53 protein-coding genes (2 of these 53 running past the window's edge) are annotated in these 56939 nt (G+C 58.2%); 32 read left to right on the top strand and 21 right to left on the bottom strand.

Annotation, left to right across the window (positions count from 1 at the left end; all coding sequences use genetic code 11):
* Positions 1 to 678, bottom strand: the 5' portion of a protein-coding gene (locus tag AB1E37_RS23025; RefSeq protein WP_002886702.1) for an SDR family oxidoreductase. 171 nt of this gene lie to the left of the window's left edge; 678 of the gene's 849 nt are visible here — the first part of the coding sequence; its start codon is at positions 676 to 678; its stop codon lies off the left edge, out of view.
* A gap of 89 nt (positions 679 to 767) precedes the next feature.
* Here AB1E37_RS23025 and AB1E37_RS23020 point away from each other — a divergent pair, with 89 nt between their 5' ends.
* Complete coding sequence (locus tag AB1E37_RS23020) at positions 768 to 1139, top strand: helix-turn-helix domain-containing protein (RefSeq protein ID WP_004152015.1); 372 nt, start codon at positions 768 to 770, stop codon at positions 1137 to 1139.
* 54 nt (positions 1140 to 1193) lie between these two features.
* On the opposite strand, the gene cpdB is transcribed toward AB1E37_RS23020, so the two are convergent.
* On the bottom strand, positions 1194 to 3137 hold the full coding sequence (gene cpdB / locus AB1E37_RS23015) for a 2',3'-cyclic-nucleotide 2'-phosphodiesterase (RefSeq protein WP_032448219.1): 1944 nt from the start codon (positions 3135 to 3137) through the stop codon (positions 1194 to 1196).
* A 191-nt stretch (positions 3138 to 3328) separates the two neighbouring features.
* Between cpdB and cysQ the strand changes: the two genes are divergently transcribed.
* Positions 3329 to 4072, top strand: coding sequence for a 3'(2'),5'-bisphosphate nucleotidase CysQ (gene cysQ, locus AB1E37_RS23010; protein WP_004177677.1), 744 nt, complete (start codon positions 3329 to 3331; stop codon positions 4070 to 4072).
* Here the strand turns inward: cysQ and AB1E37_RS23005 are convergent.
* Positions 4062 to 4619: a YtfJ family protein gene (locus tag AB1E37_RS23005; RefSeq protein ID WP_002886706.1), complete on the bottom strand. Its 558-nt coding sequence runs from the start codon at positions 4617 to 4619 to the stop codon at positions 4062 to 4064. The genes cysQ and AB1E37_RS23005 overlap by 11 nt on opposite strands.
* Positions 4620 to 4942: 323 nt before the next feature.
* Here AB1E37_RS23005 and AB1E37_RS23000 point away from each other — a divergent pair, with 323 nt between their 5' ends.
* Positions 4943 to 5149 (top strand): DUF1107 domain-containing protein, encoded by a 207-nt coding sequence (locus AB1E37_RS23000; RefSeq protein WP_002886707.1) that lies wholly within the window; start codon positions 4943 to 4945, stop codon positions 5147 to 5149.
* A gap of 61 nt (positions 5150 to 5210) precedes the next feature.
* On the opposite strand, the gene araC is transcribed toward AB1E37_RS23000, so the two are convergent.
* From araC to msrA, 5 genes are all read right to left on the bottom strand, one after another.
* On the bottom strand, positions 5211 to 6083 hold the full coding sequence (gene araC, locus AB1E37_RS22995) for an arabinose operon transcriptional regulator AraC (RefSeq protein WP_004178353.1): 873 nt from the start codon (positions 6081 to 6083) through the stop codon (positions 5211 to 5213).
* Between the two features lie 30 nt (positions 6084 to 6113).
* A complete protein-coding gene (locus tag AB1E37_RS22990; protein WP_032448220.1) occupies positions 6114 to 8123 on the bottom strand; it encodes a beta-galactosidase in 2010 nt (669 codons plus the stop codon).
* An 18-nt stretch (positions 8124 to 8141) separates the two neighbouring features.
* Positions 8142 to 9374 (bottom strand): oligosaccharide MFS transporter, encoded by a 1233-nt coding sequence (locus AB1E37_RS22985; RefSeq protein WP_016946104.1) that lies wholly within the window; start codon positions 9372 to 9374, stop codon positions 8142 to 8144.
* 201 nt (positions 9375 to 9575) lie between these two features.
* Complete coding sequence (locus AB1E37_RS22980) at positions 9576 to 10913, bottom strand: hemolysin family protein (RefSeq protein WP_002886718.1); 1338 nt, start codon at positions 10911 to 10913, stop codon at positions 9576 to 9578.
* A 180-nt stretch (positions 10914 to 11093) separates the two neighbouring features.
* Entirely contained in the window at positions 11094 to 11732 is a 639-nt protein-coding gene (msrA, locus tag AB1E37_RS22975) for a peptide-methionine (S)-S-oxide reductase MsrA (RefSeq protein ID WP_002886721.1), read from the bottom strand.
* A 208-nt stretch (positions 11733 to 11940) separates the two neighbouring features.
* Between msrA and tamA the strand changes: the two genes are divergently transcribed.
* From tamA to AB1E37_RS22960, 3 genes are read left to right on the top strand one after another with little or no spacing between them, the layout of a single operon-like run.
* Positions 11941 to 13674: an autotransporter assembly complex protein TamA gene (gene tamA, locus AB1E37_RS22970; RefSeq protein WP_002886722.1), complete on the top strand. Its 1734-nt coding sequence runs from the start codon at positions 11941 to 11943 to the stop codon at positions 13672 to 13674.
* Positions 13671 to 17447, top strand: a complete 3777-nt coding sequence (gene tamB, locus AB1E37_RS22965; protein ID WP_012737220.1) for an autotransporter assembly complex protein TamB — start codon at positions 13671 to 13673, stop codon at positions 17445 to 17447. Before tamA ends, tamB begins: the two co-directional genes overlap by 4 nt.
* A 2-nt stretch (positions 17448 to 17449) precedes the next feature.
* Positions 17450 to 17794, top strand: coding sequence for a gamma-glutamylcyclotransferase (locus AB1E37_RS22960; protein ID WP_002886724.1), 345 nt, complete (start codon positions 17450 to 17452; stop codon positions 17792 to 17794).
* A 144-nt stretch (positions 17795 to 17938) separates the two neighbouring features.
* Here AB1E37_RS22960 and AB1E37_RS22955 read toward each other — a convergent pair whose 3' ends face one another.
* Together AB1E37_RS22955 and ppa are read right to left on the bottom strand one after the other, a co-directional pair.
* Positions 17939 to 19126 (bottom strand): hypothetical protein, encoded by a 1188-nt coding sequence (locus AB1E37_RS22955; RefSeq protein WP_021312672.1) that lies wholly within the window; start codon positions 19124 to 19126, stop codon positions 17939 to 17941.
* A gap of 74 nt (positions 19127 to 19200) precedes the next feature.
* The gene (ppa, locus tag AB1E37_RS22950) at positions 19201 to 19731 is read right to left on the bottom strand and encodes an inorganic diphosphatase (RefSeq protein ID WP_002886766.1); all 531 of its coding nucleotides are present in this window, start codon (positions 19729 to 19731) and stop codon (positions 19201 to 19203) included.
* A 403-nt stretch (positions 19732 to 20134) separates the two neighbouring features.
* Between ppa and ytfQ the strand changes: the two genes are divergently transcribed.
* From ytfQ to yjfF, 4 genes are all read left to right on the top strand, one after another.
* Complete coding sequence (ytfQ, locus tag AB1E37_RS22945; RefSeq protein ID WP_002886769.1) at positions 20135 to 21091, top strand: galactofuranose ABC transporter, galactofuranose-binding protein YtfQ; 957 nt, start codon at positions 20135 to 20137, stop codon at positions 21089 to 21091.
* Positions 21092 to 21214: 123 nt separating this feature from the next.
* Positions 21215 to 22717, top strand: a complete 1503-nt coding sequence (ytfR, locus tag AB1E37_RS22940) for a galactofuranose ABC transporter, ATP-binding protein YtfR (RefSeq protein WP_002886772.1) — start codon at positions 21215 to 21217, stop codon at positions 22715 to 22717.
* A 10-nt stretch (positions 22718 to 22727) separates the two neighbouring features.
* A complete protein-coding gene (gene ytfT / locus AB1E37_RS22935; RefSeq protein ID WP_004152011.1) occupies positions 22728 to 23753 on the top strand; it encodes a galactofuranose ABC transporter, ATP-binding protein YtfT in 1026 nt (341 codons plus the stop codon).
* Positions 23740 to 24738: a galactofuranose ABC transporter, permease protein YjfF gene (yjfF, locus tag AB1E37_RS22930; RefSeq protein ID WP_002886825.1), complete on the top strand. Its 999-nt coding sequence runs from the start codon at positions 23740 to 23742 to the stop codon at positions 24736 to 24738. Before ytfT ends, yjfF begins: the two co-directional genes overlap by 14 nt.
* Positions 24739 to 24780: 42 nt before the next feature.
* Here yjfF and fbp read toward each other — a convergent pair whose 3' ends face one another.
* Positions 24781 to 25779, bottom strand: a complete 999-nt coding sequence (gene fbp / locus AB1E37_RS22925; protein WP_002886827.1) for a class 1 fructose-bisphosphatase — start codon at positions 25777 to 25779, stop codon at positions 24781 to 24783.
* A 175-nt stretch (positions 25780 to 25954) separates the two neighbouring features.
* Between fbp and mpl the strand changes: the two genes are divergently transcribed.
* Positions 25955 to 27328 carry a UDP-N-acetylmuramate:L-alanyl-gamma-D-glutamyl-meso-diaminopimelate ligase gene (gene mpl / locus AB1E37_RS22920; protein WP_002886886.1) on the top strand — a complete coding sequence of 458 codons (1374 nt, stop codon included), beginning with the start codon at positions 25955 to 25957 and terminating at the stop codon, positions 27326 to 27328.
* A gap of 68 nt (positions 27329 to 27396) precedes the next feature.
* The gene (locus AB1E37_RS22915) at positions 27397 to 27924 is read left to right on the top strand and encodes a GNAT family N-acetyltransferase (protein ID WP_002886889.1); all 528 of its coding nucleotides are present in this window, start codon (positions 27397 to 27399) and stop codon (positions 27922 to 27924) included.
* 43 nt (positions 27925 to 27967) lie between these two features.
* On the opposite strand, the gene AB1E37_RS22910 is transcribed toward AB1E37_RS22915, so the two are convergent.
* Positions 27968 to 29176, bottom strand: coding sequence for an aldose 1-epimerase family protein (locus AB1E37_RS22910; protein ID WP_002886890.1), 1209 nt, complete (start codon positions 29174 to 29176; stop codon positions 27968 to 27970).
* Positions 29177 to 29360: 184 nt separating this feature from the next.
* Between AB1E37_RS22910 and AB1E37_RS22905 the strand changes: the two genes are divergently transcribed.
* Entirely contained in the window at positions 29361 to 29477 is a 117-nt protein-coding gene (locus AB1E37_RS22905; protein ID WP_014342865.1) for a hypothetical protein, read from the top strand.
* Positions 29478 to 29806: 329 nt separating this feature from the next.
* Here the strand turns inward: AB1E37_RS22905 and yjgA are convergent, their stop codons facing one another.
* Positions 29807 to 30358, bottom strand: a complete 552-nt coding sequence (gene yjgA, locus AB1E37_RS22900) for a ribosome biogenesis factor YjgA (protein WP_032448222.1) — start codon at positions 30356 to 30358, stop codon at positions 29807 to 29809.
* 95 nt (positions 30359 to 30453) lie between these two features.
* Between yjgA and pmbA the strand changes: the two genes are divergently transcribed.
* From pmbA to AB1E37_RS22830, 14 genes are all read left to right on the top strand, one after another.
* Positions 30454 to 31806 (top strand): metalloprotease PmbA, encoded by a 1353-nt coding sequence (pmbA, locus tag AB1E37_RS22895; RefSeq protein WP_004152265.1) that lies wholly within the window; start codon positions 30454 to 30456, stop codon positions 31804 to 31806.
* Positions 31807 to 31842: 36 nt separating this feature from the next.
* Positions 31843 to 32229, top strand: coding sequence for a cytochrome b562 (gene cybC, locus AB1E37_RS22890; RefSeq protein ID WP_002886893.1), 387 nt, complete (start codon positions 31843 to 31845; stop codon positions 32227 to 32229).
* A gap of 289 nt (positions 32230 to 32518) precedes the next feature.
* The gene (locus AB1E37_RS22885) at positions 32519 to 32857 is read left to right on the top strand and encodes a PRD domain-containing protein (RefSeq protein WP_002886894.1); all 339 of its coding nucleotides are present in this window, start codon (positions 32519 to 32521) and stop codon (positions 32855 to 32857) included.
* A gap of 10 nt (positions 32858 to 32867) precedes the next feature.
* On the top strand, positions 32868 to 33230 hold the full coding sequence (locus AB1E37_RS22880) for an SFCGS family glycine-rich protein (RefSeq protein ID WP_002886895.1): 363 nt from the start codon (positions 32868 to 32870) through the stop codon (positions 33228 to 33230).
* A gap of 2 nt (positions 33231 to 33232) precedes the next feature.
* Positions 33233 to 33532: a DUF4312 family protein gene (locus AB1E37_RS22875; RefSeq protein ID WP_032448223.1), complete on the top strand. Its 300-nt coding sequence runs from the start codon at positions 33233 to 33235 to the stop codon at positions 33530 to 33532.
* Between the two features lie 21 nt (positions 33533 to 33553).
* Positions 33554 to 34330 (top strand): DUF4311 domain-containing protein, encoded by a 777-nt coding sequence (locus AB1E37_RS22870; RefSeq protein ID WP_002886897.1) that lies wholly within the window; start codon positions 33554 to 33556, stop codon positions 34328 to 34330.
* Positions 34331 to 34343: 13 nt separating this feature from the next.
* Positions 34344 to 34988, top strand: a complete 645-nt coding sequence (locus tag AB1E37_RS22865) for a DUF4310 family protein (RefSeq protein ID WP_004152267.1) — start codon at positions 34344 to 34346, stop codon at positions 34986 to 34988.
* Positions 34989 to 35093: 105 nt separating this feature from the next.
* A complete protein-coding gene (locus AB1E37_RS22860; protein WP_004152268.1) occupies positions 35094 to 36227 on the top strand; it encodes an amidohydrolase/deacetylase family metallohydrolase in 1134 nt (377 codons plus the stop codon).
* On the top strand, positions 36211 to 37329 hold the full coding sequence (locus AB1E37_RS22855) for a DgaE family pyridoxal phosphate-dependent ammonia lyase (RefSeq protein ID WP_023317442.1): 1119 nt from the start codon (positions 36211 to 36213) through the stop codon (positions 37327 to 37329). The genes AB1E37_RS22860 and AB1E37_RS22855 overlap by 17 nt, the downstream gene beginning before the upstream one ends.
* Positions 37326 to 38066 carry a KDGP aldolase family protein gene (locus tag AB1E37_RS22850; protein ID WP_004186692.1) on the top strand — a complete coding sequence of 247 codons (741 nt, stop codon included), beginning with the start codon at positions 37326 to 37328 and terminating at the stop codon, positions 38064 to 38066. The genes AB1E37_RS22855 and AB1E37_RS22850 overlap by 4 nt, the downstream gene beginning before the upstream one ends.
* Positions 38067 to 38132: 66 nt before the next feature.
* Positions 38133 to 39287, top strand: a complete 1155-nt coding sequence (locus AB1E37_RS22845; protein ID WP_002886900.1) for a lactonase family protein — start codon at positions 38133 to 38135, stop codon at positions 39285 to 39287.
* Positions 39288 to 39309: 22 nt separating this feature from the next.
* Positions 39310 to 41220 carry a transcription antiterminator gene (locus AB1E37_RS22840; protein ID WP_004152270.1) on the top strand — a complete coding sequence of 637 codons (1911 nt, stop codon included), beginning with the start codon at positions 39310 to 39312 and terminating at the stop codon, positions 41218 to 41220.
* A 77-nt stretch (positions 41221 to 41297) separates the two neighbouring features.
* A complete protein-coding gene (locus tag AB1E37_RS22835; RefSeq protein WP_002886901.1) occupies positions 41298 to 41540 on the top strand; it encodes a type II toxin-antitoxin system RelB/DinJ family antitoxin in 243 nt (80 codons plus the stop codon).
* Positions 41530 to 41814, top strand: coding sequence for a type II toxin-antitoxin system RelE/ParE family toxin (locus tag AB1E37_RS22830; RefSeq protein ID WP_023317444.1), 285 nt, complete (start codon positions 41530 to 41532; stop codon positions 41812 to 41814). Before AB1E37_RS22835 ends, AB1E37_RS22830 begins: the two co-directional genes overlap by 11 nt.
* 3 nt (positions 41815 to 41817) lie before the next feature.
* Here the strand turns inward: AB1E37_RS22830 and nrdG are convergent, their stop codons facing one another.
* From nrdG to AB1E37_RS22810, 4 genes are all read right to left on the bottom strand, one after another.
* Positions 41818 to 42282: an anaerobic ribonucleoside-triphosphate reductase-activating protein gene (nrdG, locus tag AB1E37_RS22825; RefSeq protein ID WP_004178375.1), complete on the bottom strand. Its 465-nt coding sequence runs from the start codon at positions 42280 to 42282 to the stop codon at positions 41818 to 41820.
* Positions 42283 to 42611: 329 nt separating this feature from the next.
* Positions 42612 to 44750, bottom strand: a complete 2139-nt coding sequence (gene nrdD / locus AB1E37_RS22820) for an anaerobic ribonucleoside-triphosphate reductase (protein WP_004186701.1) — start codon at positions 44748 to 44750, stop codon at positions 42612 to 42614.
* Between the two features lie 356 nt (positions 44751 to 45106).
* Positions 45107 to 45850: a MurR/RpiR family transcriptional regulator gene (locus tag AB1E37_RS22815; protein ID WP_002886905.1), complete on the bottom strand. Its 744-nt coding sequence runs from the start codon at positions 45848 to 45850 to the stop codon at positions 45107 to 45109.
* 2 nt (positions 45851 to 45852) lie between these two features.
* Entirely contained in the window at positions 45853 to 46026 is a 174-nt protein-coding gene (locus tag AB1E37_RS22810; protein ID WP_032408826.1) for a hypothetical protein, read from the bottom strand.
* Between the two features lie 129 nt (positions 46027 to 46155).
* On the opposite strand from AB1E37_RS22810, the gene AB1E37_RS22805 reads away from it, so the two are divergent.
* The 3 genes from AB1E37_RS22805 (at position 46156) to celB (ending at position 49196) form a co-directional block, all read left to right on the top strand.
* A complete protein-coding gene (locus AB1E37_RS22805) occupies positions 46156 to 46419 on the top strand; it encodes a PTS sugar transporter subunit IIB (protein ID WP_014908078.1) in 264 nt (87 codons plus the stop codon).
* Between the two features lie 90 nt (positions 46420 to 46509).
* Positions 46510 to 47817: a 6-phospho-beta-glucosidase gene (locus AB1E37_RS22800; protein ID WP_004177662.1), complete on the top strand. Its 1308-nt coding sequence runs from the start codon at positions 46510 to 46512 to the stop codon at positions 47815 to 47817.
* 26 nt (positions 47818 to 47843) lie between these two features.
* A complete protein-coding gene (gene celB / locus AB1E37_RS22795) occupies positions 47844 to 49196 on the top strand; it encodes a PTS cellobiose transporter subunit IIC (protein ID WP_004146783.1) in 1353 nt (450 codons plus the stop codon).
* A gap of 55 nt (positions 49197 to 49251) precedes the next feature.
* Here the strand turns inward: celB and treC are convergent, their stop codons facing one another.
* The 3 genes from treC to treR all read right to left on the bottom strand — a co-directional run bounded on the left by treC (position 49252) and on the right by treR (position 53455).
* Positions 49252 to 50907 (bottom strand): alpha,alpha-phosphotrehalase, encoded by a 1656-nt coding sequence (gene treC / locus AB1E37_RS22790; RefSeq protein WP_032448224.1) that lies wholly within the window; start codon positions 50905 to 50907, stop codon positions 49252 to 49254.
* Between the two features lie 51 nt (positions 50908 to 50958).
* Positions 50959 to 52377 (bottom strand): PTS trehalose transporter subunit IIBC, encoded by a 1419-nt coding sequence (treB, locus tag AB1E37_RS22785; RefSeq protein ID WP_004186710.1) that lies wholly within the window; start codon positions 52375 to 52377, stop codon positions 50959 to 50961.
* A 130-nt stretch (positions 52378 to 52507) separates the two neighbouring features.
* On the bottom strand, positions 52508 to 53455 hold the full coding sequence (treR, locus tag AB1E37_RS22780; protein ID WP_004192384.1) for a trehalose operon repressor TreR: 948 nt from the start codon (positions 53453 to 53455) through the stop codon (positions 52508 to 52510).
* Positions 53456 to 53473: 18 nt separating this feature from the next.
* On the opposite strand from treR, the gene mgtL reads away from it, so the two are divergent.
* Together mgtL and mgtA are read left to right on the top strand one after the other, a co-directional pair.
* A complete protein-coding gene (mgtL, locus tag AB1E37_RS22775) occupies positions 53474 to 53689 on the top strand; it encodes a mgtA regulatory leader peptide MgtL (protein ID WP_219620685.1) in 216 nt (71 codons plus the stop codon).
* 145 nt (positions 53690 to 53834) lie between these two features.
* Positions 53835 to 56543, top strand: a complete 2709-nt coding sequence (mgtA, locus tag AB1E37_RS22770) for a magnesium-translocating P-type ATPase (RefSeq protein ID WP_204752475.1) — start codon at positions 53835 to 53837, stop codon at positions 56541 to 56543.
* Positions 56544 to 56615: 72 nt separating this feature from the next.
* Here mgtA and ridA read toward each other — a convergent pair whose 3' ends face one another.
* A protein-coding gene (ridA, locus tag AB1E37_RS22765) for a 2-iminobutanoate/2-iminopropanoate deaminase (RefSeq protein WP_002886926.1) crosses the window boundary here: on the bottom strand, positions 56616 to 56939 show its 3' portion. 63 nt of this gene lie beyond the right edge of the window; only the last 324 of its 387 coding nucleotides appear in the window; its start codon lies off the right edge, out of view; its stop codon occupies positions 56616 to 56618.

The raw sequence follows: 56939 nt of genomic DNA, 5'->3' as shown, positions 1-56939 counted from the left end.
ATCGGCTTCGCTGAGGTTCTGGTAGACCACGTTTTTCCCGCTTTGCTTGCTCAGCTCGGCAGCCAGGTCGCTCAGCGTCCAGGCGTTATCACCCGCCAGTTCGTAAATTTTGCCTTCATGACCCTCACTGGCGATAACGCGGGCGGCAGCGGCGGCATAATCCGCGCGGGTGGCGGAGGCGATTTTACCCTCGCCGGCGGCGCCGATAAACACGCCATGCTCCAGCGCCGGCGGCGCGCTGGCCAGATAGTTTTCGGTATACCAGCCGTTACGCAGCAGGGCGTAAGCGATACCAGAGTCGGCCAGCATCTGCTCGGTTTCGATATGCTCTGCGGCCAGACCCAGCGGCGAAGTGTCGGCATGCAGCAGGCTGGTATAGGCGATGAATTTCACCCCGGCGGCTTTGGCGGCGTTAATGACGTTGCGGTGCTGTACAGCACGCTGGCCGACTTCGCTGGAGGAGATTAACAGCAGTTTATCCACGCCCTGCAGCGCGGCGGTCAGCGCCGCTTCGTCGCTGTAGTCGGCCTGGCGGACAACCACGCCCTGCTGGCTGAGCGCCTGGGCTTTGGCCGGGTTGCGGACAATCGCCACAATCTGGCTGGCAGGGACGGTGTTAAGCAGGTCTTGCAGAACGTAGTGACCAAGCTGGCCGGTGGCACCGGTAAGAGCGATCATGGGTCTTCTCCTTCGTGTTTATTGGCAGTTGTGGTAAGCTACCACCTTAACTAACTTTTAGTAAGTACGTACAAAAAGGTAAGTGTGAAATGGCCGAACCGACGCTGAGCGAGAAACTGCGCACCGGCAATTTGTTTGCGGAACAGTGCCCGTCGCGCGATGTGCTTAAACATGTCACCAGCCGCTGGGGCGTGTTGATTCTGGTGGCGCTGCGCGAGGGAACCCACCGTTTCAGCGATCTGCGCCGTAAGATGGGCGGGGTCAGCGAAAAGATGCTGGCGCAGTCGCTGCAGGCGCTGGAGCAGGATGGTTTTATCGACCGCGTCTCTTATCCGGTGGTGCCCCCGCACGTTGAATATAGCCTGACGCCGCTCGGCCTGCAGGTGAGCGAGAAGGTGGCCGCCCTGGCGGACTGGATCGAGGTTAATCTGCCCTCGGTGCTGGCTAACCACGGGGAGTGAAAATGTATCACTCCCTGTAGCCCCGGTAAGCGCAGCGCCGCCGGGGAACAGGCATTACTTGCTCAAATCCAGCTGATAAATGGCGAAGCCGATATCATCGGTGGCCACCTGGCGCATTGGATACTGCGCTTTCTCTTTGATAAACGCCGCGGCTTTGTCGCCAGGCGAGGTCTCAAAACGAATATCCAACGGCGTGTTGCTGTGGATCGGCGCCAGACGCCAGTTGTTATCCGCCGCCGGATGGATCGCGCCTTCCTTCTTCGATTGCGCGCCAATCCACGCCGCCAGCACCGAACGGTTTTCATCCGGTGAGGCGAAGGCGATATGGCTCTCACCGGTGCCGGCGAATTTGCCGCCGTAAGCGCGATAGTTATTGGTCGCGACCAGGAAAGTAGCCTGCGGATCAACCGGTTTTCCATTGAAGGTCAGGTGCTTAATACGCTCTGCCTGCGGATGGATCATCTGACATTCGCCGTCGTAGCGGGCCGGCTGAGTGACGTCGATCTGGTAGTTCACCCCGTCAATGACGTCGAAGTTGTAGGTGCGGAAGCCGTCCCAGTTGATCAGCGACTGCGGCTTGCTGCTGGCGGGATCGATCTGGTTAAACTGTCCGGCAGAGCATTCCAGCCACTCCTTAACCTCTTTCCCGCTGACCTTCATCACCACCAGGGTGTTGGGGTAGAGATAGAGGTCGGCGGCATTGCGGAAGGTGAGCTGGCCTTTCTCCACTTCGACAAAGCTCGCCGGATCGTTTTTACGCCCGCCGACTTTAAACGGCGCGGCGGCGGAGAGCACCGGCAGCTTCGCCAGATCCGGGTCGCCCTGAATATAGTGTTCGACGTAGGCTTTCTGCGCCATGTTGACCACCTGCACCGTCGGGTCGTCCTGCACCAGCGCCAGATAGCTGTACATGTTGTCGGCGGACTTGCCGATCGGCTTGCTGACGAATTCGCGAGTGGCGTCATGATCGGCTTTCAGCACCGCCACCAGCTTGGCATCTTCGGCCGCCAGTGATTTCTTCGCCACCGCGTCATAGATTGGCCGCGCTTCCGCTTTACTCTGAGTTACCTGCCATTTACCGCTGTCGTTATTTAGCACCAGATCGACCACCCCGAGATGATCGCCCCACATTCCCGGCATCACCGCCGGTACACCGTTCAGCGTCCCTTTGGCGATATCCGCGCCTTTGATGTTGGCGAAGTCTTTACCCGGGAACACCGCGTGGGCATGGCCGAACATAATGGCGTCCACGCCGGGTACCTGGCTTAAGTAGTAAACCGAATTCTCGGCCATCGCCTGATACGGGTCGGCGGAGAGGCCGGAGTGAGCGACCACTACCACCACATCAGCCCCTTTCGCCCGCATCTCCGGGATATATTTGCGCGCGGTTTCGGTAATGTCATTGACCGTCACCTTGCCGTTAAGATTGGCTTTATCCCAGGTCATGATCTGCGGCGGCACAAAGCCGATATAGCCGATGCGCAGGGTGTGGGATTGACCGTCGCTGTCCATGACCCGGGTATCCTGGATCAGGTACGGCGTAAACATCGGTTTGCCGGTTTTGGCATCGATGATATTGGCGTTCACGTAGGGGAACTTCGCCCCGGCCAACGCCTTGTGCAGGAAGTCGAGACCGTAATTGAACTCATGGTTGCCCAGGTTGCCGACGGCGTAATTCAGGGTGTTCATCGCCTTATACACCGGATGTACATCGCCCTCTTTGAGCCCTTTTGCCGCCATATAGTCGCCTAACGGGCTCCCCTGGATCACATCCCCGTTATCCACCAGCACGCTGTTTTTAACTTCTGCCCGCGCCTGTTCGATCAGGCTGGCGGTACGCACCAGGCCGAATTTCTCCGTGGCGGCATCTTTGTAATAGTCGAAGTCCATCATATTGCTGTGCAGATCGGTGGTTTCCATGATCCGCAGGTCGACCGTCGCGGCGTTGACGCTGGCGGCGATCAGCGTGGCCAGGAGCGTTGCGCTAAACTTAATCATCAGAGGCGTCCTTTTTTATGAGCGATAGCACAGAAGAAAATGTATTTATATTCTGTTGCTTACAGAAATGTGAATCTTGCCAGAAAAGCGGGCAGAGAAACCGCCATCGTTATCACAGATAGCGGAACTCGCGGTGATGCGATATAAATAAAACAACGAGTTAACGCCACTGTAACCAGACGAGGTGGAGAATGTTAGAACAAGTATGTCAGCTTGCACGGAATGCGGGCGATGCCATCATGGAAGTCTACGATGGAAACCAGCCGATCAACGTCGCCAGCAAGAAAGATGATTCTCCGGTCACGGCGGCGGATATCGCAGCGCATAAAGTCATTGTCAGCGGCCTGCAGGCGCTGGATCCGGATACCCCGATCCTCTCCGAGGAGGACCCGCCGGCGTGGGAAGTGCGCCAGCACTGGCAGCGCTACTGGCTGGTCGACCCGCTGGACGGCACCAAAGAGTTTATTAAGCGTAACGGCGAATTCACCGTCAATATCGCGCTGATTGAAAACGGCAAGCCGACGCTGGGCGTTGTCTATGCGCCGGTGATGAAGGTGATGTACAGCGCGCAAAATGGCAAAGCCTGGAAAGAAGAGTGCGGCGTACGCAAGCAGATCCAGGTCCGCGATGCCCGTCCGCCGCTGGTGGTGATTAGCCGCTCCCATAGCAACGATCCGGAGCTGCAGGAGTACCTTGAGCAACTTGGCGAACACCAGACCACCTCAATCGGTTCGTCGCTGAAATTCTGCCTGGTGGCGGAAGGTCAGGCCCAGCTCTATCCGCGCTTCGGGCCGACCAGCACCTGGGACACCGCCGCCGGCCATGCGGTCGCGGTGGCCGCCGGGGCGCATGTTCACGACTGGCAGGGGAAAACCCTCGACTACACGCCGCGTGAATCCTTCCTCAACCCCGGCTTCCGGGTCTCTATTTATTAAGCAATTTATGCAGCAGGTCGATCACCTGCTGCACCTCTTGTTGGGTGAGGGCGCCGTCTTTAGCCCACTGCACACGCCCGTTCTTATCCAGCACCACGATCGCTGAGCTCTTCTCGTCCAGCTGCCAGGCTTTCCGCACCAGGCCGTTGCTGTCGACGATAAATTGCGACCATGGGAAGAGCTTTTTATTACTTTCAATGCTGTTACGTACAAACATCCCGGTGCCCGGGATGGCGTCGTCAGTGTTTACAATGGTGGTGGTCTGATAGCGATCGTGCGGGAAGCCCGCCGCTTTAATCGCCTCGATCAGGTTGGCATTCTTCTCTTTTGCTGACGAGCGTCCGGCGATGTGCTGGACCACGCGCACTTTTCCCGCCAGCTGGGCGCTATTCCAGTTTTTATAGCTAAACTTATCCTTATCCAGAATAAGCTCTCCCCGATCCGCGACGCCAACGGGCGCCACGCGCTGGCCGTCGACGAAGTTATGCGCTGTGGCCAGCAGCGGGAGAAGCAGTAACGAGGCGGCCAGTATGCTACGTAGGGTCATGCGCAATCCTTAATCATTTTTATGCAGGTGATCCGACCACTTGGTCTCGTTTAATCATAAGTGCGATTGACGGTGATTACCCGCAATGAGGATGCCAGTTTGCGTGTTGACGCACAAATTAGTCGTAAAACGGCGACTTATACTTACTTCATCGTATGTCTGAAACGAAAATTCTGAATTATTGTCATCAAAGGGTAAATAAACTTATACATACTGAGTCCCTCTGAGATTCTGGACTATAGTTTTAGGGCATTAAAATTTGCGCTCCCAAGACGTGGGCTAACTGTGGCACCACAAGAGCGTAACCCTGGCAGGAGAGAAGAATGAAAATTTTCCAACGCTACAATCCGCTGCAAGTGGCGAAGTACGTGAAGATCCTGTTTCGTGGACGGTTGTACATCAAGGACGTTGGCGCATTTGAATTTGATAAGGGCAAAATCCTTATCCCGAAGGTCAAGGACAAGCTGCATCTGTCAGTGATGTCCGAAGTCAATCGTCAGGTGTTGCGTCTGCAAACTGAGATGGCATAGCCTGGCACGTAGCAGTACGTAGTAGGTAAAAGACGGCTCCCGATGGGAGCCGTTGATGTTTTTAGCCCTTCATTTCCGCATAGCGTTTGCGATATTCGCCCGGTGGGATGCCGTTATGTTTACGAAACAAGCGGGTGAAATAGACCGGATCGCTGTAGCCCACCGATAAAGCAATTTTGTTAAGTGGGAGCGAAGTGCTCTGAATAAGCCACCTGGCGCGGTTGATGCGCTGCGTTTCCCGCCACGCATAGACCGTTTGCCCCAGTTCATTTTTGAAAAGGTGCGCCAGACGTGAAGGGGAGATAAATACCATCGCCGCCAGAGTCTCGATTTTTACCTCCTGTGCAATGTGGGCGTTAAGATAGTCGCAGATGGCGTTAATCCGTGGGTCGTGGGCATGGCGGTTGCTAATGGGCTGCTGCTGAAAACAGCGGAGAATTAATCTCTCCAGCGCGTTCATTGCCAGCGCTTCTGACAGCGGTACGGACGCAGAGTGGTGGCGTATCACTTCGTAGAACAGATCGCGCAGTTGCTGGAGCTGGTCGGGATCGTTAATGGTTGTTTTGCCGATACCGTGGGTGGTTTGGTCCCACTTCAGCCAGTCTATCCAGTAGGGGCGGGGGATAAAGTAGATCCACAGATGGTCCCAGTACTCGCTGTGTTCGTCCCTGCCGTAATGATGGGGCACGCCGGGAGGAAACAGCAACAGATCGTTTTCCCGGCACAGCAGGAAGCCATCGCCCGCTTTCGCCCGCGCCTGGCCGCGCAGGGTCAGATTAATGATGTAACCTTTCATCCCCTGCGGGCGATTAATGTAGTAGTCCAGCGTGGAGCCGCGGGTAATCGGCGTGAAGCCTGCGACGACCCAGGCATTGAAGGTAAAGGTCTTCATCAATGGCGAGAAATTGAGTAGCTCATTGATATCCAGTTCCATTCTCTCTTCCACCTGAGCGCCGCCGCGTCGTTAGCTTTCGATGATAGTAAATTCCCAGGCCCTGAGGCGCAACGGCTGGCCGACGTATACTGTCTCCCCGCTCAGCAGCGCGGTACCCAGGGTCTCGCTGACAACATCCATCGCCTCGCCGGAGTAATTGAACAGGAAGTGGATATTATTTCCGGCACGGTTACGCATCTTTTTAACCACTAACGGATAGCGATAGGCGGAAGTTCGCGAGTTCAGCGTGAGATCCGCCGTCAGGACATCAAACAGCTGGCTAATCAGGCCCTTCTGCGGCAGAAATCCAACGTACAGGGCGCGACCCTGACCGTAATCCGCCTCCGTTGCGGCGGCGTATTCGCCCCATGCCGGGTGCTGGTAGCGCAGCAGGGTGCGGGTCCCGTCATCGGGCGTCAGCAATTCCATCCACAGCTCAGCCTGATTGTCATTGCGGCAATCAATCTCTGCGCAGCAAGAGCTTACCGTCGTCTCTTCCGGCAGGGTGAACTGGCTGTAGCTGACGCCGCAGCTCTGGCGCAAAACCCCCGGCTGCGCGCTGCTGCGCACCTTGACGTTTTCATCGCTAAAGCCTGATTTAAAGCCGATCAGCGCTCTGCCGCCCCGGGCGATATAGTCGTTAATCCGCGTTAGCAGGCCCTCATCGGCGGCGTACAAACCAGGAACGATCAGCACCCGGTAGCGCGAGGTTTCCTCGTTCACATCGTGGATGATGTCGAGGCTGATATTGTGGTCATACAGCGCATCGTGGAAGCGGCGGAAGATATCGTTATAAATGTTGCCCCTGGCGTCGCCGGGAAGGAAGTGATTGAGAGCGTCCATCGCCTCATTACTTATTAGCAACGCGACGTCATTTTCGGCCTTCAGCTCCGCCAGCTGCGGCGACAGGCGGGCGAAATCGGCGCCGATGGTGGTAGCTTCCTGCCAGGTTGGGTTGCGCGAGAAGTCGTGGCTGAGCAGCCCCTTCCAGTAGGTTTCAAAGGCGTTATGAATCGAATGCCAGTGCCAGTAGGAGACCATGGCGGCGCCGGAGGCGATATGGCTGAATGCCTGCAGGCGTAGCTGGCCCGGGAAGGGGGTCCACTGGGAGAAGCCCTGAGCCTGGGTTTCCAGCACGAAGTAGTTCTGGCCCGGCTTAAGCGAGCGGGTGATGGCGCCGCCAAAGGCGATTTCCCGTCCGGTCAGGTGTGCCTGACTCGGGTGATAGATATCGACGCCGGCGATATCCAGCGCCTGCGCCGCCGCAAAATGGTCGACCCGCGGCTGCACGCCGTAAGAGTAACCGCGCCATTCGAAATCGAAGTTGTGGGTGACGAACTGGTGCGGCTGGGCGTATTCCCGAACGATGGCCGCCTGCCAGGCCAGATACTCGGTGACCTGCTGACGCTGATAGCGGGAGAAGGCGCAGGCGAGGCTGGCGTTGATGGTGTTTTCCACCGGCGGAAAATCCTGCCAGCGGTCAATGCGGTTGCTCCAGTAATCCAGGCCGAAATCGCGATTCAGCTGCCGGAGGTCAGGATATTTCTCCTGCAGGCTGCGCACGAAGCCCTCCTGCATATAGCGGCCAATATTGTCGTAATGCTTGGTTTCGTTATCCAGTTGCCAGCCGATAATCGCCGGATGGTGTTGCACATGGGCCATCAGCGTGCGGATAATTTTTTCGGCATAGCGGCGAAAGGTCGGGTTGACGATATCCATGATCTGCCGCGGACCATATTTTTGCTGCCCCGCGACGGTGGTGACCAGAATATCGGGATGTTTCGCCGCCAGCCAGGCCGGGACCGCGTAGGTGGGCGTCCCGACGATGACCGCAATGCCGGCCTCATGCATCGCCTCCAGCACCCGGTCGATATGGTAGAAATTATACTGGCCCTCTTCAGGCTCCAGCGTACTCCAGGTGGACTCGGCAATACGCACCACGTTAATGCCGGTTTCGCGCATTAAGGCGATATCCTTAGCCAGCCGATCTTCCGGCATATATTCATCGTAATACGCCACGCCATAAAATAAATGAGACATACACACTACCTCCTGACATTAATTCGCGGGCACCGGTTGTGAAGAGAAGACACGCGCTTTATCCAGCGTAATAAAAGAAATAAGCGTGAAGCACAGAGCGATACCGCCGAGTACGATATAGCTACTGGTAAAGCCCATGCTCTGGTACATATGGCCGATACCGGTCGAGAGAAAAATAGAGCTAAAGCTTTTCGAAAATTGGAAGCCAATTAAGTAAACGGTCGCTGACAGCAGAGGATTAAAGTTAGCCGTAATATATTTTAACGCCGCGACAAGTAGCACCGAGCTTTCAAAACCGTGGAGGAGTTTAATCAGACTGATGGAGACGGGGCCAATAGCCCACGCGGAGCCGATAATACGCAAGCTCATAATCAGCCCGCAGTATAACAGCGCATTTTTCGGGCCGATTTTATTCACAAACCATGGCGCAAAGAACATCACGATGGCATCAAGGAAAATCTGACCCGTGGTTAAATAACCGAAGACTTCTGCACCCCGGGCTTTACTCTCAAAGAAATGGCTGTAATAGATAGCGAACTGCTGGTCATAGGTTTCATAGACCGCCCCGACGCCAATGACATAGAGGGCGAAGAACCAGAATTTTTTAATTTTTAACAGCGAGACGGCATCGCGGAGGGTAACCGGCGATGCTTTGCCGGACAGCAATCCCTGCTGCGGGTGGGCGCTGATCTGCATTTTCCAGACAATGACCAGCAGGCAGACGCCTGCGCCGCTGGCCAACCAGAAAATCATATTCTGATCAATGCCGTAGAGTTTTCCTGCCGCAAAGGTGCCGATTGCGGCGCCGATGCCGCCGAACATCCGCGCCCGGCCAAATTCGAAACCGGAGGCGCGGCTGACTTTGTCAATGTAGGCTTCGCAAATCCCGCAGCCGGCGCCGTAGGCCATGCCAATATAAAGGCCGCCAGCCAGCGCGCCGAGGAACACATTTATTTTTAACAGGGGAGCAAAGACATAAATCCAGTAAGGGGCGAATAACGTGATAATAATCGCCAGCATCCACATCAGATTCTTACGATACACCAGTTTATCGGAGATGAAGCCGAATAATGGCTGAACGCAGACGGCGACAATGGCGGTGAAAGAATAAACCAGGCCGACGTCTGTGTAGTTAATACCGATGGTTTCCGTCAACCACAGGGATAAATAAGGGTAGCAGCATCCCCAACCTATAAAGAAGAACAGGAAAAACAGACAGCTGATAAAGTAATTTTTATTTGACGTTATCATGGTAACCCTCGCTTCCTTTATTCAGGAATATGATCGTGTTGATGCGAGCAACGTTACCTTTTTGCGCGTCGGGGAGTCATGAACGTTTCGCTATCGAGCAGGAGTAATCTGCTATCGGCAGAGGGGCGTGAGCCGCTTCACATTCGAGCCATAAAAAAGGGCGGATGGTCATCCGCCCTTAGGAGAGAGAAAAGATTACGCTCAGGCGTTCTGGCTTTCCGCCGTTTCCGCCTGCTTCGGCACCAGCACCGTTGGCTTGTTATCGATGCGGGTCACCAGCAGCTGGTCGATACGGTAGTTATCGATATCCACGACCTCAAACTTATAGCCGGAGAACTTCACCGCGTCGGTGCGTTTGGGGATTTTACGCAGCATAAACATCATAAAGCCGCCGATGGTCTCGTAATTCCCGGACTGCGGGAACTCGTCGATATCCAGCACGCGCATCACGTCATCAATCGGCGTACCGCCATCGATCAGCCACGAGTTTTCATCGCGGGCGACGATCTGCTCTTCCAGCCCCTGGCCGACGAGGTCGCCCATCAGGGTGGTCATCACGTCGTTGAGAGTGATGATCCCGACCACCAGCGCGTATTCATTCATGATCACCGCGAAGTCTTCCCCGGCGGTTTTGAAGCTTTCCAGCGCTTCCGACAGGGTCAGGGTGTCCGGCACGATCAACGTGTTGCGGATCTGTACGCCGCCGGTCAGCACCAGGCTCTGGTTCGCCAGCACGCGGTTCAGCAGATCTTTTGAATCGACGTAACCGATAATGTGGTCGATATCTTCATTACAGACGAGGAACTTCGAGTGCGGATGTTCGGCCACTTTATTCTTCAGGCTCTGCTCGTCTTCGTGCAAATCAAACCAAATGACGCTTTCACGCGGGGTCATGGAGGAAGGAACGGTGCGGGACTCCAGCTCGAACACGTTCTCAATTAGCTCATGCTCCTGCTTGCGCAGCACCCCGGCCAGCGCGCCGGCCTCGACCACGGCATAGATATCATCGGAGGTGATATCGTCTTTCCGCACCATCGGCAGTTTGAAGATGCGGAAGATCATGTTGGCCATGCCGTTAAACAACCACACCAGCGGGCGGAAGACTAACAGGCAGAAGCGCATCGGGTTGATGATGCGCAGAGCCACTGTTTCGGGCGCAATCATACCGATGCGTTTCGGAGTCAGGTCAGCAAACAGGATGAACAAGCTGGTGACCAGGGTAAAAGAGATGATGAAGCTCAGCTGCTCGGAGAGCTCCGGTGACAAATACCCGCTGAGCAGGCTATGAAACGCCGGTGAGAAAGCCGCGTCGCCCACAATACCGCCAAGAATGGCGACGGCGTTGAGGCCAATCTGCACGACGGTAAAGAAGGTGCCCGGGTTCTCCTGCATCTTCAGCACCCGCTGTGCGTTGACGTTGCCTTCATCGGCCAGCAGTTTCAGTTTGATTTTACGTGAGGCAGCCAGTGAAATTTCCGATATCGAAAAAAACGCACTGACGGCTATCAGACAGAGTATTACTAAAATACTGTTTAACATATCTTTTCTGACCGTTGAGGCCAGATCCTCGGAAGGGAAGTTGATAACTCAAATGTGGAATACATAAAAAACCGGTCCGAAGGCGCTGGACCGGCTGTCACACTGGCTAGTATAGCGTAAGGGAATGTAAAGCCGCCAGAGCGTTCATTGACCGCCTCGCTGTTGAGGCGGAAATCAGAATTACGCCTGAGGCGGCAGGCAGACGCCAATGCCGCCGATGCCGCAATAGCCGTGCGGGTTTTTATACAGATACTGCTGGTGATCGTCCTCGGCATAGTAGAACGGTTTGGCGGTGGCGATCTCGGTGGTGATGTGACGGGTATCGTGCGCGTCGTTCATCGCCGCCTGGAAGCGCGCGAGGCTGGCCTTTGCCGCCTCCGTCTGTTCCGGGGTCAGCGGGTAAATCGCCGAGCGGTACTGGGTGCCGTGGTCGTTACCCTGCCGCATACCCTGCGCCGGGTCGTGATTTTCCCAGAACACCTGCAATAACTGCTCATAGCTAATCACCTGCGGATCATAAACCACGCGTACCGCTTCCGCGTGACCGGTCTGACCGCTGCATACTTCGCGATAGGTCGGATTGGGCGTATAGCCGCCAGTGTAACCTGCGGCGGTGCTGTAAACCCCCGGCAATTGCCAGAACAGGCGCTCAACTCCCCAGAAGCAGCCCATGGCGAACAGCGCCACTTCCATCCCCGCCGGGACGTTGGTCATCGAGTGGCCGTTAACTGCGTGGAGCGTCGCCACTGGCATGGGGGTATTGCGTCCAGGCAGCGCATCCGCCTGGGCGACAAGATGCGTTTTATCAAATAGACTCACGGTTGGCCTCTCAATACAGAAATCGTCGTTAAGGTTGTAACGAAGCGTGTCTTTTAACACAATAAATACGCGTAATACGTCTAGATTAATACATAAGAATTATTTGGGTTATTGCCACTTTTTCAACCCTATGTTGTTAGGGTTTTGTTAAGCCGTGGAGCGGCGCCAGTGTTTCCTGTAGAGGAAACAGGGATATTCAGGAGAAAATGTGCTAAAAATCCGCCAGTTATGTGTCACCAGCCTTTTGCTGGTCAGCGGGGTCGCCAGCGCAGCGAATGTGCGTTTGCAGGTTGAGGGATTATCCGGGGAGCTGGAGAAAAACGTTCGCGCCCAGCTTTCCACCATCCAGAGCGATGAAGTCACGCCGGATCGTCGCTTTCGCGCGCGCGTCGATGACGCCATTCGCGAAGGTCTGAAAGCGCTGGGTTATTACGAGCCGACGATTGAATTTGATTTGCGTCCGCCGCCGAAAAGGGGACGTCAGGTGCTGATCGCCAAAGTGACCCCGGGAGAACCGGTGCGCATTGGCGGAACCGAGGTGATTCTGCGCGGCGGCGCCCGCACCGATAGCGACTACCTGGCGCTGCTGAAAACGCGCCCGGCCATCGGGACGGTGCTCAACCACGGGGATTACGACGGCTTCAAGAGCTCGCTGACCCGCGTCGCCCTGCGCAAAGGCTACTTTGACAGCGAGTTTCTTAAGAGCCAGCTCGGGGTCTCCCTCGACCGTCATCAGGCGTTCTGGGATATCGATTACGACAGCGGCGAACGCTATCGCTTTGGCCACGTCACTTTCTCTGGCTCGCAAATCCGCGATGAATACCTGCAAAACCTCGTGCCGTTTAAAGAGGGCGACTACTACACCTCGCAGGACCTGGCCGAGCTAAACCGCCGCCTGGCGGCGACCGGCTGGTTCAGTTCGGTGGTGGTGGCGCCTGATTTTGCTAAGTCGCGGAAAACCAAGGTGCTGCCTCTGCAGGGCGTTGTCTCGCCTCGCAAAGAGAACACCGTGGAAACCGGGGTCGGCTATTCCACAGACGTCGGTCCGCGGGTGAAAGCCACGTGGAAAAAACCATGGGTCAACTCGTATGGCCACAGCCTGACCTCCAGCGTCAGCCTCTCCGCCCCGGAGCAGCAATTCGATTTTACCTATAAAGTCCCACTGCTGAAGAGCCCCCTCGAACAGTATTATCTGATGCAGGGCGGTTTTAAGCGTACCGACCTCAATGATACCCAGGCCGACTCTACCACCCTGGGGGTCTCGCGTTTCTGGGAGATGTCGAGCGGCTGGCAGCGAGCGATTAACCTGCGCTGGAGCCTGGATCACTTTACCCAGGCGAACGTCACCAACACCACCATGCTGATTTATCCTGGGGTCTCGGTGAACCGCACTCGCTCCCGCGGCGGCCTGATGCCTACCTGGGGCGATTCCCAGCGCTACTCGGTGGACTACTCCAACACCATGTGGGGCTCGGACATCAACTTCATCGTGATGCAGGCCCAGGACGTCTGGATCCGTACCCTCTATGACCGCCACCGCTTTGTGGTGCGCGGCAACCTTGGCTGGATCGAAGCGGACAACTTTGACAAGGTGCCGCCAGATCTGCGTTTTTTCGCCGGGGGCGACCGCAGTATTCGCGGCTATAAATACAAATCTATCTCGCCGAAGGACGATGACGGCAAGCTGATCGGGGCCTCGAAGCTGGCCACCGGCTCGCTGGAGTATCAGTACAACGTCAGTGGCAAATGGTGGGGCGCCGTCTTTGTCGATAGCGGCGAAGCGGTCAGCGATATTCGCGAGAGCGATTTCAAAACCGGCGCCGGGGTGGGCGTGCGCTGGCAGTCGCCGGTGGGACCGATCAAGCTGGATATCGCCCGGCCGATCGGCGACAAAGAAGAGCATGGTTTACAGTTTTACATCGGTCTGGGGCCTGAATTATGAGTTTATGGAAGAAGATAAGCCTCGGCGTCTTAATCGTGTTAGTGCTCCTGCTGGGCACCGTCGGGTTCCTGGTGGGGACCACCACCGGCTTGCATCTGGTGTTCAAAGCGGCGGATCGCTGGGTACCGGGGCTGGAAATCGGCAAAGTGACCGGTGGCTGGCGTGATTTAACCCTCGATAATGTTCGCTACGAACAGCCCGGCGTGGCGGTGACCGCCGGTCAGTTTCACCTCAGCGTCAGGTTGCGCTGCCTGTGGGACAGCAGCCTGTGCGTAAACGACATCGCGCTGCGCGATATTTACGTCGCCGTCGATACCAAGAAGATGCCGCCCTCAGCGCCGGTCGAGGAAGAGGACAGCGGGCCGCTGAATCTCTCCACTCCTTATCCGATCACCCTCAGCCGCGTCGCGCTGCATAACGTCAACGTTAAAATCGATGATACCGCGGTCTCCGTACGCGATTTTTCCACCGGCCTGAACTGGCAGGAGAAAAATCTGACCCTGACGCCGACCTCGCTGCAGGGGCTGCTGATCGCCCTGCCTAAGGTGGCGAAAGTGGCGCAGGAGCAGGTGGTTGAGCCGAAAATTGACAACCCGCAGCCGCAGGAAAAACCGCTCGGCGAGACGATGACCGACCTCTTCTCGCAGCCGGTGCTGCCGGCAATGACCGATGTCCATCTGCCGCTGAACCTCAATATTCAGGCGTTCCGCGGCGAGCAGCTGCGCCTGACCGGCGATACCGATATCACCGTGTATAACCTGCTGCTGAAAGTCAGCAGTATCGACGGCCAGATGAAGCTCGACGCCCTTGATATCGACTCCGATCAGGGCAAGGTCAGCGCCTCGGGCAGCGCGCAGCTGCAGGATAACTGGCCGGTGGACATTACCCTCGCCGGAACCCTGAACGTCGACCCGATGAAAGGGGAGAAGGTGCAGCTGAAGGTGGGCGGCGAAGTGCGTAAAACGCTCAAAGTCGGAGTGGACTTAAGCGGGCCGGTCGCGGCCACGCTGCGCGCGGATGCGCAGCTGGCGGAGGCCGGGCTGCCGCTCAATATGGAGCTGAAGAGTAAGCAGCTCGCCTGGCCGTTCAGCGGCGAGAAGCAGTTCCAGGCCGACGATGTCCAGTTGAAGTTCAGCGGCAAAATGACCGACTATGCGCTGGCCTTCTCCACCGCGGTGAAAGGTCAATCGCTGCCGCCGGCGAAAATCGCCCTCAACGCCAAAGGCAATGAACGGCAGATCAATCTCGACAAGCTGACGGTCAACGCCCTGGAAGGGAAAACCGAGCTGAAGGCGCTGCTCGACTGGCAGCAGGCGATCAGCTGGCGCGGCGAGCTGACCCTCGACGGCATCAACACCGCCAAAGAGGTGCCGGACTGGCCGTCAAAGCTTAACGGCCGGATCAAGACCCAGGGCAGCCTGTACGGCGGCAGCTGGCAGATGTCGGTGCCGGAGCTGAAAATTACCGGCAACGTGAAGCAGAACAAAGTGGATGTGGCGGGCTCGCTGCAGGGTAACAGCTATCTGCAGTGGAAAATCCCGGGACTGCATCTGGCGTTAGGCCCGAACAGCGCTGATATCAAAGGCGAGCTGGGGGTGAAGGATCTTAATCTCGACGCCACCATCGATGCGCCGCACCTGGATAATGCGCTGCCGGGGCTCGGCGGGACGGCGAAGGGCTTGGTAAAAGTGCGCGGCACTGTCGATGCGCCGCAGCTGCTGGCCGACATCACCGCCCGGGCGCTGCGCTGGCAGGAGCTGACCATCGCCCAGGTCAACGTCAAAGGGGATGTGAAATCCACCGATCAGATTGGCGGTAACCTGGACGTGCGGGTGGATCGCATCAGCCAGCCGGGGGTCAATATCAGCCTGGTGCAGCTCAATGCCAAAGGTACAGAGAAACAGCATGAGCTGCGGCTACGCGTGCAGGGCGATCCGGTTTCCGGCCAGCTGGCGCTGGCAGGTAGCTTCGATCGTCAGGCCGAACGCTGGAAGGGCTCGCTGAGCGATACCCGCTTCCAGACGCCGGTGGGGCCGGTAGCGCTGACGCGCAGCATTGCGCTGGACTATCGCAATCTGGAGCAGAAAATCAGCATCGGGCCACACTGCTGGACCAACCCGAACGCCGAGCTCTGCGTGCCTGAAACCATTGACGCGGGCGCCAGCGGACGGGCGCGGGTGAATCTCAACCGCTTCGATCTGGCGATGCTCAAGCCGTTTATGCCGGAGGCGACCCAGGCCAGCGGCGTGTTTACTGGTAATGCCGATGTGAGCTGGGACACCACCAAAGAGGGACTGCCGCAGGGCAAAGTGACCCTCAGCGGGCGCAACGTCAAGGTGACCCAGGTCGTCAACGACGCGCCGTTGCCGGTGGCGTTCGATACGCTTAACCTCAGCGCCGACCTGCACAACAATCGCGCCGAGCTGGGCTGGCTTATCCGCCTGACCAACAATGGTCAACTGGATGGGCAGGTGCAGGTTACCGACCCGCAGGGGCGGCGTAATCTCGGCGGCAATGTCAATATCAGCAACTTCTCGCTGGCGATGATCAACCCGATTTTCGCTCGTGGTGAAAAGGCAGAGGGAAGGCTCAACGCCCGTCTGCGTCTGGGCGGCAATGTGAAAAGTCCGCAGCTGTTCGGCCAGATGCAGCTGAGCGGGGTGGATATCGACGGCAACTTTATGCCGTTTGATATGCAGCCGAGCCAGCTGGCGATGAACTTCAACGGCACGCGCTCGACCCTGCAGGGGACGGTGAACACCCGCCAGGGGCAAATCGCCCTCAGCGGTAACGCCGACTGGACGCAGATCGATAACTGGCGGGCGCAAATTGCGGCGAAAGGCAGCCGGGTGCGGATCACGGTGCCGCCGATGGTGCGTCTCGATGTATCGCCGGATGTGGTGTTTACCGCCACGCCAAGCCTGTTCAATCTCGACGGCAAAGTGGATGTGCCCTGGGCGCGGATCGTGGTCAACGAGGTGCCGGAGAGCGCGGTCGGCGTCTCCTCTGATGAAGTGATGCTGGATAAAAACCTCAAGCCGATTAAGCAGCAGAGCGCCAGCATCCCGATCAACAGCAACCTGACCATTCACGTCGGCAACAACGTTCGTCTGGAAGCCTTCGGCCTGAAAGCGCGTCTGACCGGTGATTTGAAAGTGGCGCAGGACAAGCAGGGGCTGGGCCTCAACGGGCAGATTAATATTCCGGACGGCCGTTTCCACGCCTATGGTCAGGACTTGATTGTCCGCAAAGGGGAGCTGCTGTTCTCCGGTCCGCCGGATCAGCCGTTGCTGAATATCGAAGCGATTCGTAACCCGGATGCCACCGAAGACGATGTGATCGCCGGCGTTCGCGTCACCGGCTCCGCCGATCAGCCGAAAGCGGAGATCTTCTCTGATCCGGTTATGTCCCAGCAGGAAGCGCTGTCTTATCTGCTGCGCGGCCAGGGTTTGAGTAGTGGTCAGAGCGATAGCGCCGCGATGACCTCAATGCTTATTGGTATGGGGGTTGCACAAAGTGGTCAGGTTGTGGGTAAAATCGGCGAGACGTTTGGCGTAAGCAACTTGGCGTTGGACACCGAAGGGGTAGGCGATTCTTCCCAGGTGGTGGTCAGCGGCTATGTACTGCCGGGTCTGCAGGTAAAATACGGGGTCGGTATCTTCGATTCCCTGGCGACGCTGACTTTACGTTATCGCCTGATGCCTAAGCTATATGTGGAAGCGGTGTCTGGCATCGACCAGGCGCTCGATTTGCTCTATCAGTTTGAGTTTTAGCAATGCGAATATTTGTTTACGGCAGTTTACGACGCAAACAAGGCAACAGCCACTGGATGACCAACGCCCAGTGGCTGGGCGCTCATAGTGTCGACGATTATCAGCTGTACAGCCTGGGCCACTATCCAGGCGCGGTGCCCGGCGAAGGCACAGTACATGGTGAAGTTTATCGTATTGATGCATCGACGCTGGCCGAACTGGATGCGCTGCGCACCAAGGGGGGCGAGTATGCGCGCCACCTGATTCAGACGCCTTACGGCAGCGCATGGATGTATGTCTATCAACGTTCCGTTGAGGGTTGTACGTTGATAGCGAACGGCAACTGGTTGGATCGCGACCAGTATTAACCACGACAGCGCCACCTTCGGGTGGCGTTGTTTTTTCCTGCTCCATGCCTTACCAGAGTGGCAGACGATCCTTCGCCAGCCACATCGCGGAAGCCAGCGTCGTCAGCGCGAGGAATAATAATCGTCGTGTTGGGGTGCTGAACATTACATGATCTCCTCGAGCGCGGTATGGCGGGCCGCTCCCTGCAGGTAGTGCCGCATCGCCGAGCGCATCTTCATCCAGTCAGCCACCCGGTGTGACAATAACCAGGCCGTCGGGCCAATCAGCTCCAGTACCGCCAGGATCCCGCCGAAACTGAGTAATAATAGGGACAGCATGTCCAGTGAATCCTGAATTAACCACCCAAATCCCCTGGCTGGTTTGTATGGGTTATTTAGCGACATGCCGAGTATGAGGAGGTACATCACCAGCACCATGCCATAAAACAGGTTATAGACTAGCGACATTTGCCGGTCACCGGGATAACAGGGATGATTTTTCAGAAAAGCGCACCCGTCGCTGACGTTGTATAACGCCTGGACGTCGTTATCTTTCCGTTGGTAGACGACGACTATCCGATCGCCGATAGCGAGAAAGGGCGGTTGACGGCGGTAAAAAAAGGGATGCAGGCCGAAGTTGGCGAAGCCGTTCTGCCAGAAGAAGGCCAGCGGCGCCGTGTCGCATTGTATCCCAACGCCATGGTATTCCCGCGTTGGGTTCCCCGCGAACCATTTCTTAAAAATGATATTGCTAATTTTTCCCGTCCGGACGGCATAGCGTTCCGGCAGGGCTTGCGTAAAAGGCTTCGCCGACTGGCGGAGGGTTTGCGCCGTAGTCGGTAGCGGCTGGCAAAAGGAAAAGTCGCGGCGGCGGGCCTGCGCCATCTTCGCCAACAGATCGCGCATGGCGGGGTGCATTTTTAGCGCCCGGTGGAACAGTAGCTCGCAGAGGCCGGTTAACAACGCGATGAAGGCCAGTATCGCGATAATGCCGAAGCCGAACCTTCCCCATTCTGAGGTGCTCATCATGAGCGGGATAAGAGCGACGATGAGCGTCAGCAGGCTGATAATCAGCAGCGGCCGGGCCCAGCGCTTTACCCGTTGACTGGGCTCAAGGAGCGTTTCGCCATCGCTGAGCCAGTGGATCCAGTAACTGCCGTTGTCCAGGCGGCGGACGCCAAGGTGCAGAGGCTGATTGATCGTCAGGCGGTCAAAAAGCGAGGGGTCGTTAAAATAGCGTTTATCGGTATAAAAGACATGGTCGCCGGCGATAAGACGCAGATACCCCTGTTTTTCACAGGCGGCGGTCGTGAAGCCAGAAAAGTTAAGGGTGAAATAGCGAACGCTTTTCACGGGACACCCTCCATGGTGTTATCGCGGCTATCCGTGCCGCAATCAGGCAGGGGATGACCCTGCCTGAGACAGAATTACTTCTGCTTAGCGCGCTCGAAAGAGGCAACGATTTCGGCTTTCGCCGCTTCCGCGTTGTCCCAACCGTCGACTTTAACCCACTTGCCTTTTTCCAGATCTTTGTAGTGCTCAAAGAAATGAGTGATCTGGGCTTTCAGCAGTTCCGGCAGGTCGTTCACATCGTTGATGTGATCGTATTCTTTGCTCAGCTTGGTGTGCGGTACGGCAACCAGTTTCGCATCTTCACCAGATTCGTCGGTCATCTTCAGAACGCCAACCGGACGGCAGCGGATCACGGAGCCCGGCTGCAGCGGGTACGGAGTCGGGACCAGCACGTCAACCGGGTCGCCGTCCAGGGACAGGGTGTGGTTGATGTAGCCGTAGTTGCACGGATAGAACATTGCCGTGGACATGAAACGGTCAACGAACAGTGCACCGCTCTCTTTGTCGACTTCGTATTTGATAGGATCTGCGTTCGCCGGGATTTCGATCACGACGTAGATGTCTTCCGGCAGATCTTTGCCCGCAGGTACGTTGAGTAAGCTCATGTCTGTTTCCTTTAAAATGTATGGCAAACAAGTGCTCGGTATTATAGCCAACTCACATCGAAAGTCTTCGCTTCTTTTTCCCGATATCGCCGCAGAGTGCTCCGAATTTTTCGCGTAATAATGACATGAAAATCCATAAACATAGCCACATCATGAATAAATTTATGTAACCGTTTTCATTGCATGTGATTGATTTATCATACTGCTTAAAAAAACGTCATAAACCGCAACAGCCGCGCTCCCTGCGAAGCCTTATCGGCTCTCCGCTGGGCAGTAGGGCCATCATTAACATCTCATTTACTTTTTTGAAGTGTGATGTAACGCATTCAGTTACATCACCGATTGTCTATAGTTTGTCCGCAGGTGAGACTTTAACCAACAATAACCCTACGAGGATACCCTTATGTGGAAGCGCTTACTTCTTGTCACAGCAGTTTCCGCAGCTATGTCGTCTATGGCGATAGCTGCCCCGCTAACCGTAGGTTTTTCGCAGGTCGGTTCTGAATCCGGCTGGCGTGCGGCGGAAACCAGCGTCGCGAAAGAGGAGGCCGCCAAGCGCGGTATCACCCTGAAGATCGCTGATGGTCAGCAAAAACAGGAAAACCAGATCAAAGCAGTGCGTTCCTTTATCGCTCAAGGGGTCGACGCGATCTTCATTGCGCCGGTGGTGGCTACCGGCTGGGAACCGGTGCTGAAAGAGGCGAAAGAGGCCAAGATCCCGGTTTTCCTCCTCGACCGTTCCATTGATGTTAAAGATAAAGATCTCTACATGACCACCGTGACCGCCAACAACGTGCTGGAAGGCCAGCTGATTGGCGACTGGCTGGTGAAAACCGTCGACGGTAAGCCGTGTAACGTCGTTGAACTGCAGGGCACCGTTGGGGCCAGCGTGGCCATCGATCGTAAGAAAGGCTTCGCCGACGCGATTGCCAAAGCGTCGAATATCAAAATTATCCGCTCCCAGTCCGGCGACTTCACCCGCAGTAAAGGGAAAGAGGTCATGGAGAGCTTTATCAAAGCTGAGAATAACGGCAAAAACATCTGCATGGTGTTCGCTCATAACGACGATATGGCCATCGGCGCCATCCAGGCCATTAAAGAAGCTGGCCTGAAGCCGGGCAAAGATATTCTGACCGGCTCCATCGACGGCGTGCCGGATATCTATAAAGCGATGATCGCTGGTGAAGCCAACGCCAGCGTCGAACTGACGCCAAATATGGCCGGCCCGGCGTTTGATGCGCTGGAGAAATACAAAAAAGACGGCACCCTGCCGGAGAAGCTGACCATTACCAAATCGACGCTGTATCTGCCGGATACGGCGAAAGAAGAGTTAGAGAAGAAGAAAAATATGGGCTACTGAGTGGGGAGCCCCTCATTCCATCCCTCTCCCCGGTGGGAGAGGGTAAAAAGCAGCGTTCCAGAAACCCCGGGAAGCCCAGCGCGACCCGGGGTAACCTGACATCATTTGAAGGTGACATCGATTATGAGCGCCGAGGCACACCAGGAGATCCTTCGCACCGAAGGACTTAGTAAATTCTTCCCCGGCGTTAAGGCGCTGGATAACGTCAACTTTAGCCTGCGGCGCGGCGAAATCATGGCCCTGTTGGGCGAAAACGGCGCCGGAAAATCGACGCTGATCAAAGCGCTGACCGGCGTTTACCATGCCGATCGCGGCACTATCTGGCTGGAAGGCCAGGCTATTTCGCCCAAAAATACCGCCCATGCCCAGCAGCTGGGGATCGGCACCGTCTACCAGGAAGTGAACCTGCTGCCCAATATGTCGGTGGCGGATAACCTGTTCATCGGCCGTGAGCCGCGGCGGTTTGGTCTGCTGCGACGTAAAGAGATGGAGGCCAGAGCGACGGCGCTGATGGCCTCCTACGGCTTTTCCCTCGACGTGCGCGAGCCGCTGAACCGCTTTTCGGTGGCGATGCAGCAGATCGTCGCTATCTGTCGGGCCATCGACCTGTCGGCCAAGGTGCTGATCCTCGACGAGCCCACCGCCAGCCTCGATACCCAGGAGGTGGAGATGCTGTTCACCCTGATGCGCCAGCTCAGGGATAACGGCGTCAGCCTGATCTTCGTCACCCATTTTCTCGACCAGGTCTATGCGGTCAGCGACCGCATCACCGTGCTGCGTAACGGCAGCTTCGTCGGCTGCCGCGAGACCCGCGAGCTGCCGCAGATTGAGCTGGTGAAAATGATGCTGGGTCGCGAACTGGACCACAATGCCCTGCAGCGGGCGGGCCGTACCCTGCTGAGCGATAAACCGGTAGCGGCGTTTGAAGGCTACGGTAAAAAAGGAACCATCGCCCCGTTTGACCTGCAGGTCCGCCCGGGCGAAATTGTAGGCCTCGCCGGCCTGCTGGGTTCCGGACGCACGGAAACCGCCGAGGTGATCTTCGGCATTAAAACGGCGGACAGCGGGAAGGCGTGGATCAAAGGCAAACCGCAGACCTTGCGCTCCCCGCATCAGGCGTCCTGCCTCGGGATCGGCTTCTGTCCGGAGGATCGCAAAACCGACGGCATTATCGCCGCTGCCTCGGTGCGGGAAAATATCGTTCTCGCCCTGCAGGCGCAGCGCGGCTGGCTGCGGCCGATCCCCCGCCGGGAGCAGAATGAGATCGCCGAGCGCTTTATTCGCCAGCTGGGGATCCGTACCCCGAGCGCCGAGCAGCCGATCGAGTTTCTCTCCGGCGGCAACCAGCAGAAGGTGCTGCTCTCCCGCTGGCTGCTGACCAAACCGCAGTTCCTGATCCTCGATGAGCCGACCCGCGGCATCGACGTCGGCGCCCATGCGGAAATTATTCGCCTGATTGAAACCCTCTGCGCCGATGGCCTGGCGCTGCTGGTTATCTCTTCTGAACTGGAGGAGCTGGTGGGTTACGCCGATCGGGTCATTATCCTGCGCGATCGCCGACAAGTGGCGGAGATCCCGCTCGCCGAGCTCTCTGTTCCGGCGATCATGAACGCTATTGCGGCATAAGGAGTAACCCATGATGCCTCGATCTCTTTCGCAAACCGGCCCGGAGAAGCGACGCTTCACCTGGCCGAAGGGCACCCCGCAGATTATTGCCCTGCTGCTGGTTCTGCTGGTAGACAGCCTGGTGGCGCCCCATTTTTATCAGGTGGTGCTCCAGGATGGCCGCCTGTTTGGCAGCCCGATCGATATTCTCAACCGCGCCGCGCCGGTGGCGCTGCTGGCGATTGGCATGACGCTGGTGATCGCCACCGGCGGCATCGACCTGTCGGTAGGGGCGGTGATGGCGATTGCCGGCGCGACGGCCGCCTCGATGACCGTCGCCGGGCACAGCCTGCCGGTGGTGCTGTTGGCCGCGCTGGCCGCGGGCGCGCTGGCCGGATTGTGGAACGGCATCCTCGTGGCGGTCCTTAAGATCCAGCCCTTTGTGGCGACGCTGATCCTGATGGTGGCCGGGCGCGGGGTGGCGCAGTTGATCACCGCTGGGCAGATCGTCACCTTTGATTCCCCGGCCCTGGCGTGGCTCGGCAGCGGATCGTTTCTGCTGTTTCCGACGCCGGTGATCGTCGCCGCCGCTACGCTGCTGCTGTTCTGGCTGTTTACCCGTAAAACGGCGCTGGGCATGTTTATTGAGGCGGTAGGGATCAACATCCGCGCGGCGAAAAACGCCGGCGTCAATACCCGCATCGTGGTGATGCTGGCCTATGTCCTGAGCGGCGTCTGCGCGGCGATCGCCGGGATCATCGTGGCGGCGGACATCCGCGGCGCGGATGCCAATAACGCCGGGCTATGGCTTGAGCTGGACGCCATTCTGGCGGTGGTCATCGGCGGCGCCTCGCTGATGGGCGGGCGCTTTAACCTGCTGCTCTCGGTGGTGGGGGCGCTGATTATCCAGGGAATGAACACCGGGATTTTGCTCTCCGGCTTCCCGCCGGAGCTCAACCAGGTGGTGAAAGCGGTGGTGGTGCTGTGCGTACTGATTGTCCAGTCGCCGCGCTTTATCGGTTTACTGAAAGGGGTACGCGGCCATGATAAAACGTAATTTACCATTGATGATCACCCTTGCGGTGTTTGTGCTGGGCTACCTCTACTGCCTGACCCAGTTCCCCGGTTTTGCCTCAACGCGGGTGATCTGCAATATCCTGACGGATAATGCCTTCCTCGGGATCATCGCCGTGGGCATGACCTTTGTGATCCTCTCCGGCGGGATCGATCTGTCGGTGGGGTCGGTGATCGCCTTTACCGGCGTCTTCCTCGCCAAAGCAATTGGCTTTTGGGGAATCTCGCCGCTGGTGGCTTTTCCGCTGGTGCTGGTGATGGGCTGCGCCTTCGGCGCGTTTATGGGGCTGCTGATTGACGCCCTGAAGATCCCGGCCTTTATCATCACCCTCGCCGGCATGTTCTTCCTGCGCGGCGTGAGCTATCTGGTGTCAGAGGAGTCGATTCCGATTAACCACCCAGTGTACGACACCCTGTCCGGGCTGGCATGGACCATTCCCGGCGGCGGTCGTCTCAGCGCCATGGGACTGCTGATGCTGCTGGTGGTGGTGGCCGGTATTTTTGTCGCCCATCGCACCCGCTTTGGCAACCAGGTGTATGCCATCGGCGGCAACGCCACGTCGGCGAATCTGATGGGGATTTCGACTCGCAGCGCCACGATCCGTATCTATATGCTCTCCACCGGACTGGCGACGCTGGCCGGGATCGTCTTTTCCATTTATACCCAGGCGGGCTATGCGCTGGCGGGCGTCGGCGTCGAGCTGGATGCGATTGCCTCGGTGGTGATCGGCGGTACGCTGCTCAGCGGTGGCGTCGGTACCGTGCTGGGAACGCTGTTCGGGGTGGCGATCCAGGGACTGATTCAGACCTACATCAACTTCGACGGCACCCTCAGCTCATGGTGGACGAAAATCGCCATCGGCATTTTGCTGTTTATCTTTATCGCGCTGCAGCGTGGGCTGACCGTGCTGTGGGAAAATCGGCAGAATGCGGCGGTGACGCGGGTGAGCGGGGCGGGGAGTCGCTAAGAAATGCTCCTCCCGCAGGCGCGGGAGGAGCGGGCAGGGCGCTTAGGCGTCCGGGAACGCTTTAATAAAGTTCTCGACGTCTTCTACCATGTGGTTGTTGCCGACGAAGAAGGAGCGACGCTGATGCAGGCTTTCCGGGATAATATCCAGAATACGCTCTTTACCGTCGCTGGCCTTACCGCCCGCCTGTTCGGCGAGGAAGGCCATCGGGTTGCATTCATACAGCAGGCGCAGCTTGCCTTCCGGGTGGCTGGCGGTGCTCGGATAGAGATAGATGCCGCCTTTCAGCAGGTTGCGGTGGAAGTCCGCCACCAGCGAGCCGATATAGCGTGAGGTATAAGGACGCTGAGTCGCTTTGTCCTCTTCCTGACAGTACTTAATGTACTTCTTCACGCCCTGCGGGAATTTGATATAGTTGCCTTCGTTGATGGAGTAGGTATTGCCCTTCTCCGGGAAGCGCATGCGCTCCTGGCATAGACAGAAGACGCCAAGGGACGGGTCGTAGGTGAAGGCGTGAACGCCGCAGCCGGTGGTATACACCAGCATCGTCGACGATCCGTAGACCACATAGCCCGCGGCCACCTGCTTGTTGCCCGGCTGCAGGAAGTCTTCTTCTGTCACCGGCGTGCCGACAGGCGTCACGCGGCGGTAGATAGAGAAGATCGTACCGACAGAGACGTTAACGTCGATGTTAGAGGAGCCATCCAGAGGATCCATCAGCACCACGTATTTGGCGTGTTCACACCCTTCGAAGACGACAATCTCATCTTCTTCTTCAGAGGCAATCCCGGCAACAATATCGCGTGCTCGCAGTGCGGCTTTTAATTTTTCATTAGCGAACAGATCGAGTTTTTGCTGAACCTCGCCCTGAACGTTTTCAGCACCGCTGGCACCCAGGATATCGACCAGACCGGCCTTGTTGATATCGCGGTGGATGATCTTGGCGCCCAACTTTATTGCTGACAACAAAGCAGTCAGCTCACCGGTGGCGTGGGAGAACTCGTGCTGCTTTTCAACAATAAACTCACCTAACGTTTTCATAACTCGTTCCCTGCATTTTTATGTTGAGTAAAACGAACGCAACAATCTTAACAAAGAATCAAAAAAGTGCGCACAGGTGAATCGCGCCAGCAAAATACAGATTCGCCTGAAATGCATTTCGCCAGGGCCCGGGATATGGGTAAAATGTGCCCCGGATAAGAAAAGGAAATGACGAATGCGCATTCATATTTTAGGAATCTGTGGCACGTTTATGGGGGGGCTGGCCATGCTGGCGCGCTCCCTCGGTCATGAGGTAACGGGGTCGGATGCTAACGTCTATCCGCCGATGAGCACCCTGCTGGAAAACCAGGGGATTGATTTAATTCAGGGCTATGACCCCAGCCAGCTGGAGCCCCGGCCGGACCTGGTGATTATCGGTAACGCCATGACTCGCGGCAACCCGTGCGTTGAAGCGGTGCTGGAAAATAATATTCCCTATATGTCCGGCCCGCAGTGGCTGCACGACTTCGTGCTGCGCGATCGCTGGGTGCTGGCCGTCGCCGGGACCCACGGCAAAACCACCACTGCCGGCATGGCGACCTGGATCCTTGAAGCCTGCGGCTATAAACCGGGGTTCGTGATTGGCGGCGTTCCGGGCAATTTCGACGTCTCCGCGCGCCTGGGCGACAGCCCGTTCTTCGTCATTGAAGCCGACGAATATGACTGCGCCTTCTTCGACAAGCGCTCCAAGTTTGTTCACTACTGCCCGCGGACGCTGATCCTCAACAACCTTGAGTTCGACCACGCGGACATCTTTGATGACCTGAAGGCGATTCAGAAACAGTTCCACCATCTGGTGCGCATCGTGCCGGGCAAAGGCAAAATTATCCTGCCGGAGAACGACATCAACCTGAAGCAGGTGATGGCGATGGGCTGCTGGAGCGAGCAGGAGCTGGTGGGCGAGCAGGGCCACTGGCAGGCGAAAAAACTGAACGCCGACGCCTCGCAGTGGGAAGTCTTACTCGACGGCGAAAAGGTCGGCGAAGTGAAGTGGGCGCTGGTCGGCGAGCATAATATGCATAACGGCCTGATGGCGATTGCCGCGGCGCGTCACGTCGGCGTGCTGCCGGCGGATGCCGCGAACGCGCTGGGCAGCTTTATCAACGCCCGCCGTCGCCTGGAGCTGCGGGGCGAAGCCAACGGCGTCACCGTGTATGACGATTTCGCCCATCATCCGACGGCAATCCTCGCCACGCTGCAGGCGCTGCGCGGTAAAGTAGGCGGTACCGCGCGCATTCTCGCCGTGCTGGAGCCGCGCTCTAACACCATGAAAATGGGCGTCTGCAAGGACGATCTGGCGCCGTCACTCGGCCGCGCCGATGAAGTGTTCCTCCTGCAGCCGCAGCATATTCCGTGGCAGGTGGCGGAAGTGGCGGAAGCCTGCGTCCAGCCGGCCCACTGGAGCGCCGACGTCGATACCCTGGCGGAGATGGTGGTCAAAACCGCCCACCCGGGCGACCATATCCTGGTGATGAGCAACGGCGGCTTCGGCGGTATTCATCAGAAGCTGCTGGATAAGCTGGCGCAAAAAGCGGCCGCGGCTGAATAAGCGCGTACGCCTCCGGTAACTGCCCTCCGCGTGAGGGCAGTTTTATTTTAGCTACCAGGAATTGTGTGATGCTGACCTGCGAAAGCGTACGTTCTACCGACTCGCCCCATTTCGCCATGCTGGACGCGCTTTACGCGCGCGCCTTTCCGTGGCACGAGCAGCGCGAAAGCGAGGCCAAACGTCAGGCGCTGAGCCACCCGCGCTACGCGCTGGAAGCATGGTTCGATGAAGGCGTCTTTGTCGGCCTCAGCGGCTGCTGGCAGTTTGCCGGCTACGGTTATATCGAACATCTGGCGATCGACGACACGCTGCGCTCCCGCGGCTATGGTAAACAGCTGCTGGCGCAGATCCTGACGCGCGCCCCGCTGACCATTCTGGAAATCGATCCGCTAACCACGGCCATCGCCCATAAACGGCTGCGCTTTTATCAGTCGATGGGGTTCCATGCTAATCCCTGGGCGCATCATCACCCGAGCTATCATCAGGGCATTGCGGATCATGAGCTGCTGGTGCTGAGCTACCCGCAGCCGATCGATGAGCGGCAGTATCAGCAGTTTGCCCGGGATCTCGGGCACGAGGTGATGGGGCGGGAGTAGCCCGGCTCGGCGTACCGCTCCGGGCATTCGACTGGCGGCGCTGTTACTCTTTGGCGATCGGCGTCTCGTTCTCCGCGACTTTGTTATCGCCCTGAATCTTAGCGATTTTCTGCTCAACGGCGGCTACCTGGGCGCTGTCGTGCAGCAGGGTGTAGGTTAGATCAAACTGCGCGCTGGCGCCCGGCTGCAGCTGTTTCACGCGTTTTTGTTTGCGTTCAATGGTGACCGGATAGGCGTAGCTGGTCCCCGGTTCGATACCGGTGACGTAGCCCTGCTTGACGGTATCGGTGTTTTTCCACAGCGTCAGGACCGGCAGCTGACGGGTATCAAACTGAATAGAGGCCCCTTTATCGCCCGCTTTGTTGACCACGGCGGCCAGGGTCTGGTGATTTTCATCGGCCAGGGGCTGAATATTAAATACCATCTCGTCAAAATCTTTGGTCGGTCCCTGATAGGTTTGCCAGGTTTTTAACCCACTCTTAGCGTAATCATTGAACGGGCTGATGCTGGACATCGGGGCGAGGAAACGCGCGCCTTCTTCGAGGATCGGGGTGCCGAAGTTGCTGTGGTAGATGATCTGATAATCATGCGGATAGTCGGCATGGTTGGTTAAGACGTCATGTAAGCTGAAGCTGTTGCTGCCCGGCACGTAGCGCAGTTCGGTCAGGGTCTGCAGATCGGCTTTTTTAAAGGTGCTCTCTTTCACCAGCCCGCGGATGCGGATTTCATACGGCGCGCTGTCGGCCACCTCCACCTCCACCAGAGAGGCCGGCGTGTTGCCCGCCTTGCCGTGTAGGGTATAAATTTGCCCGTCCGCGGTCACCGGATGGCCGGTCCATTCATAGCCGCAGCGGACCATCATCTCGTTGAATCCTTCCAGCCAGCCGAGGCCATTGCGGCTTTCCAGGTTGATAAACGCCGGGTTGACGACCTCTTTAACCGGCGAATCCCAGCCCATCCGGCTGCCGAAACCCTCAATACGCAGCAAGTTCATGCCGCGTGTCGGGCTCAGGGTGATGGTCAGGCCGTCTTTACTATGAATGGTGAGGATTTTGCTGCCTTCCTGCTTACCGCCGTGCAGGACTTTCTGCTCAATGCTGAACGCATGATCTTTCACCTTCAGCTGATCGCTGTTGATCTGCCAGTTTCCTTTATCCATCCCCTCTTCAGCGTTCGTCAGCACCCATGTTTTTGCCGCGGCCGAGCCGGAAACCAGCAGGGCGATCGTCGTCAGAACCAATGTCTTTTTCATTTTTATTCCCTTTTTGCTGAATCGATTGTGTCATTGACGTGTGAAATCTACCGGCATGGGGGTGATTAAAATGTGAAGCGCCTCACCTGGTGAGAAAACGGCCGATTTGCTGAGGATAAATGGGATGGAAGTCGTATTATCTTGCTATGTAATACGTATTTATCACCAGAATATGTGATCTATATTGTTTTTAGCTTTAACGATTCAGCTTGATAAGTCAGGCTATAAACAAACGTATCGTCGTGTGGATGAGGGGATTCAGGCGATGCGACGGGAATCCCCCTGCTGGCGCAAGCCTTAGAGCTGGGGTGAAGGTAGGCCGGATAAGGCGTAGCCGCCATCCGGCACAACGACGGGAACGGGGTCTGGTACAGCTTGCCCGGCGGCGCTGCGCTTGCGCGGGCCTACGGTGTTGAGTAACCGTTTGATATACAGGGCTCCGTAGGCCGGATAAGGCGTTAGCCGCCATCCGGCACAACGACGGGAACGGGGTCTGGTACAGCTTGCCCGGCGGCGCTGCGCTTGCGCGGGCCTACGGTGTGAGTAACCGTTTGATATAGGGAACCGTAGCCCGGATAAGGCGCAGCGCGCCGCCATCCGGGAGACTATTGCGGGCAAAAACAGGGGGACTTAGCCTTCGTTTTCCGCCAGTTCACGCAGATACTGGAAGATCAGGCGCGCCGATTTCGGCGGCTTGTTGCCTTCTTTCTCTTTCTTCGCATTGCGGATCAGCGAACGCAGCTGCTGACGGTCAGCATCTGGCCACAGGTTCAGCACTTCAGCGACGGCGTCATCCCCGTCGTCAATCAGTCGGTCGCGGATCTGCTCCAGCTTGTGGAACAGCGCAACCTGCTGGTTGTGACGGTTTTTCAGCTTGTCCAGCGCCTGACGAATCGGATCGACATCGCGGTTGCGCAGCATCTTGCCGATAAGCTGCAGCTGGCGGCGGCGACCCTCTTTTTTGATTCGCTGGGCGAGTTCGATGGCGTCGCGCAGGTCGGTATCCAGCGGAATTTTATCCAGCGCGTTTTTCCCCAGGTCAACGAGTTCCGCGCCAAGACGCTTCAGTTCTTCCGCGTCGCGCTTAATTTCACTCTTACTGACCCAGATGATTTCATCAACTTCATCTTCAACGTCATCACCGGGCACGTCGTCGAGCCAGTCTTCGGGCTGCTTTGTCATCTCAGGCTCCTTAAAAAAAGAGGCTAATGTTACCAGTTAAGGCGCGCACTGAAAAACGGTTCTCTGTTAGACTTCAGTTAACTCCTTCTTACATTATGGCATTAGCAATGAAAGTCATCTCTCAAGTTGCACAGCAGCGTAAGACGCTGGAAGAAGCCGTTACCACGGCACTGGAACTGGCGGCAGGTAAATCTGACGGTGCGGAAGTTTCCGTCAGCAAAACCACGGGCATCGGCGTCAGCACCCGCTATGGCGAAGTGGAGAATGTAGAATTCAACAGCGATGGGGCATTAGGCATCACGGTTTACCATCAGAACCGCAAGGGCAGTGCCTCCTCCACCGATCTTAGCCCGGACGCTATCGCCCGCACCGTGCAGGCGGCGCTGGATATCGCTCGCTATACCTCCCCGGACCCGTTTGCCGGCGTAGCCGATAAAGATCTGCTGGCCTTTGACGCCCCGGATCTGGACCTGTTCCACCCGGCGGAGGTCTCTCCGGACGACGCCATCGAACTGGCCGCCCGCGCGGAGCAAGCGGCCCTGAAGGCCGATAAACGCATCACCAACACCGAAGGCGGCAGCTTTAACAGCCACTACGGCATCAAAGTGTTCGGTAACAGTCACGGCATGCTGCAAAGTTACTGCTCGACTCGCCATTCCCTCTCCAGCTGCGTCATTGCGGAAGATGACGGCGATATGGAGCGCGACTACGCCTACACCATTGGCCGGGCAATCGAGGATCTGCAGTCCCCGGAATGGGTCGGGGAAGAGTGCGCCCGCCGCACCCTGTCGCGCCTGGCGCCGCGTAAGCTGTCGACCATGAAGGCGCCGGTCATTTTCGCCAACGAAGTGGCGACCGGGTTGTTTGGCCACCTGGTCGGAGCGATTGCCGGCGGCGCGGTCTACCGTAAATCGACCTTCCTGCTCGATTCGCTGGGCAAACAAATTTTGCCGGAGTGGCTGACCATTGAAGAGCATCCGCACCTGCTGAAAGGGCTGGCCTCCACGCCGTTCGACAGCGAAGGCGTGCGCACCGAACGTCGCGATATCGTCAAAGACGGCGTGCTGACCCAGTGGCTGCTGACCAATTACTCAGCGCGCAAGCTGGGGATGAAAAGCACCGGCCACGCCGGGGGCATCCACAACTGGCGCATTAACGGCCGCGGCCTGAGTTTTGCAAAGATGCTTAAAGAGATGGGCACCGGTCTTGTGGTTACCGAACTGATGGGGCAGGGTGTCAGTGGCGTCACCGGCGACTACTCACGCGGCGCATCCGGCTTCTGGGTAGAAAACGGCGAAATTCAATATCCTGTCAGTGAGATCACCATTGCAGGAAATCTGAAAGAAATGTGGCGTAATATCGTGACCATTGGCGATGATATTGAAACGCGCAGCAACATTCAGTGCGGTTCTGTGCTGCTGCCGGAGATGAAAATCGCCGGGCAATAACACCTGTTTGCTTAAATAATAAAAAGGAAGTGAGCAATGCGTAAAAAACTGTTAGCGATGCTGGCTGTCTCTGCTTTTGCGCTCGGTTCAGCGTCGGCCTTCGCCGACCTGGGCGAAGACATGGACACTCTGGCAGAAAACCTGCAAGTGGTACAGAAGACCTCCGACGCCGGCGAGCTGAAAGCGGCGCTGAATAAGATGCGTACCGCCGCGGTCGATGCTCAGAAAGAGACCCCGCCGAAGCTGGAAGGCAAAGCGGCCGACAGCGCTGAGATGAAAGATTACCGTCACGGTCTGGATATTCTGATCGGCCAGATCGACGGTGCGCTGAAGCTGGCGAACGAAGGCAAGGTGAAAGAGGCGCAGGCCGCCGCGGAGGAGTTTAAAACCACCCGCAATACCTATCATAAGAAGTACCGCTAACCGTTCTTTTCGGGAGGCATCAGCCGATGCCTCCCACCTGAAAGCCTACCTGTATCACATTTTTCCCTTTTCTTTTTCCGGTCTTTCTGCGGTCGTTTTCCGCTAAACCTCGCTCATTGTTGTGATGCGCATCACGTCATATCGCCTGTTTTTACATTTATCCGGCGAATATGTGGAGTCGATCACCTAAGCCTTCTCCCTTTCCACTTCGAAGTGGAAAACAACTCGCTACAAACTCCTGTCCCCCGGCGCTACTTTGGATTCCAGAGACATCAGCGGGGTAACACAAGTGAATAACGGAGCGGTAATAAACGACGTAGGGGAGCAGGCGGCGCAGACCGAACGCCTGGCTGACAAGATGTTACAGCAGGTATTCGCCCTGTTAAGCCGTCACGACATCGTCCCTAACGACGTTCAGGAGCAAATGCTGACTTCCCACGTGCGGGCCATGGCCCACCGGTCAATCAGCGGCGAACCGCTACCGGAAGTGGATGCCAGTCTGTTCGAAGAAATTTCTGAAGATTCAATGATGCTGGCCCGCGAAGTGGTCGCACAGTTCGGCAACCTGCCTGATGAAGAGGCCTGGCTGCTCTCCGTCCACTTCGAAGTCGCGAAAGATAACCTGTAAGGAGCAAAACATGGAACAAATCACTGTAGTCATTGGCGACCGTTTGGGTAAAGGCCAAAAAGTCGCCGCAGGCGCTGAAAAAGCGGGCGCACGTGCTGTGGTCGTCCCTGGCGTTGCGGCCGACATGAAGCTTGGCGACATAATGAAAGCGGAAAACGCCACCTTCGGCATCTCCTTCTGCGGCAGCGGCGGCGCTGGCGCCATCACCGCCCAGACCAAATACGGCTACAAAGCAAAATATGGCATGCGCTCTATTGATGAGGGCGTCACCGCTATCAACGAAGGCTGCAACGTGCTGGGCTTCGGCTTTATGGATAAAGAAGAGCTGGGCGAGCGGCTGGTAGAAGCCTGGAAAAAGAAATACGGCGCATAAGTATGAAAGAGCAATTCACCACCACGGTGAGGGTTGCCGGCAAAGGCGAAAGCAAATCACGGGCCTTCGCCGATGCCCTGAACCATGTGCAGGCTGCGGTGATGAAATCATCCTCGCGCATCCTACTGCGTATTGAGCCACAGGACGTGACGGTTGTTCATGCGCGCGAAGCGGTACGAAAAGAGGCGTTTCTGTCCTTCTTTTTGCGCCGTGAACGACGGACCTACAGCGTGGAGCTGGACGTCACCGTCAACGTGACCGCCATCGATCTCGATAAAGTGGATTTCGTCACGCAAACCTGATTGTTAGCATAAGGTCTGACTATGTTCCTGATAATTTTAATAAAATCGCTTATCATCGGCGGCCTGGTCGGCGTCGGCGTGGGCGCCGGAGCGGCACGCATGTTTCATGCCCCCACCACGCAGGGGATGGGGGCGTTTCGAACCCTGGGCGAGCTGAATTCCTGTGAGGGCGATCCGGCCTCCCACTTCTCCTTTGGCCTTGGCTTCTTCTTTAACGCCTGGGCCTCTTCCGTTGCAGCAGGCTCCTTCACCCAGGATGTTGACCACCGCATTATCCCCAACTGGGGCGCGGCGGCGCTGATGCTGAAAAATCGTAACGTCGGCGAAACGCTGCACGATCCGAAAAAAATGGCCATCTCCTGCGGCATCATCGGCATGATCGTCGTCGCCTTCCTCAACCTGACCGCCTCGTCCGTACCGGAAGCGCTGCAGGTCACCGCCGTTAAGGTGCTGGTGCCGGCGGCAAACCTGCTGGTGAACACCGTGATGCCGGTGATCTTCTGGCTGGCGGCGATCGATGCCGGTAAAAAATCAGGCTTCTGGGCGACGATTTTCGGCGGCGCCGCGCAGCTGATTATGGGTAACGCCGTACCGGGTCTGGTGCTGGGGATCCTGATCGGTAAAGGCGTCGAAGAGAGCGGCTGGAACCGGGTGACTAAAGTGATGATGGTGGCCATCGTCGCGCTGTTTGTCCTCAGCGGCTTCTTCCGCGGCTTCGACATGAAGATGATCGAATCCTTCCATCTGACCGTGCCGAACTGGCTGGACATGATCCACAACTCACTCAGCGGCAAGTAACGGGAGCCGGATAATGGAACAGAATAAAGGTTTTTGGTATGCCGACTGGTCGTTCCCGATCTTTGTTGGCCTGCTCTCCTCCGGCGTCTTCGCCGGGACCCACATGTACTACCTGTACGGCATCGGCGCCTTTAACGAAGTGGCCTTCGTGGCGATGCTGAAGTCGGGGATTGATACCGGCGTTTACGGCGCGGTGGCGGCGTTTGGCGCCAGCTTCCTGTTCGCCCGCATCATCGAAGGGTCGCTGGTAGGGATCCTCGATATCGGCGGAGCGATACAGACCGGTATCGGTCTTGGCGTGCCGGCGCTGCTGCTCGGCGCGGGCTTTGTCTTCCCGGTGGCGAACTTCGCCGCGTCGCTGGTCACCGGCCTGGTCCTCGGCCTGGCGGTGGGCTACATCATCATTCTGGCGCGTAAGTTCACCATCAACCAGAGCGATTCCACCTACGGCGCCGACGTGATGATGGGGGCCGGTAACGCCTCCGGCCGCTTCCTCGGTCCCTTGATCATCCTCAGCGCAATGACCGCCTCGATTCCTATCGGGATTGGCTCGCTGGTTGGCGCACTGCTGTTCTACATCTGGCAGAAACCGATCACCGGCGGCGCCATCCTCGGGGCGATGATCCTCGGTTCCATCTTCCCGGTGGCGATTAGCTAAGCGCCCGATGGCGCTGCGCTTATCGGGCCTACAAGCCAGCGCGGTTTGTAGGCCCGATAAGGCGGTACGCCGCCATCCGTACACTCTTTTCATCAGGAGATAGCTATGTTTGATTTACTCCTGCGCCGCGCGCGCCTCGTCGACGATACCCTGACTGATATCGCCATTCAGGACGGGAAAATCGCGGCGCTGGGCGAGATTAGCGCGCCCTCCCGTAAAACCATTGAGCTGAACGGCAAGGTTTACGTCAGCGCTGGCTGGATTGACTCTCACGTTCACTGCTACCCGAATTCACCGATTTATCACGATGAGCCGGATAGCGTCGGCATCGCCACCGGCGTCACCACCGTGATCGATGCCGGCAGCACCGGCGCCGACGACGTCGATGACTTCTATCAACTGACCCGTAAAGCGGCGACGGAAGTTTATGCGCTGCTCAACATCTCCCGCGTCGGGCTGATTGCGCAGAATGAGCTGGCCAATATGGCCAATATCGACGCCGCCGCGGTGAAGCAGGCGGTGCAGCGTCATCCCGACTTTATCGTCGGCCTGAAGGCGCGGATGAGCAGCAGCGTGGTGGGCGAAAACGGCATTACGCCGCTGGCGCGCGCCAAGGCCATTCAGCAGGAAAACGACGATCTGCCGCTGATGGTGCACATCGGCAATAACCCGCCGAACCTCGATGAAATCGCCGATCTGCTGAGCAGCGGCGACATCATTACCCACTGCTATAACGGCAAGCCGAACCGCATTCTGAATCCTGCCGGCGAGCTGCGCAGCTCTATTACTCGCGCTCTGCAGCGCGGCGTGCGTCTCGATGTCGGCCATGGCACCGCCAGCTTCAGCTTTGAGGTGGCGCGGCGGGCGATTGCGCTGGGCATTCTGCCGCACACCATTAGCTCCGATATTTACTGCCGCAACCGGATCGACGGCCCGGTGCGCTCGCTGGCGCTGGTGATGTCGAAATTCCTCGCCATCGGCATGACGCTGCCGCAGGTGATTGACTGCGTGACCGTCAGCGCCGCCGAAGGGCTGCGCCTGTCGCGTAAAGGGCGGCTGGAAGTGGGCTTCGACGCCGATTTAACGCTATTTCGCCTGGAGCACCGGCCCACGCTGCTGGTGGATGCCGAAAAAGAGAGCCTGCAGGCTGACAACATTCTGGTGCCGCTGGCCGCGATCCGCGCGGGCAAAGGCTATCTGACCGAACAAGGGAGCGCGGAACATGCCTTCGATTTTTGAGAAATACCATTTAAAACAGGTGATTAATACTTCTGGCCGCATGACGGCGCTGGGCGTTTCCACACCGCGCCCGGAAGTGGTTGAAGCCGCGATGGCCGGTATGAACCAGTACTTTGAAATGAAAGACCTGGTGAATAAAACCGGCGAGTACATCGCCAAACTATTGGATGTGGAAGGGGCGACCGTGGTCTCCTGCGCATCGGCGGGGATTGCCCAGTCGGTAGCGGCGGTGCTGGTGAAAGACAGCGACTGGCTGCTGGAGAACCTGCACGTTACCCCGATTGAAAATAACGAAATCGTGTTGCCGAAGGGCCACAACGTCAACTTCGGCGCGCCGGTTGGCACGATGGTGGCGTTGGGCGGCGGTAAGCTGGTGGAAGCGGGCTACGCCAACGAATGTTCTGCCCAACAGCTGGCGGCGGCGATCACTCCGCGCACCGCGGCGATTCTGTACATCAAATCCCACCACTGCGTGCAGAAAAGCATGCTCAACGTCGCGCAGGCCGCGGAAGTGGCGCGCCAGCATAACGTACCGCTGATCGTCGATGCGGCGGCGGAAGAAGATCTGCAGTGCTACTACCGCATGGGCGCCGACCTGGTTATCTACAGCGGCGCGAAAGCGATTGAAGGGCCGACCAGCGGGCTGGTGATTGGCAAAACGCAGTACGTCGAGTGGGTTAAGCGCCAGTCGATGGGGATTGGCCGGGCGATGAAAGTGGGTAAAGAGGGCATTCTCGGCCTGACCTGCGCCATTGAACACTACCTGACGGCGAGCAAAGAGAGCGGCGAGCAGATGGTGGCGAAGATGACGCCGTTTATCGAACAGCTCAACGCGCTTAACGGCGTGACCGCCCGCGTGGTGTGGGATAGCGCGGGCCGTGATATCGCCCGCGCCGAAATTAAATTTGATGAAGTCACGACCGGCGTGAATACCGGCGATCTGGTTAACGCGCTGAAGCAGGGCGAATACGCCATCTACTTCCGCGGCTATAAAGCGAATGAAGGCATTATCGAAGCCGATGTCCGCAGCGTAAACGCGCAGCAGCTGGAGGTGGTCGCTCGCCGCATCGCAGAAGTTCTGAATAAGGAGAAACAAGCATGAAACTGACCCCAAACTTTTACCGTGACCGCGTGTGCCTGAACGTCCTGGCGGGCAGCAAAGACAACGCCCGTGAAATTTACGACGCGGCGGAAGGTCACGTCCTGGTCGGCGTGCTCTCCAAAAACTATCCGGACGTCGCCAGCGCGGTGGCCGATATGCGCGACTACGCGAAGCTGATCGATAATGCGCTCTCCGTCGGGCTGGGGGCAGGCGATCCAAACCAGTCGGCGATGGTGAGCGAGATTTCTCGCCAGGTGCAGCCGCAGCACGTCAACCAGGTCTTCACCGGCGTGGCTACCAGCCGCGCGCTGCTCGGGCAGAACGAGACGGTGGTCAACGGCCTGGTCTCTCCCACCGGTACGCCGGGAATGGTTAAGATCTCCACCGGCCCGCTGAGCAGCGGCGCGGCGGATGGCATTGTGCCGCTGGAAACCGCCATCGCGCTGCTGAAAGACATGGGCGGCAGCTCCATCAAATACTTCCCGATGGGCGGCCTGAAGCACCGCGTCGAATTCGAAGCCGTCGCTAAAGCCTGTGCCGCGCACGATTTCTGGCTCGAGCCGACCGGCGGTATCGATCTGGAAAACTACAGCGAGATCCTGAAAATCGCCCTCGATGCCGGGGTGAGCAAAATCATCCCGCATATTTACAGCTCGATTATCGATAAAGCCAGCGGCAACACCCGCCCGGCCGATGTGCGCCAGCTGCTGGAGATGACCAAACAGTTAGTGAAGTAGTGCCCTTGTCCCTCACCCTCAAAGGGTGAGGGGCAGCTTATCCCACTGAACCATCAAGGAGTTGCTATGCCTGTCGCTCGTCATCTGCTTGTCGCTTCACTGTCCCTGTTTGCCGCCGCCGCGGGCGCCGCGCAAACCCACTATGCCTGGGTAGGCACCTATAACCCCAATGGCGAAGGTCTGTATCGCTTTACCGTCGATGCCAAAACCGGCGCCCTGCGCGATAAGACGCTGGTGAGCTCGTTGCCGAACGTCGCGCAGTTAACCGTGTCGCGCGATGGCAAAACGCTGTATGCCGCCAGTGAAGTCGAAAAAGGCGTGGTGCAGGCGTGGCGCATTGAAAAGAACGGCGAGCTGACCGCGCTCAGCCAGGTCGCCTCCGGCGGCGCCGGGCCGGTGTATCTCTCCCTGACGCCGGACGGTAAGCATCTGCTGGTGGCTAACTATGTCAGCGGCAGTATCGCCGTGCTACCGGTGCAAGAAGATGGTAGCCTGGCTGAGGCGGTGGACAGGCATCAGGATGAAGGCCCGGCAGGCGCCGAACGCCCGGCGGCGGCCGTCGAGGGCAGCTTCGCCATCAGCGATCACAACGGCCCGCATGCCCATATGATCGCCGCCGATCCCAGCGGGAAATACGTTTACTCTACCGATCTGGGGCTGGATCGGATCTATCAGTATCGGCTGGATAGCGCCAGCGGCAAGCTAACGCCGAACGATCCGCCGTTTATCGCCGCCTCGTCGCCGGGAGCCGGCCCGCGCCACTTCGTCTTTACGCCACAGGGCGACGGCCTGTGGCTGATTAACGAGGAAGCGTCGACGCTGACCTTCTATCATCTGGATAAGCAAAGCGGCCTGCTGCGTGAAGGCAAAACTGTCTCCGCGCTGCCGGAAGGGTATAAAGGCACCAGCTTTGCCGCCGGACTTGTGTTGAGCAACGATGGCAAACAGCTATATGTCGCCAACCGCCTGCATAACAGCATTGCCCACTTCACAGTGCTGGCCGACGGCAGCCTGAGTCACCAGGAAGATATCTGGACGCGTGGCGATTATCCCCGCACCCTGACGCTGGATAATCAGGGGCAGTGGCTGTACGTCATGAACCAGCGTAGCGATAATATTACCCGCTTCAGCGTGGCGCCGAAGGATGGCAAATTAACCTTTGCCTCCGACTATACGCCGGTCGGTAGCCCATCGCAGATGGTGATATCCGCCCAACCCTGAGCCGTAATTACAAGGAACTGACATGCGATTTCCCAACCAACGCTTAGCGCAACTCTTCACCCTGCTGCGGAATGAAACGCTGCCGCAGGATGAGCTGGCGCAACGCCTGTCGGTTTCCACCCGTACCGTGCGCGCCGATATTACCGCCCTGAATACGCTGCTGGCGCAATATGGCGCGCAGTTTATCCTTAACCGCGGCAGCGGTTATCAGCTGAAGATAGATAATCCGACGAGTTTCCAGGCGCTGGAGGAGACCGCGCCGAAGGCGCAGCACGTGCCGCGTACCGCCCAGGATCGCATCACGTTTCTGCTGGTGCGTTTCCTGACCTCGGCGTTCTCCATCAAGCTGGAAGACCTGGCGGATGAGTGGTTCGTCAGCCGCGCCACGTTGCAAAATGACATGGTTGAGGTGCGCGAGCGCTTCCAGCGCTATCAGCTGACTCTTGAAACCCGCCCGCGCCACGGCATGAAGCTGTTCGGCAGCGAGGTGTCAATTCGCGCCTGCCTGACCGACCTGCTGTGGGAGCTGACCCAGCAAGGCGATATCGCGCCGCCGATCGGCGCCGAGGCCTTTGCGGCGGAGGTGCCAGCGCTGCTGGAGCCGGTGCTGCAGGAGACGCTCACGCGGCATCATATTCGCCTCACCGACGCCGGCGAGCGCTTTGTCTGCCTGTATGGCGCGGTGGTGGTGCGCCGCGTCAGCGAAGGCTACCCGCTTGCGGATTTCAGCGCTGAAGATGTGGCGCAGAACGTCCGCGACGCCGCGCGCGAGCTGACGGGTGAGCTGCAGCGGCTGGCCGGGAAACCTTTATCGCCCGCCGAAGAAGAGTGGCTATGCGTGCATATCGCGGCCCGTCAGGTGCAGGATGTCGATCCGGAAACTATCAGCGCCGACGATGATGAAGCGCTGGTCAATTACATCCTGCGCTACATTAACAGCCAGTATAATTACAACCTGCTGGACGACGCCCAGCTGCATGCCGATCTGCTGACCCACATTAAAACCATGATTACCCGGGTGCGCTACCAGATCATGATCCCCAATCCGCTGCTGGATAACATCAAACAGCACTACCCGATGGCCTGGGATATGACTCTGGCCGCGGTCTCCAGTTGGGGGAAATATACTCCGTACACCATCAGCGAAAACGAAATCGGCTTTCTGGTACTGCATATCGGCGTTGGGCTGGAGCGCCACTACAACATCGGCTACCAGCGTCAGCCGCAGGTGCTGCTGGTGTGCGATACCAGCAATGCGATGGTGCGGATGATCGAGGCGATCCTGCAGCGCAAATATCCGCAGCTGGAGATCGCCGCTACCATCTCCCAGCGCGAGTACGAACAGCGGGACGCGATCGAGGCGGATTTCGTTATCTCAACGGTGCGGATCGGCGAAAAAGACAAGCCGGTGGTGACCATCGCGCCGTTCCCCACCGACTATCAGCTGGATCAAATCGGCAAGCTGGTGCTGGTGGACCGTACCCGTCCGTGGATGCTGAATAAGTACTTCGATGCCGCCCACTTCCGGGTGGTCGATAAGCCGATGGATCAGCAAACGCTGTTCGCCGAGCTGTGCCAGCAGCTGCTGGAGGAAGGCTTTGTCGATGCGGAGTTTCATGCTTCGGTGGTGGAACGTGAAGCGATCGTCAGCACCATGCTGGGGGATGGCATTGCGCTGCCGCACTCCCTGGGGCTGCTGGCGAAAAAGACGGTGGTTTATACCGTTATCGCCCCGCAGGGCATCGCCTGGGGCGACGAAACCGCCCATCTCATTTTCCTGCTCGCTATCAGCAAGCGCGAGTATGAAGAGGCGATGGCGATCTACGATATTTTCGTGACTTTCCTGCGCGAGCGCGCCATGAGTCGCCTCGCCGCGACCCGCAGCTTCGATGAGTTTAAAACGGTGGCGATGGAGTGCGTCAGCCGGTTTTGAGAGGCATTTTCCAGATTCGAGTGTAATTCAAATGTAATGCTAAACTGCATTACAAAATTCCCCTTTCTGGAGGCATAATGGCCACGCTCAATGTTCGACTGGACGATAAACTCAAAAAAGAGGCTTATGCCGTGCTGGAGAAACTCGATATGACACCAACGGAGGCGGTACGCCTGCTGTTTCAATACATTGCGGAAAATGGCCGCATGCCGGTGAAAAGTATGACCATCAGTGATGGCGAAGCGGCGTTATTACGCACCGTTCGCGAACGGCTGGAAAACCCACGGCCGGGGGTTAAGGTGAGTCTGGATGACCTATGAACTGGAGTTTGATCCACGAGCCTGGCGCGAATGGCAGAAGCCTGGCGAGACGGTCAAAAAACAGTTCAAAAATAAGCTCCAGCAGATTGTGCAGAATCCGCGAATTGAGTCGCCCAGGCTGAGCGATTTACCGGATTGCTACAAAATCAAGCTTAAGGCGTCAGGTTATCGGTTGGTGTATCAAGTACGAGATAGTGTGGTGGTGGTTTACGTTATTGCCATTGGCAAAAGAGAGAAAGCAGCCGTTTATCATCAGGCGAATAAACGGCTCTAAACGCTATCGCAAATGATGTACGACCTGGTTGCTGCTGCCGCGCCAGATAAGCGCCGGATCTTTCAAATCCTGCACAAACTTACCGTCAACCAGCACGTTAATCAGGTTCACCACCTGCATTTGCGCCTCATTCAGCTCATCAAGTTTATAGCCGGTCCAGACCCAGATATCTTTGCCGGGGCATTCGGCGCGCACGCGCTGAACCAGCTTTAAAATATCCGCGACGTTCTGCGGATGCAGCGGATCGCCGCCGGAGAGCGAAAGCCCCTGGCGTTTGATGCGGGTGTCGTTGAGGTCGGCGATGATACGGTCGGCCATCTCAGCGGTAAACGGCATACCAGAGTTCACCCGCCAGGTGCTTTTGTTGTAGCAGCCGGGGCACTCGTGGACGCAGCCGGAGACAAACAGGGTGCAGCGGGTGCCGGGGCCGTTGACGATGTCGACGGGGTAGTACTGGTGATAATTCATTTTTCGCTTCTCAATTAACGCCATAGCCGCGTTGGCTGCGCTCGCTCACCCCAGTCACGTACTGAATGTACGCTCCCGGGGATTCCCTCGTTTGCCGCCTTGCTCTGACGCTAATTGCTTTGCGAAAACGGAGGTGCTGTGCATTTGTAAAGGGAACGGCTCCCGGCGTCGCTGCGCTCGCCCAGGCTACGAAAAGCCGCATACGCGGTTGTAGCCCGGATAAGGCGCTATGCGCCGCTATCCGGTAACGGCTCCTTAGTGGCCAAACGGCTACGGGGCCGGTCCCTTCTCCCCGTTGGGGAGAGGGTGAGGGGCTAAACCAGCTGGAATTAACCAATCTGCCCATTACCCAGGTGCTTCACGCGGCGCTTCACTTCTTCCTGCTTGCCGGCGTTGAACGGCCGCGCGTCCGGGCTGCCGAGATAACCGCACACCCGGCGGGTAACGGAAACGCGGGCGGCGTCGTGGTTACCGCATTTCGGGCAGGTAAAGCCCTTGCTGGTGCACTCGAACTCGCCGGTAAAACCGCACTCGTAGCACTCATCGATCGGCGTATTGGTCCCGTAGTACGGCACGTGCTGATAGCTGTAATCCCACACGTCTTCCAGCGCCTTGAGGTTATGCTGGATATTCGGATATTCGCCGTAGCAAATGAACCCCCCATTGGCCAGCGGCGGGTACGGCGCTTCGAAATCGATCTTGTCGTACGGGTTGACCTTCTTCTCCACGTCGAGGTGGAAGCTGTTGGTGTAGTAACCTTTGTCGGTTACCCCTTCCACCACGCCAAACTCGGCGGTGTCGAGACGGCAGAAGCGATCGCACAGGTTTTCGCTCGGCGTGCTGTACAGGCTAAAGCCGTAGCCGGTTTCTTCCTTCCACAAATCGACGGCGTCGCGCAGGCGCTGGACGATGGCCACGCCTTTCTCACGCAGCGCCTCGCTGTCGTACATATGCTGGTTGCCGTACAGCGCATTGATGGTTTCATGGATACCGATATAGCCCAGAGAAATGGACGCGCGGCCGTTTTTGAAGATCTCGGAGACGTCGTCGTCGGCTTTCAGCCGCACGCCGCAGGCGCCTTCCATATACAGGATCGGCGCCACGCGAGCCTTCACTCCTTCCAGGCGGGCGATACGGGTCATCAGCGCTTTGCGCGCCAGCTGCAGGCGCTCGTCCAGCAGCGCCCAGAAGGCGGCTTCATCGCCTTTCGCTTCCAGGGCGATGCGCGGCAGGTTGAGACTGATCACGCCGAGGTTATTGCGTCCATCATGCACCTGCTCGCCGTTCTCGTTTTCCCATACCCCGAGGAAGCTGCGGCAGCCCATCGGCGTTTTAAACGACCCGGTGACTTTCACCACCTGATCGTAGTTGAGGATATCCGGGTACATGCGCTTGCTGGCGCACTCCAGCGCCAGCTGTTTGATGTCGTAGTTCGGGTCACCGAACTTATGGTTCAGGCCGTCGCGGATCGCGAACACCAGTTTCGGGAACACCGCGGTTTTGCGATTTTTACCGAGGCCGGCAATGCGGTTGCGCAGAATCGACTGCTGGATCAGCCGCGATTCCCAGCTGGTGCCAAGGCCGAATCCGAAGGTGACGAACGGCGTCTGGCCGTTGGCGGTATGCAGTGTGTTAACCTCATACTCCAGCGACTGGAAGGCGTCGTAGCACTCTTTTTCGGTACGGGCGCGGGCATAGCCTTCGGCATCCGGGATCTGCCACTCTTCGGCGATTTTGCGATGCTTTTTGAAGCTTTCGCTGACGAACGGCGCCAGCACTTCATCGATGCGGTTGATGGTGGTGCCGCCGTAAATATGGCTGGCGACCTGGGCGATGATCTGCGCCGTCACCGCGGTGGCGGTAGAGATAGACTTCGGCGGCTCGATCTCCGCGTTGCCCATCTTAAAGCCCTGGGTCAGCATGCCTTTCAGGTCGATCAGCATGCAGTTGAACATCGGGAAGAAGGGCGAGTAATCGAGGTCATGATAGTGGATCATGCCGCGCTCGTGGGCCATCACCACATCGTGGGGCAGCAGGTGCTGCCGGGCGTAGTGCTTGGCGACGATCCCGGCCAGCAGGTCGCGCTGGGTCGGGATGACTTTACTGTCCTTGTTGGCGTTTTCGTTGAGCAGCGCGGAGTTGGTCTGCTCGACGAGGCCGCGGATCTCCTGATTGAGGCGGCCGCGCTTCTCACGCTGGCTATCGCGGTCATGGCGATACTCAATATAGGCGCGCGCCAGCTGCTTATAGGGGCCGGACATCAGCTGGTTTTCCACCGCGGTCTGGATCTCGTTGATGTCGACCTGGGCGCGGCCCTGCATTTGTTGGCTAACGACTTCTGCGACGGTGGCGCAATAGTCTGCGTCATCGACTCCCGCTGCTTTAGCTGCACGCAGAATTGCTTCCTGAATGCGCTCTGAGTTGAACGGCACTTTACAGCCATCACGTTTCATCACATGCGGTGTCATGATCACTCCATATATAGAACAGGTTATCCACAGAGGCGGAGGTTATCCCGAAGGCGCTGCACGCTACGGCTCGTGCTGTTTACCTTCGGATCCGGCCCGTTTTATCCACATCTCATCACCGCCAGACATCGACAAGATATGGTGACATAATAGACGATTAATACAACATGTTGGGCCGAGGCGCATTTTAAGTTCTATATGTAGTGATTTGCATCAAAGATGTTTGCGATTTTATTGACCCAGAACAAGGTAAAAAGGTGAGAGTACGGATGATGGGCGCTGGCGATAAATGTAAATTTAGGCGCTTAAAATATAAGCAAAAATCGAGCCCGTTCAGGCATGAAACGGGCAAATATTCAGGCAATCAACGTATCGTTAAGCAGATCGACCAGCAGTAGCAGGGCATAGCGAGCCTGCTGCGGGTCAGCGGGCAGCGGCAGGATGGCGCTGGCCATATCGCCAAGGGCGTGCTGTTCCGGCGTCAGAGCAATAATGGTCACTCCCTGCGTGCGCGCCTGCAAGGTGGCGCTTTGCAACACAGGGTTGGCCTCGGCAGTGGCCAGCACCAGCAGCAGATGATCGTCATTGAGGGTGCTGGCGGTCAGCCGCATCAGCGCCGCATCCTGACAGAGATTAATCGCGATGCCGGAGGGCAGTAGCTGATGCTGGAGCAGCGCGGCCAGCGTCACGTCCTGGGCGCCAAGGGCGAAGCAGTGTACCGCACGGGCGCTCAGCAGGCGCGATTTACACTTTTCCACCGCCGCTTCCGCGGTATGGCCGAGCTGACGAGTTAGGGTAACGCCAAGGCTGCTAAGTTTGTCGCGCCAGGCGACGGGCAGGGCGGCGCTGTCCGGCGTAAGCCAGCTGGCGCGCCGTTCGCTGGCCTGCGCCAGCTGTTTACGCAGATCACGAATATCATCGCAGCCCACTGAGCGGGCGAAGCGGGTAATGGTGGCAGGGCTGACCCCCGCGCTGGCTGCCAGCTCGTCAATAGAGGCGCTGGCGGTAAAGCTTAGATTTTGTAGAATAAAGGTGGCGACGCGCGACTCCTGGGCACTAAAGCGGCGCATTCCTTCCTGCAGCTGACCTACGATATCCATCCTCATGTTCCCTTTGGCAAAACCCGCATTTGAAAATATTTTTCAATTATCGACTGTCTCTCTTTATAGCACCCACGCCGCATATTTCCTATGGTCAGAGCAGTAAAGGGTGACACCCTGGCGATAAAAATGCGTAAAAATTGAGCCTCGATCACATCGGTGAAAATTATTTTCATATAGCCTTCACTATCACACAATATTAACAATATAGTCGTCCAGGCCCTGAGGGCTGAAGCGATAACACGTAAAGGGGAAGTGCAATGCCACGAATCGTACTCTGTTGTGCCGCAGGCATGTCGACCAGCATGCTGGTGAACAAAATGAAAGCAGAAGCCCAGCAGCGTGCGCTGGCGCTGGAAATCTATGCGGTGGCGGTGGCGGAATTTGAACGCGAATTGCCAAACGCCGACGTCATTCTGCTCGGGCCGCAGGTTAAATATGAAGCCGGACGGCTAACCGCGCTGGCCGCGCCGCAGGGCAAGGCGGTGGCGGTGATCGATATGGCTGACTACGGCATGATGCGCGGCGCCGCGGTGTTGGATAAAGCGCTAGCCCTGCTCGAACACTAATTTTCTCATCCCGTTTTTCATCATCATCACGTGCGGTCCTGGCGATCGCGCGCGGCGCTCTGTATGCCGAAAATCCGAAAAGAGGACACTATGCAAGCACTGAAAATTGCCGTTATCGGCGGCGGCAGCAGCTACACGCCGGAGCTTATTGAAGGGATTATCGTTCGTTACGAGCAGCTTCCGGTCACAGAGCTGGCGCTGGTAGATGTCGAATCCGGCCGGGAAAAGGTGGAGATCATCGCCGCGCTGACCCGGCGGATGCTGAAACATAAAGGGCTGGAGCAGGTGGCGGTCAGCGTCCACTTTACGCTCGATGAGGCCATCCGCGGCGCCAGCTTTGTGCTGACCCAGCTGCGTGTCGGACAGCTGGCGGCGCGCGCCGCCGATGAGCGGCTGGGTCTCAAGTACCACCTGCTGGGCCAGGAGACCACCGGCGTCGGCGGTTTTGCCAAGGCGCTGCGGACGATCCCGGTGATCCTTGAGGTGGCGCGCAAAGTGGAACAGCTGGCGCCGGAAGCGTTCATTCTCAACTTTACTAATCCGGCGGGGATCGTCACCGAGGCGGTCAGCCGCTACAGCACGGCGAAGATCATCGGCCTGTGCAACGTGCCGATCAACATGCAGCACATGATCGTCGGGATGCTGGGCGCCCAGGAGTCCGAAGTAAAACTGCGCTTTGCCGGGCTCAACCATATGGTCTGGGTGCATAAGGTGCTACAGGGGCGCGAGGATGTCACCGGCAAGGTGATCGACATGCTGTGCGACGGTAAGGCGCTGTCGATGAACAACATTAAAGAGCTGCCGTGGCCGGCGGAATTCCTGCGCGCGCTGAAGGCGATTCCGTGCCCCTATCATCGCTATTTTTGGCTGACGCCGGCGATGCTGGCGGAAGAGATCGCCGCGGCGAAAACCAAGGGCACCCGCGCCGAACAGGTGATGAAAGTCGAGCAGGAGCTGTTTGCGCTGTACGCCGACCCGCAGCTGGAAGAAAAACCGGAGCAACTGAGCTTTCGCGGCGGCGCCTACTACTCGGAGGTGGCCGTCGAGCTTATCAACGCGATCTACAACAACCTGGGCGCGGAGATGGTGGTGAATACCCGCAACAACGGCGCGATTCATGGCCTGGATGATGATGCGGTGGTGGAAACCAACAGCATTATTGATGCGCAAGGGGCGCGGCCGCTGGCGTTCGGCCCGCTGCCGCCGGCGATGAATGGCCTGACCCAGCAGGTGAAAGCCTTCGAGCGGTTGACGATTGAAGCTGCGGTACACGGCTGTCGCGAAAGCGCACTGCTGGCGCTGGTGACCAACCCGCTGGTCGGTAACGTCACCGATGCCCAGGCGCTGCTGGATGAAGTATTAACCATCAACCGTCAATGGCTGACGCAATTTAACTGACCGCTATTTCCCCTCGGGAGCACACCATGTCGAATACAAGCTGGATTGAACGTTACGTCATGCCGGCGGCGCTGAGAATCGCCGGGCAAAAGCACGTCCTGTCGGTGCGCGACGGCATCATTCTCAATATGCCGTTTATGTTGATTGGCTCATTCTTCCTGATTTTCGCCTACCTGCCGATCCCCGGCTATGCCGATATGATGAGCAGCCTGTTTGGCGAGGTCTGGCGCGATAAAATGTTGTACCCGGTGAAAGCGACCTACGACATCATGGCGCTGATTTCCAGCTTCGGCATCGCCTACCGGCTGGCGGAGAAGTATCGCACTCTCGATCCGCTGAGCGCTGGAGCGATGTCGCTGGTGGCCTTCATGATGACGATCCCGCAGAACACGCTGTTTACGCCGGTACACGGCGCGGCGGAGGTGATTAAAGGGGTGATCCCGGTGAGCATGGTCGGCAGCCAGGGGCTGTTTGTCGCCATTGTCATTTCGCTGCTGTCGACGGAGATTTATCGTTTGGTCGCCAGCCGCAATCTCGTTATCCGCATGCCGGACGGCGTGCCGCCGGCAGTGGCGAAATCATTCCTCGCCCTGATCCCCGGCTTCTGCGTGCTGGCGGTGGTGCTGGCGCTGCGCCTGGCGGTCGAGGCCTCGCCGTTCGGCGACATCAACAGCATGATCGCCACTTTGATCGGTATTCCGATGCATCACGTCGGCGGTACGCTGCCGGGCATGATTATTTCAGTCATTTTGATTGGTATTTTGTGGACCCTGGGCCTGCACGGCGACGCGATCGTACTGGTGTTTATCCAGCCGGTATGGCTGTCGAATATGTCAGAGAACCTGACGGCCTTCCAGAACGGTCAGCCGATCCCGCATATCATTACTCAGCAGTTTTACGATCTGTGGATTGCCCCCGGAGGTACCGGCGCGCTGCTGGGGCTGGTGATTTTTATGTTGCTGCGTAGCCGTAGCCAGCAGATGAAGCAGCTGGGGAAAATTGCCGCGCCTGGGGCATTGTTTAACATCAGCGAGCCGATGGTGTTTGGCATCCCGCTGGTGATGAACCCGTACTTTTTCCTGCCGTTTATTTTAACGCCGGTGCTGCTGGTGATCGTGTCCTATACCGCGATGGCGACCGGGCTGGTGGCGCCGCCCGCCGGAATCGCGCTGCCGTTCACCACGCCGATCTTCATCAGCGGCTATCTGGCGACCGGAGGGCATATCTCCGGCACGGTGCTGCAGGTGGTGAATTTAGCGATTTCGCTGGTGGTCTACTATCCGTTCTTCCGCGCCTGGGATCGGCTAAAGGCAAAAGAAGAGCACGCCTCGGCGCAACCACAAGCGAGCGCTGCGATTGCTGATGCCGACCGCGCATAACTTCCAGCCTGACGAATCGTAGCCCCGGTGAGCGTTGCGCCACCGGGGAAAAGCGTTATCCCTGCAGCCACCATATCGCTTCGAACGGCCGCAGCGTCAGCCCGGTCGGGCGCGGGGTGGTCTCGGCATAGTTGCTGATGATCATCTTCCACTCGCCCGGGGCCTCAGCGGGCTGCCAGGCCTGCAGCTCGCGGCTCAGGTTAGCGGCGACTACCAGCGTTTGCCCCTGCCACTGACGACGATAGCACCACAGCGACGGATGCTCCGGCAGCAGATCCTCGTAATCACCCCAGGTCAGTAGCGGCAGGGTTTTACGCAGCGTAATCAGCTGCTGATAGGTATAAAACACCGAATCGGGGTCCGCCAGCGCCGCCTCGACGTTGATCTCCTGGTAATTATCGCCAAGGCCGATCCACGGCTCACCGTCGCTGAAGCCACCGTTCTCGCCGGCGTGCCACGGCATCGGCGTGCGGCTGTTGTCGCGCGACTTGCTGGCGAGGATCGCCAGCAGTTCGTCCGGGCTTTGCCCCTGCGCCGCACGTTCGATAAACATATTGTGGCTTTCGACGTCACGGTAATCGCTGATGCTGCTGAAGTGCGGATTGGTCATGCCGATCTCTTCGCCCTGGTAGATATAGGGCGTGCCCTGCATGCCGTGCAGCACCATCGCCAGCATCTTCGCCGCCGTCACCCGGTACTCGCCTTCGTCGCCAAAGCGCGACACGATGCGCGGCTGATCGTGGTTACACCAGAACAGCGCGTTCCACGCCCGATTGTGCATTCCCTGCTGCCAGTGGCGGAACAGCGCCTTCAGCGCCACATAGTCCGGGCGGGCGAGGGTCCATTTCTCTCCGCCGGGATAATCGACCTTTAAATGGTGGAAGTTAAAGGTCATCGACAGCTCGCGGCCGTCCAGCGCGGCGTACTGCTGGCAGTGCTCCAGCGAGGTGGAGGACATCTCGCCAACGGTCATCAGGTTACGCGGGGTGAACACATCGCGGCTCATCTCCTGCAGGAACTCATGCACCCGCGGGCCGTCGGTATAGAAGCGGCGGCCATCCCCGTCCAGATCGCAGGGAAAGGTCTGGTCTTTTGAGATCAGGTTGACCACGTCGAGGCGCAGACCGTCGACGCCGCGGTCAGCCCAGAATTCGCAGACCTTTTTCAGCTCGGCGCGCACCGCCGGATTCTCCCAGTTGAGATCCGCCTGCTCAATGGCGAACAGGTGCAGATAATACTGCCCGCTGTCGGCGTGCCACTGCCAGGCGTTACCGCCAAATTTAGAGCGCCAGTTGTTCGGCAGGGCGTCCGGTTCGCCATCGCGCCAGATATAGAACTGGCGGTAGGGACTCTCCTTATTCAGCGACTGACGGAACCATTCATGTTCGGTCGACGTGTGGTTCAGCACCATATCCAGCACGATACGGATGCCGCGGGCCTTCGCCTCCGCCACCAGGGCGTCAAAGCCGGCCATTGTGCCGTAGGAGGGATCGATGGCGGTGTAGTTCGCCACGTCGTAGCCGTTATCCACCTGCGGTGAGACGTAGAACGGCGTTAGCCAGATGGCGTCGACCCCAAGCTTTTGCAGATAGTCGAGGCGGGCGGTGACGCCGCGCAGGTCGCCGGTACCGCTGCCGGTGGTATCCTGAAAACTCTTCGGATAGATTTGATAAATAACGCCGTTTTGCCACCAGTGGGGGAGATGATTCATAGTACTTTCCTGCTGCAACGAGGGGCGCCAAAGGCGCCCCGAAAGAAGAAGTTAGACAATCTGCAAGGTGCCCTGACGGTACTTGCGCTGATACACCACGCTGGTGAGGATAATTGGCACCACCACCGCGATAGCCATCGCCATGGCGTATACCTGCCAGTAGGTAGGCTGGATGGAGAGGATCCCCGGCAGGCCGCCGACGCCGATGCCGTTCGCCAGCACGCCGTTCAGGCCGCACAGCAGGCCGGCGAGGCCAGAGCCAATCATTGCGCACAGCATCGGGAAGCGGTATTTCAGGTTGATACCGTACATCGCTGGCTCGGTGACCCCGAGATAGGCGGAGATCGCCGCCGGTACCGAGATTTCACGTTCATTCTGCTTGCGGCTGGCGATGATGATGCCGACCACCGCCGACGCCTGGGCAATATTCGACAGCGCAATCAGCGGCCACACCGGGGTACCGCCCATGCTCTGGATCATCTGCATATCGATAGCGAGGGTGGTCTGGTGGACACCGGTAATCACCAGCGGCGCGTAGAGGAAGCCGAACAGCGCGGCGCCGATCGGCGCGAAGCTGCCGGTTAACAGATGGCGTACCGCGAAGGCCACGCCGTCGCCGATCAGGCGGCCGAACGGACCGATAATGGCGTGCGCGAGGAACACCGCGAGGATCAGCGAGCAGACCGGGACAATCACCAGGTAGAGGTAGTCAGGCACAATGCGCTTGAGGCGCGTCTCGATAAAGCCTAAGGCCAGGCCAGCCAGCAGGGCCGGGATCACCTGCGCCTGGTAGCCGACTTTGGCAATGGTAAACAGGCCGAAGTTCCACACCTCCGGCACCTGCTGGCCGAGGAGATAGGCGTTCATCAGCTGCGGGGAGACGAGGGTGACGCCAAGGACGATCCCGAGGATCGGCGTGCCGCCCATCTTCTTCACCGCTGACCAGCAGATCCCCACCGGCAGATAGAAGAAGATCGCCTCGCCAATCAGCCACAGGAAGTCATAGATGGTTTTCAGCGACGGGTGCATCTGGGCCAGCGTCTGGCCATTGCTCATGGGCAGGTCGCCGATAACGTTGCGGAAACCGAGGATCAGACCGCCGCTGATCAGGGCCGGCAGCAGGGGAAAGAAGATCTCGGCGAAGTGCGAGATTAACTGTTCATGCCACTTCATATTTTGCCGCGCGGCCTGCTTGACCTGCTCTTTGTCGGCGGAGGTCTGGCCGGTGGTCGCCAGCAGGGCCTTGTAGTAATCGCCCACCTCGGTGCCGATGACCACCTGGAACTGGCCGGCGTTAGTGAAGCATCCCTTCACCATGCGCAGCTGCTCAATTTCTTTTGGTCTGGCGATGGCCGGGTCGTTCAGCACAAAGCGCAAACGGGTAATACAGTGGCTGACGGTGGCGATGTTACCGCGCCCGCCCACCAGTTCGATCAGTTTATCGATGTCCTGCTGGTTTACTTTGCTCATGATGAAGCCTCAAAAACAGAGGGGAGAGATGCCGTTTTTACCTTGAGGGCATCCTAACCGTTCCGCTTAATTTGCAAAATGGGAACGTTCCCGAAACCCGGCGACGATCACATAAATCGCCCGAGCGAGATTAATTGAGGGCGGCGGGAATCACGATCTGGCGGGGATCGACGCTGCCGGCGATCTGCTCGATCAACTGCCGGGCGGCCCGGCGTCCGGACTCGGCATAGCCCGGATCGACGGTCAAGATTTCCGGGTGGAGAAACTTCATCAGCGGCGTGCTGCCGACGCTGGCGAGCTGCAGCGCATCGCGACCCTGCTGCTGGAGGTACTTGCTGGCGCCGAGGGCGAGGGTATCCGTCGCGCAGACCAGGGCGCTGGTTTCAGCCGTCAGCACGCTGGCGACGGTGTCATATCCCTGCTTCATGCCCAGCCCCGGCAGGGCGGCGGTGGGCGTCAGACGATGCTTTTTACAGAAGGCGAGGTAGGCCAGATGGCGGCGTTCGCCGGTGGTGACGTCGCTGTGCGGTACGCCAAGAAAACTGATGTGGCGGTGTCCGCGATCGTAGAGCCGCTGCATCAGCAGCGTGATGGCCCCCTCGTCGTCATAGCACACCGAGGCGAAGCCGGGAGCGTCGCGGGCCATCAGCACCAGGGTGTCGCGCCAGGGGGCGAGCATCGCTTCGTCGATGCCGGTAAAACCGAACAGCACCACGCCGTCAATATTGCGCCGGGCGAGCATGCCGAGATGCTCCTCCACCAACGCCGGGGAGAACTGGCTCTCCATCATAATCGGATCGTAACCCTGCTCATAAAAGGCGGGCAGCATGGTCTGCACGGCAAGGTTTTCCGACAGCGAATCGAGACGGGTGACGATAATCGCCACCACTTTATCGCTCTGGCCGCGCATGGCGCGGGCGGAACGGGAGGGCGAGAAACCGTGCTGCTGCATCACCGCTTCGACGCGCTCGCGGGTCCGTTCGCTGACCCCGCTCTCGTTGTTAAGGACGCGGGATACCGTCGATTTCCCTACGCCGCTTAAGCGCGCGATATCTTTGATGGTCAGCCGGTTCTGCATGCGGAATTCTCGTCAGGGATGGTAGAAGTGAGCCTAATGCTACTCAACCAAACCGCAATGAGCAAAGTCTGGTTTACGTTCGGTTTAGTTGCGCGGGTTTATCATCGCCATTATTGCCACACAATCCTCAGCGAGGGCGCTATAATTCGCGCCGTTTATATTCACTTACCGGAGATAGTTATGGACCCCGATCCCACTCCTCATCCTCGATGGAGCAACCTTTCTTTCCGGTAAGCCTGTTTAACACTGCTTTACCGGAAAGCGTAAAGCAGTGACGTCCTTGATGTCCCTGCCATAAAAATAACATGCCTGACAGGTAGGTTTTGCTACGCCCGTCGGCAACGCTGCGTTCGCTTTGGCGAGCGCGGAGGGACTGTTTATGCTGAAAAATTATACCCGGCAGCTGTTCGCGCAGCTTAGCCGCCATCTGCCACGTCGTTTAGTCCAGCGCGATCCGCTGCCGGACGCCCGCCATCTGGCGAGTGGCCCCATTCCTGAATCGCTTGGTCAGCATTGCCTGAACGTGGCGGCGATGGACGACCAGGAGATCTGGCGCGCCTTTGACAGCCACCCTGAAGGGCTCAATGAAGGCGAAGTGGCGGCGAAAATTCTCAAACATGGTGACAACCAGATCCCGGCGCAGAAGCCCTCCCCGTGGTGGGTGCATCTGTGGACCTGCTATCGCAACCCGTTCAACCTGCTGCTGACGGTGCTCGGCATCGTCTCCTATTCCACCGAGGATCTGTTCGCCGCCGGGGTTATCGCCCTGATGGTGGGGATCTCGACATTGCTCAATTTCATCCAGGAGGCGCGCTCGACCAAAGCGGCGGATGCGCTGAAGGCGATGGTGAGCAACACCGCCACCGTGCTGCGGGTGGTGAACGAGCAGGGGGAGAGCCGCTGGCTGGAGCTGCCTATCGACCAGCTGGTGCCGGGCGACATTATCCGGTTGTCGGCGGGGGATATGATCCCGGCGGACCTGCGTATCCTGCAGGCACGGGATTTATTCGTCGCCCAGGCCTCGCTGACCGGCGAATCGCTGCCGGTGGAGAAAGTGGCCCGCAGCCGCGATCCGCTGCAGCAAAACCCGCTGGAGTGCGACACCCTGTGCTTTATGGGCACCAACGTGGTGAGCGGCTCGGCGCAGGCCATCGTCTTCGCCACCGGCGGCCGCACCTGGTTTGGCCAGCTGGCCGGCCGCGTCAGTGAACAGGAGAGCGAGCCGAACGCCTTTCAGAAAGGCATCAGCCGGGTCAGCATGCTGCTGATCCGCTTTATGCTGGTGATGGCCCCGGTGGTGCTGCTGATCAATGGCTACACCAAAGGCGACTGGTGGGAGGCGGCGCTATTCGCGCTGTCGGTGGCGGTCGGCTTGACGCCGGAGATGCTGCCGATGATCGTCACTTCGACGCTGGCGCGCGGGGCGGTGAAGCTGTCGAAGCAAAAGGTCATCGTGAAGCACCTCGACGCCATTCAGAATTTCGGCGCGATGGACATCCTCTGCACTGATAAAACCGGCACCCTGACCCAGGATAAGATTGTGCTGGAGAACCATACCGACGTCTCCGGCAAGGTCTGCGAGCGGGTACTGCATGCCGCCTGGCTTAACAGCCACTACCAGACCGGCCTGAAAAACCTGCTCGACACCGCGGTGCTGGAGGGCGTTGAGCTGGATGCCGCCCGCGGGCTGGCGGAACGCTGGCAGAAGGTGGATGAGATACCCTTCGACTTCGAACGCCGCCGCATGTCGGTGGTGGTGAAGGAGGATGACGCCGCGCATCAGCTGATCTGCAAAGGGGCGCTGCAGGAGATCCTCAACGTCTCGACCCAGGTGCGCTACAACGGCGATATCGTACCGCTGGACGACACCATGCTGCGCCGCATTCGCCGGGTGACCGATACCCTCAACCGGCAGGGGCTGCGGGTGGTGGCGGTGGCGACTAAATACCTGCCGGCCCGCGAAGGCGACTACCAGCGCGCCGATGAGTCGGACCTGATCCTTGAAGGTTACATCGCCTTCCTCGATCCGCCGAAAGAGACCACCGCCCCGGCGCTGAAGGCGCTGAAGGCCAGCGGCATCACGGTGAAGATCCTCACCGGCGACAGCGAGCTGGTGGCGGCGAAGGTGTGCCATGAAGTGGGACTGGATGCTGGCGAAGTGGTGATTGGCAGCCAGATCGAAGCCATGAGCGACGACGAACTGGCGGCGCTGGCCAAACGCACCACGCTGTTCGCCCGCCTGGCGCCGCTGCATAAAGAGCGTATCGTGACGCTGCTCAAGCGTGAAGGTCACGTGGTGGGCTTTATGGGCGACGGCATCAACGACGCCCCGGCGCTGCGCGCGGCGGATATCGGCATCTCGGTCGACGGCGCGGTGGATATCGCCCGCGAGGCGGCGGATATCATTCTGCTGGAGAAGAGCCTGATGGTGCTGGAGGAGGGGGTAATCGAAGGCCGCCGCACCTTCGCCAACATGCTCAAGTACATCAAAATGACCGCCAGCTCCAACTTCGGCAACGTTTTCAGCGTGCTGGTGGCCAGCGCCTTCCTGCCGTTTCTGCCGATGCTGCCGCTGCACCTGTTGATTCAGAACCTGCTGTACGATGTCTCCCAGGTGGCGATCCCGTTTGATAACGTCGATGATGAGCAGATCCGCAAGCCGCAGCGCTGGAACCCGGCCGATCTCGGGCGCTTTATGGTCTTCTTTGGACCGATCAGCTCGATTTTCGATATCCTCACCTTCGGCCTGATGTGGTGGGGGTTCCACGCCAATACCGTGGAGATGCAGACCCTGTTCCAGTCCGGCTGGTTTATCGAAGGGCTGCTGTCGCAAACGCTGATTGTGCACATGATCCGCACCCGGCGCATTCCGTTCGTTCAGAGCCGGGCCGCCTGGCCGCTGTTCGCCATGACCCTGGTGGTGATGGCGGTGGGTATCGCGCTGCCGTTCTCGCCGCTGGCGAGCTACCTGCAGCTGCAGGCCCTGCCGCTGAGCTACTTCCCATGGCTGGTAGCGATCCTGGCGGGCTATATGGTGCTGACCCAGGCCGTGAAGGGCTTCTACAGCCGCCGCTACGGCTGGCAGTGAGGGACGCGTTTTCGGATGACCCACGTAAAAAAGGCAGCCACTGGCTGCCTTTTTTCATGCCGAGGTTAGCGATCAGCGACGCACGGCGATGGCTTCGATCTCGATCTTCACGTCTTTCGGCAGACGTGCGACTTCAACGCAGGAGCGCGCCGGGAAGGTGGCGTTATGCTCGGTGAAGAACGCTTCGTAGGTGGCGTTAACGGTAGCGAAATCGTTGAGATCTTTGACGAATACGGTGGTCTTGACGATATCGCCGACGGTGAGGCCTGCGGCTTCAACGATCGCTTTCACGTTGTTCAGCGACTGGCGCGCCTGCGCGGACACGTCTTCCGGGACGCTGCCGGTTTTCGGGTCGACCGGGATCTGGCCAGAGGTGATGATCATGCTGCCGAGGTC

The sequence above is a fragment of the Klebsiella sp. Shm-1 genome (genome assembly GCF_040804525.1).
GTDB lineage: Bacteria > Pseudomonadota > Gammaproteobacteria > Enterobacterales > Enterobacteriaceae > Klebsiella > Klebsiella pneumoniae.
The sequence above is the reverse complement of the archived record's forward strand: the minus strand, read 5'-3'. Positions and strand labels throughout refer to the sequence as shown.

Coding starts and splice junctions, on each gene's coding strand:
- celB (WP_004146783.1), top strand. CDS start 47,844: ATGTCGAATACAAGCTGGATTGAACGTTACGTCATGCCGGCGGCGCTG.
- treC (WP_032448224.1), bottom strand. CDS start 50,907: ATGAATCATCTCCCCCACTGGTGGCAAAACGGCGTTATTTATCAAATC.
- treR (WP_004192384.1), bottom strand. CDS start 53,455: ATGCAGAACCGGCTGACCATCAAAGATATCGCGCGCTTAAGCGGCGTA.
- mpl (WP_002886886.1), top strand. CDS start 25,955: ATGCGCATTCATATTTTAGGAATCTGTGGCACGTTTATGGGGGGGCTG.
- AB1E37_RS22855 (WP_023317442.1), top strand. CDS start 36,211: ATGCCTTCGATTTTTGAGAAATACCATTTAAAACAGGTGATTAATACT.
- AB1E37_RS22915 (WP_002886889.1), top strand. CDS start 27,397: ATGCTGACCTGCGAAAGCGTACGTTCTACCGACTCGCCCCATTTCGCC.
- mgtL (WP_219620685.1), top strand. CDS start 53,474: ATGGTAGAAGTGAGCCTAATGCTACTCAACCAAACCGCAATGAGCAAA.
- AB1E37_RS22910 (WP_002886890.1), bottom strand. CDS start 29,176: ATGAAAAAGACATTGGTTCTGACGACGATCGCCCTGCTGGTTTCCGGC.
- AB1E37_RS22850 (WP_004186692.1), top strand. CDS start 37,326: ATGAAACTGACCCCAAACTTTTACCGTGACCGCGTGTGCCTGAACGTC.
- pmbA (WP_004152265.1), top strand. CDS start 30,454: ATGGCATTAGCAATGAAAGTCATCTCTCAAGTTGCACAGCAGCGTAAG.
- treB (WP_004186710.1), bottom strand. CDS start 52,377: ATGAGCAAAGTAAACCAGCAGGACATCGATAAACTGATCGAACTGGTG.
- mgtA (WP_204752475.1), top strand. CDS start 53,835: ATGCTGAAAAATTATACCCGGCAGCTGTTCGCGCAGCTTAGCCGCCAT.
- AB1E37_RS22815 (WP_002886905.1), bottom strand. CDS start 45,850: ATGGATATCGTAGGTCAGCTGCAGGAAGGAATGCGCCGCTTTAGTGCC.
- AB1E37_RS22835 (WP_002886901.1), top strand. CDS start 41,298: ATGGCCACGCTCAATGTTCGACTGGACGATAAACTCAAAAAAGAGGCT.
- AB1E37_RS22960 (WP_002886724.1), top strand. CDS start 17,450: ATGCGAATATTTGTTTACGGCAGTTTACGACGCAAACAAGGCAACAGC.
- cpdB (WP_032448219.1), bottom strand. CDS start 3,137: ATGATTAAGTTTAGCGCAACGCTCCTGGCCACGCTGATCGCCGCCAGC.
- cybC (WP_002886893.1), top strand. CDS start 31,843: ATGCGTAAAAAACTGTTAGCGATGCTGGCTGTCTCTGCTTTTGCGCTC.
- AB1E37_RS22830 (WP_023317444.1), top strand. CDS start 41,530: ATGACCTATGAACTGGAGTTTGATCCACGAGCCTGGCGCGAATGGCAG.
- ppa (WP_002886766.1), bottom strand. CDS start 19,731: ATGAGCTTACTCAACGTACCTGCGGGCAAAGATCTGCCGGAAGACATC.
- tamB (WP_012737220.1), top strand. CDS start 13,671: ATGAGTTTATGGAAGAAGATAAGCCTCGGCGTCTTAATCGTGTTAGTG.
- AB1E37_RS23005 (WP_002886706.1), bottom strand. CDS start 4,619: ATGACCCTACGTAGCATACTGGCCGCCTCGTTACTGCTTCTCCCGCTG.
- AB1E37_RS23020 (WP_004152015.1), top strand. CDS start 768: ATGGCCGAACCGACGCTGAGCGAGAAACTGCGCACCGGCAATTTGTTT.
- cysQ (WP_004177677.1), top strand. CDS start 3,329: ATGTTAGAACAAGTATGTCAGCTTGCACGGAATGCGGGCGATGCCATC.
- AB1E37_RS22800 (WP_004177662.1), top strand. CDS start 46,510: ATGCAAGCACTGAAAATTGCCGTTATCGGCGGCGGCAGCAGCTACACG.
- AB1E37_RS22810 (WP_032408826.1), bottom strand. CDS start 46,026: ATGAAAATAATTTTCACCGATGTGATCGAGGCTCAATTTTTACGCATT.
- nrdD (WP_004186701.1), bottom strand. CDS start 44,750: ATGACACCGCATGTGATGAAACGTGATGGCTGTAAAGTGCCGTTCAAC.
- AB1E37_RS22985 (WP_016946104.1), bottom strand. CDS start 9,374: ATGATAACGTCAAATAAAAATTACTTTATCAGCTGTCTGTTTTTCCTG.
- AB1E37_RS22990 (WP_032448220.1), bottom strand. CDS start 8,123: ATGTCTCATTTATTTTATGGCGTGGCGTATTACGATGAATATATGCCG.
- ytfT (WP_004152011.1), top strand. CDS start 22,728: ATGATGCCTCGATCTCTTTCGCAAACCGGCCCGGAGAAGCGACGCTTC.
- AB1E37_RS23000 (WP_002886707.1), top strand. CDS start 4,943: ATGAAAATTTTCCAACGCTACAATCCGCTGCAAGTGGCGAAGTACGTG.
- yjfF (WP_002886825.1), top strand. CDS start 23,740: ATGATAAAACGTAATTTACCATTGATGATCACCCTTGCGGTGTTTGTG.
- AB1E37_RS22980 (WP_002886718.1), bottom strand. CDS start 10,913: ATGTTAAACAGTATTTTAGTAATACTCTGTCTGATAGCCGTCAGTGCG.
- AB1E37_RS22805 (WP_014908078.1), top strand. CDS start 46,156: ATGCTGGTGAACAAAATGAAAGCAGAAGCCCAGCAGCGTGCGCTGGCG.
- AB1E37_RS22865 (WP_004152267.1), top strand. CDS start 34,344: ATGGAACAGAATAAAGGTTTTTGGTATGCCGACTGGTCGTTCCCGATC.
- ytfQ (WP_002886769.1), top strand. CDS start 20,135: ATGTGGAAGCGCTTACTTCTTGTCACAGCAGTTTCCGCAGCTATGTCG.
- yjgA (WP_032448222.1), bottom strand. CDS start 30,358: ATGACAAAGCAGCCCGAAGACTGGCTCGACGACGTGCCCGGTGATGAC.
- AB1E37_RS22845 (WP_002886900.1), top strand. CDS start 38,133: ATGCCTGTCGCTCGTCATCTGCTTGTCGCTTCACTGTCCCTGTTTGCC.
- ytfR (WP_002886772.1), top strand. CDS start 21,215: ATGAGCGCCGAGGCACACCAGGAGATCCTTCGCACCGAAGGACTTAGT.
- araC (WP_004178353.1), bottom strand. CDS start 6,083: ATGGAACTGGATATCAATGAGCTACTCAATTTCTCGCCATTGATGAAG.
- AB1E37_RS22880 (WP_002886895.1), top strand. CDS start 32,868: ATGGAACAAATCACTGTAGTCATTGGCGACCGTTTGGGTAAAGGCCAA.
- fbp (WP_002886827.1), bottom strand. CDS start 25,779: ATGAAAACGTTAGGTGAGTTTATTGTTGAAAAGCAGCACGAGTTCTCC.
- nrdG (WP_004178375.1), bottom strand. CDS start 42,282: ATGAATTATCACCAGTACTACCCCGTCGACATCGTCAACGGCCCCGGC.
- AB1E37_RS22870 (WP_002886897.1), top strand. CDS start 33,554: ATGTTCCTGATAATTTTAATAAAATCGCTTATCATCGGCGGCCTGGTC.
- AB1E37_RS22875 (WP_032448223.1), top strand. CDS start 33,233: ATGAAAGAGCAATTCACCACCACGGTGAGGGTTGCCGGCAAAGGCGAA.
- AB1E37_RS22840 (WP_004152270.1), top strand. CDS start 39,310: ATGCGATTTCCCAACCAACGCTTAGCGCAACTCTTCACCCTGCTGCGG.
- AB1E37_RS22860 (WP_004152268.1), top strand. CDS start 35,094: ATGTTTGATTTACTCCTGCGCCGCGCGCGCCTCGTCGACGATACCCTG.